The 56,912-nt window shown below is 73.2% G+C and carries 46 protein-coding genes and 1 pseudogene (1 of these 47 cut by a window edge); 21 read left to right on the forward strand and 26 right to left on the reverse strand.

Translation table 11 applies throughout. The features are described from left to right. Both ACFYQQ_RS22525 and ACFYQQ_RS22530 read left to right on the forward strand, forming a co-directional pair. Window positions 1–599, forward strand: a 599-nt coding sequence (locus tag ACFYQQ_RS22525; RefSeq protein ID WP_388905009.1) for a DUF5753 domain-containing protein, incomplete at its 5' end; no start/stop codon positions are given. Continuing rightward, a pseudogene (locus tag ACFYQQ_RS22530) lies at window positions 596–706 on the forward strand (DUF397 domain-containing protein); the annotation flags it as partial. The gene ACFYQQ_RS22525 and the pseudogene ACFYQQ_RS22530, both read left to right, overlap by 4 nt. On the opposite strand, the gene ACFYQQ_RS22535 reads toward ACFYQQ_RS22530, so the two are convergent. After that, on the reverse strand, window positions 677–1,909 hold the full coding sequence (locus ACFYQQ_RS22535; protein WP_355783535.1) for an MFS transporter: 1,233 nt from the start codon (window positions 1,907–1,909) through the stop codon (window positions 677–679). The pseudogene ACFYQQ_RS22530 and the gene ACFYQQ_RS22535 sit on opposite strands and share 30 nt — an antisense overlap. 77 nt (window positions 1,910–1,986) lie before the next feature. On the opposite strand from ACFYQQ_RS22535, the gene ACFYQQ_RS22540 reads away from it, so the two are divergent. The 3 genes from ACFYQQ_RS22540 (at window position 1,987) to ACFYQQ_RS22550 (ending at window position 4,590) form a co-directional block, all read left to right on the forward strand. Then, entirely contained in the window at window positions 1,987–3,021 is a 1,035-nt protein-coding gene (locus ACFYQQ_RS22540; RefSeq protein WP_355783533.1) for an ArsR family transcriptional regulator, read from the forward strand. A gap of 47 nt (window positions 3,022–3,068) precedes the next feature. Beyond that, window positions 3,069–3,575, forward strand: coding sequence for a glutathione peroxidase (locus tag ACFYQQ_RS22545; RefSeq protein ID WP_355783530.1), 507 nt, complete (start codon window positions 3,069–3,071; stop codon window positions 3,573–3,575). A 103-nt stretch (window positions 3,576–3,678) separates the two neighbouring features. Next, window positions 3,679–4,590, forward strand: a complete 912-nt coding sequence (locus ACFYQQ_RS22550) for a MerR family transcriptional regulator (RefSeq protein ID WP_355783527.1) — start codon at window positions 3,679–3,681, stop codon at window positions 4,588–4,590. A gap of 163 nt (window positions 4,591–4,753) precedes the next feature. Here the strand turns inward: ACFYQQ_RS22550 and ACFYQQ_RS22555 are convergent, their stop codons facing one another. Both ACFYQQ_RS22555 and ACFYQQ_RS22560 read right to left on the reverse strand, forming a co-directional pair. Then, the gene (locus ACFYQQ_RS22555) at window positions 4,754–6,667 is read right to left on the reverse strand and encodes an MFS transporter (protein WP_355783524.1); all 1,914 of its coding nucleotides are present in this window, start codon (window positions 6,665–6,667) and stop codon (window positions 4,754–4,756) included. 239 nt (window positions 6,668–6,906) lie between these two features. Then, window positions 6,907–9,675 carry a serine hydrolase gene (locus ACFYQQ_RS22560; RefSeq protein WP_388905010.1) on the reverse strand — a complete coding sequence of 923 codons (2,769 nt, stop codon included), beginning with the start codon at window positions 9,673–9,675 and terminating at the stop codon, window positions 6,907–6,909. Window positions 9,676–9,905: 230 nt separating this feature from the next. Here ACFYQQ_RS22560 and ACFYQQ_RS22565 point away from each other — a divergent pair, with 230 nt between their 5' ends. The 3 genes from ACFYQQ_RS22565 (at window position 9,906) to ACFYQQ_RS22575 (ending at window position 12,354) form a co-directional block, all read left to right on the forward strand. Further along, the gene (locus tag ACFYQQ_RS22565; RefSeq protein ID WP_355785452.1) at window positions 9,906–10,661 is read left to right on the forward strand and encodes a GPP34 family phosphoprotein; all 756 of its coding nucleotides are present in this window, start codon (window positions 9,906–9,908) and stop codon (window positions 10,659–10,661) included. 328 nt (window positions 10,662–10,989) lie between these two features. Then, window positions 10,990–11,847 carry a helix-turn-helix transcriptional regulator gene (locus ACFYQQ_RS22570; RefSeq protein ID WP_355785456.1) on the forward strand — a complete coding sequence of 286 codons (858 nt, stop codon included), beginning with the start codon at window positions 10,990–10,992 and terminating at the stop codon, window positions 11,845–11,847. Window positions 11,848–12,144: 297 nt separating this feature from the next. Further along, window positions 12,145–12,354: a DUF397 domain-containing protein gene (locus ACFYQQ_RS22575; protein ID WP_355785459.1), complete on the forward strand. Its 210-nt coding sequence runs from the start codon at window positions 12,145–12,147 to the stop codon at window positions 12,352–12,354. Window positions 12,355–12,468: 114 nt separating this feature from the next. Here ACFYQQ_RS22575 and ACFYQQ_RS22580 read toward each other — a convergent pair whose 3' ends face one another. Then, window positions 12,469–13,308, reverse strand: a complete 840-nt coding sequence (locus ACFYQQ_RS22580; RefSeq protein WP_355785461.1) for a hypothetical protein — start codon at window positions 13,306–13,308, stop codon at window positions 12,469–12,471. Between the two features lie 106 nt (window positions 13,309–13,414). On the opposite strand from ACFYQQ_RS22580, the gene ACFYQQ_RS22585 reads away from it, so the two are divergent. Next, window positions 13,415–14,200 (forward strand): SDR family oxidoreductase, encoded by a 786-nt coding sequence (locus tag ACFYQQ_RS22585; RefSeq protein WP_355785464.1) that lies wholly within the window; start codon window positions 13,415–13,417, stop codon window positions 14,198–14,200. Between the two features lie 365 nt (window positions 14,201–14,565). Beyond that, window positions 14,566–16,143, forward strand: a complete 1,578-nt coding sequence (locus ACFYQQ_RS22590; RefSeq protein ID WP_356163905.1) for a sodium:solute symporter family protein — start codon at window positions 14,566–14,568, stop codon at window positions 16,141–16,143. 27 nt (window positions 16,144–16,170) lie between these two features. Here ACFYQQ_RS22590 and ACFYQQ_RS22595 read toward each other — a convergent pair whose 3' ends face one another. Beyond that, window positions 16,171–17,286: an ADP-ribosylglycohydrolase family protein gene (locus ACFYQQ_RS22595; protein WP_356163904.1), complete on the reverse strand. Its 1,116-nt coding sequence runs from the start codon at window positions 17,284–17,286 to the stop codon at window positions 16,171–16,173. Window positions 17,287–17,447: 161 nt separating this feature from the next. On the opposite strand from ACFYQQ_RS22595, the gene ACFYQQ_RS22600 reads away from it, so the two are divergent. Continuing rightward, window positions 17,448–18,854, forward strand: coding sequence for an FG-GAP-like repeat-containing protein (locus tag ACFYQQ_RS22600; protein WP_356163903.1), 1,407 nt, complete (start codon window positions 17,448–17,450; stop codon window positions 18,852–18,854). A 55-nt stretch (window positions 18,855–18,909) separates the two neighbouring features. Here ACFYQQ_RS22600 and ACFYQQ_RS22605 read toward each other — a convergent pair whose 3' ends face one another. Together ACFYQQ_RS22605 and ACFYQQ_RS22610 are read right to left on the reverse strand one after the other, a co-directional pair. Next, complete coding sequence (locus ACFYQQ_RS22605; RefSeq protein WP_388905011.1) at window positions 18,910–21,411, reverse strand: tetratricopeptide repeat protein; 2,502 nt, start codon at window positions 21,409–21,411, stop codon at window positions 18,910–18,912. Between the two features lie 91 nt (window positions 21,412–21,502). Beyond that, window positions 21,503–23,071 (reverse strand): LamG domain-containing protein, encoded by a 1,569-nt coding sequence (locus ACFYQQ_RS22610; RefSeq protein WP_355789027.1) that lies wholly within the window; start codon window positions 23,069–23,071, stop codon window positions 21,503–21,505. Between the two features lie 758 nt (window positions 23,072–23,829). Here ACFYQQ_RS22610 and ACFYQQ_RS22615 point away from each other — a divergent pair. Further along, window positions 23,830–24,360 (forward strand): DUF2165 domain-containing protein, encoded by a 531-nt coding sequence (locus ACFYQQ_RS22615; protein ID WP_355789022.1) that lies wholly within the window; start codon window positions 23,830–23,832, stop codon window positions 24,358–24,360. A 43-nt stretch (window positions 24,361–24,403) separates the two neighbouring features. Here ACFYQQ_RS22615 and ACFYQQ_RS22620 read toward each other — a convergent pair whose 3' ends face one another. Beyond that, a complete protein-coding gene (locus ACFYQQ_RS22620) occupies window positions 24,404–26,998 on the reverse strand; it encodes a bifunctional FO biosynthesis protein CofGH (RefSeq protein WP_355790987.1) in 2,595 nt (864 codons plus the stop codon). Between the two features lie 97 nt (window positions 26,999–27,095). Next, complete coding sequence (locus ACFYQQ_RS22625; protein ID WP_356163900.1) at window positions 27,096–27,956, reverse strand: TIGR03619 family F420-dependent LLM class oxidoreductase; 861 nt, start codon at window positions 27,954–27,956, stop codon at window positions 27,096–27,098. Window positions 27,957–28,086: 130 nt separating this feature from the next. Between ACFYQQ_RS22625 and ACFYQQ_RS22630 the strand changes: the two genes are divergently transcribed. Beyond that, complete coding sequence (locus ACFYQQ_RS22630) at window positions 28,087–29,601, forward strand: CehA/McbA family metallohydrolase (protein ID WP_388905012.1); 1,515 nt, start codon at window positions 28,087–28,089, stop codon at window positions 29,599–29,601. A gap of 62 nt (window positions 29,602–29,663) precedes the next feature. Here ACFYQQ_RS22630 and ACFYQQ_RS22635 read toward each other — a convergent pair whose 3' ends face one another. The 3 genes from ACFYQQ_RS22635 to ACFYQQ_RS22645 form a co-directional block, all read right to left on the reverse strand. Next, entirely contained in the window at window positions 29,664–30,377 is a 714-nt protein-coding gene (locus ACFYQQ_RS22635) for a TetR/AcrR family transcriptional regulator (RefSeq protein ID WP_356163898.1), read from the reverse strand. 68 nt (window positions 30,378–30,445) lie between these two features. After that, entirely contained in the window at window positions 30,446–31,363 is a 918-nt protein-coding gene (locus ACFYQQ_RS22640; RefSeq protein ID WP_356163897.1) for an SDR family NAD(P)-dependent oxidoreductase, read from the reverse strand. Window positions 31,364–31,428: 65 nt separating this feature from the next. Next, the gene (locus tag ACFYQQ_RS22645) at window positions 31,429–32,181 is read right to left on the reverse strand and encodes an SDR family oxidoreductase (protein WP_355783714.1); all 753 of its coding nucleotides are present in this window, start codon (window positions 32,179–32,181) and stop codon (window positions 31,429–31,431) included. A gap of 161 nt (window positions 32,182–32,342) precedes the next feature. Here ACFYQQ_RS22645 and ACFYQQ_RS22650 point away from each other — a divergent pair, with 161 nt between their 5' ends. Further along, window positions 32,343–32,738 carry a nitroreductase/quinone reductase family protein gene (locus tag ACFYQQ_RS22650; RefSeq protein WP_356163896.1) on the forward strand — a complete coding sequence of 132 codons (396 nt, stop codon included), beginning with the start codon at window positions 32,343–32,345 and terminating at the stop codon, window positions 32,736–32,738. 125 nt (window positions 32,739–32,863) lie between these two features. On the opposite strand, the gene ACFYQQ_RS22655 is transcribed toward ACFYQQ_RS22650, so the two are convergent. From ACFYQQ_RS22655 to ACFYQQ_RS22680, 6 genes are all read right to left on the reverse strand, one after another. After that, window positions 32,864–34,315, reverse strand: a complete 1,452-nt coding sequence (locus tag ACFYQQ_RS22655; RefSeq protein WP_356239367.1) for an aldehyde dehydrogenase family protein — start codon at window positions 34,313–34,315, stop codon at window positions 32,864–32,866. 34 nt (window positions 34,316–34,349) lie between these two features. Next, window positions 34,350–36,080, reverse strand: coding sequence for a D-aminoacylase (locus tag ACFYQQ_RS22660; RefSeq protein WP_355784199.1), 1,731 nt, complete (start codon window positions 36,078–36,080; stop codon window positions 34,350–34,352). Between the two features lie 28 nt (window positions 36,081–36,108). After that, window positions 36,109–37,227 (reverse strand): LLM class flavin-dependent oxidoreductase, encoded by a 1,119-nt coding sequence (locus tag ACFYQQ_RS22665; protein WP_355784202.1) that lies wholly within the window; start codon window positions 37,225–37,227, stop codon window positions 36,109–36,111. A gap of 128 nt (window positions 37,228–37,355) precedes the next feature. Next, entirely contained in the window at window positions 37,356–38,132 is a 777-nt protein-coding gene (locus ACFYQQ_RS22670; protein WP_355784205.1) for a glucose 1-dehydrogenase, read from the reverse strand. 8 nt (window positions 38,133–38,140) lie between these two features. After that, entirely contained in the window at window positions 38,141–39,082 is a 942-nt protein-coding gene (locus ACFYQQ_RS22675) for an LLM class F420-dependent oxidoreductase (RefSeq protein ID WP_355784208.1), read from the reverse strand. Window positions 39,083–39,175: 93 nt separating this feature from the next. After that, window positions 39,176–40,423, reverse strand: a complete 1,248-nt coding sequence (locus tag ACFYQQ_RS22680) for an amidohydrolase family protein (RefSeq protein WP_355784211.1) — start codon at window positions 40,421–40,423, stop codon at window positions 39,176–39,178. 223 nt (window positions 40,424–40,646) lie between these two features. Here ACFYQQ_RS22680 and ACFYQQ_RS22685 point away from each other — a divergent pair, with 223 nt between their 5' ends. After that, window positions 40,647–43,598: a BTAD domain-containing putative transcriptional regulator gene (locus tag ACFYQQ_RS22685; protein ID WP_356163891.1), complete on the forward strand. Its 2,952-nt coding sequence runs from the start codon at window positions 40,647–40,649 to the stop codon at window positions 43,596–43,598. A 218-nt stretch (window positions 43,599–43,816) separates the two neighbouring features. Continuing rightward, window positions 43,817–44,020: a hypothetical protein gene (locus tag ACFYQQ_RS22690; protein ID WP_356163890.1), complete on the forward strand. Its 204-nt coding sequence runs from the start codon at window positions 43,817–43,819 to the stop codon at window positions 44,018–44,020. Window positions 44,021–44,099: 79 nt separating this feature from the next. On the opposite strand, the gene ACFYQQ_RS22695 is transcribed toward ACFYQQ_RS22690, so the two are convergent. Continuing rightward, window positions 44,100–44,792 carry a hypothetical protein gene (locus ACFYQQ_RS22695; protein ID WP_355781420.1) on the reverse strand — a complete coding sequence of 231 codons (693 nt, stop codon included), beginning with the start codon at window positions 44,790–44,792 and terminating at the stop codon, window positions 44,100–44,102. Between the two features lie 210 nt (window positions 44,793–45,002). After that, window positions 45,003–46,625, reverse strand: a complete 1,623-nt coding sequence (locus tag ACFYQQ_RS22700; protein WP_355781423.1) for a FadD3 family acyl-CoA ligase — start codon at window positions 46,623–46,625, stop codon at window positions 45,003–45,005. A 112-nt stretch (window positions 46,626–46,737) separates the two neighbouring features. Between ACFYQQ_RS22700 and ACFYQQ_RS22705 the strand changes: the two genes are divergently transcribed. Genes ACFYQQ_RS22705 through ACFYQQ_RS22715 form a run of 3 tightly spaced genes read left to right on the forward strand, consistent with a single transcriptional unit; the run spans window position 46,738 to window position 49,157 of the window. After that, window positions 46,738–47,910 carry a lipid-transfer protein gene (locus ACFYQQ_RS22705; protein ID WP_355781426.1) on the forward strand — a complete coding sequence of 391 codons (1,173 nt, stop codon included), beginning with the start codon at window positions 46,738–46,740 and terminating at the stop codon, window positions 47,908–47,910. Between the two features lie 9 nt (window positions 47,911–47,919). Beyond that, entirely contained in the window at window positions 47,920–48,381 is a 462-nt protein-coding gene (locus ACFYQQ_RS22710) for an OB-fold domain-containing protein (RefSeq protein ID WP_355781427.1), read from the forward strand. Then, window positions 48,378–49,157 carry an enoyl-CoA hydratase/isomerase family protein gene (locus ACFYQQ_RS22715; RefSeq protein ID WP_355781430.1) on the forward strand — a complete coding sequence of 260 codons (780 nt, stop codon included), beginning with the start codon at window positions 48,378–48,380 and terminating at the stop codon, window positions 49,155–49,157. Before ACFYQQ_RS22710 ends, ACFYQQ_RS22715 begins: the two co-directional genes overlap by 4 nt. A gap of 48 nt (window positions 49,158–49,205) precedes the next feature. Here the strand turns inward: ACFYQQ_RS22715 and ACFYQQ_RS22720 are convergent, their stop codons facing one another. Continuing rightward, the gene (locus ACFYQQ_RS22720; protein WP_355781433.1) at window positions 49,206–49,832 is read right to left on the reverse strand and encodes a hypothetical protein; all 627 of its coding nucleotides are present in this window, start codon (window positions 49,830–49,832) and stop codon (window positions 49,206–49,208) included. A gap of 132 nt (window positions 49,833–49,964) precedes the next feature. Here ACFYQQ_RS22720 and ACFYQQ_RS22725 point away from each other — a divergent pair, with 132 nt between their 5' ends. After that, window positions 49,965–50,729, forward strand: a complete 765-nt coding sequence (locus ACFYQQ_RS22725) for a hypothetical protein (RefSeq protein WP_355781436.1) — start codon at window positions 49,965–49,967, stop codon at window positions 50,727–50,729. A 133-nt stretch (window positions 50,730–50,862) separates the two neighbouring features. Here ACFYQQ_RS22725 and ACFYQQ_RS22730 read toward each other — a convergent pair whose 3' ends face one another. Together ACFYQQ_RS22730 and ACFYQQ_RS22735 are read right to left on the reverse strand one after the other, a co-directional pair. Continuing rightward, the gene (locus ACFYQQ_RS22730; protein WP_355781439.1) at window positions 50,863–53,202 is read right to left on the reverse strand and encodes a serine/threonine-protein kinase; all 2,340 of its coding nucleotides are present in this window, start codon (window positions 53,200–53,202) and stop codon (window positions 50,863–50,865) included. A gap of 221 nt (window positions 53,203–53,423) precedes the next feature. Further along, the gene (locus tag ACFYQQ_RS22735) at window positions 53,424–54,176 is read right to left on the reverse strand and encodes a VOC family protein (RefSeq protein WP_355781441.1); all 753 of its coding nucleotides are present in this window, start codon (window positions 54,174–54,176) and stop codon (window positions 53,424–53,426) included. A gap of 143 nt (window positions 54,177–54,319) precedes the next feature. Here ACFYQQ_RS22735 and ACFYQQ_RS22740 point away from each other — a divergent pair, with 143 nt between their 5' ends. After that, window positions 54,320–54,955 (forward strand): TetR family transcriptional regulator, encoded by a 636-nt coding sequence (locus tag ACFYQQ_RS22740; protein WP_355781449.1) that lies wholly within the window; start codon window positions 54,320–54,322, stop codon window positions 54,953–54,955. A gap of 176 nt (window positions 54,956–55,131) precedes the next feature. Here ACFYQQ_RS22740 and ACFYQQ_RS22745 read toward each other — a convergent pair whose 3' ends face one another. From ACFYQQ_RS22745 to ACFYQQ_RS22755, 3 genes are all read right to left on the reverse strand, one after another. After that, window positions 55,132–55,584, reverse strand: coding sequence for an Lrp/AsnC family transcriptional regulator (locus ACFYQQ_RS22745; RefSeq protein ID WP_355781444.1), 453 nt, complete (start codon window positions 55,582–55,584; stop codon window positions 55,132–55,134). A gap of 158 nt (window positions 55,585–55,742) precedes the next feature. Continuing rightward, window positions 55,743–56,231, reverse strand: coding sequence for a nitroreductase family deazaflavin-dependent oxidoreductase (locus tag ACFYQQ_RS22750; RefSeq protein ID WP_356163886.1), 489 nt, complete (start codon window positions 56,229–56,231; stop codon window positions 55,743–55,745). Then, window positions 56,231–56,912, reverse strand: the 3' portion of a protein-coding gene (locus tag ACFYQQ_RS22755) for an acyl-CoA dehydrogenase family protein (protein WP_355794110.1). 512 nt of this gene lie beyond the right edge of the window; 682 of the gene's 1,194 nt are visible here — the last part of the coding sequence; its start codon lies off the right edge, out of view; it ends in the stop codon at window positions 56,231–56,233. Before ACFYQQ_RS22755 ends, ACFYQQ_RS22750 begins: the two co-directional genes overlap by 1 nt.

Here is a 56,912-nt window from a genome sequence, read left to right on the forward strand (position 1 = left end):
CCGCCCTGGAGCACATGCCCGAGGTGGACCTGTTCCCCCGCTGGGCCGAGGAGTACATGGATCTGGAGCGAGAGGCCATCGCGCTTTCCTGGTACGAGAATCAGGTCCTGCCGGGACTGCTTCAGACCGAGGCCTACGCCCGCGCCGTCCTTCGCAATGACGTTCCCGCCCTGACGGAGGACGAGATCGAGTTGCGCGTCGGCGCCCGCCTGGCACGCCAGGAGATCCTGCATCGCAAGGTGCCGCCCACGGCGAGCTTCATCTTCTCCGAGGTGACCTTGATGGACCGCCTCGGTGGGAGCGAGGTGTACTTCGAGCAGCTGCGCCGCTTGCGGGAGTGGGTCGTCACGCCCGGCACCACCCTCCAGGTCATGCCGGTCGGACGCGAGTTCCATGCCGGTCTCCCGGGGCCGTTCATCCTCCTCGAGACACCCGATCACCAGCGCCTCGCCTACACCGAGGCCCCGCACGGTAGCCGCATCACCGCCAGCCCCAATGAGGTGTCCTCTCTGGAGCACAGGTATGCGATGCTGCGGACACAGGCCCTCAACGCCCATGAGACGAAAAGCCTGTTGGACCGTTTGCTAGGAGAGCGATGAGCACGGAACTGCAGTGGTTCAAGTCCAGCTACAGCAGCGATCAGGGCGGCGCCTGCCTGGAGGTCGCCACCCTCCCCTCAGCCGTCCACGTCCGCGATTCGAAGACCCCCGACGGTCCGGTCTTCCGGGTCGCGCCCGCCACCTGGACGGCGTTCCTCACGCTTGCCCGCGGCTGACAGGGCGAGCGTCACCGCGACCGACGCGGCGGCCATCACCGTCATCCCCGTGGCCGCCGAGGTCAGTTGGGCAACCGTGCCCGCCAGCGCCGCGCTCACTCCCTGCATCGTGACCATGCCCGAGGAGTGCAGTCCGAGGGCGTGACCGCTCAGTTCGTCCGGCGTGAGCGCCATCAGCCGTTCCTGCTGGATCAGGCTCGCGCCGAAGCCCACGGAGGCCACGGCGACACAGGCCGCCGCCACCGCCGTCCCCGGGCGCAGTACGAAGAGCAGGTACGGGCCCGCGAGCAGGAGCAGGAACGGGATGCCGAGCCGCGCGCGCACCCGGGGCGGCAGGAAGCGGCCGACCGTCACGTCCCCGACGAGCATGCCGAGGGCCCCCATGGCGAACAGCAGGCCCGCGTGGGCCGGGGCGTACGGGACGAAGAGGGATTCGCAGCCGACGACCAGGCCGTTGGGGATCCACAGGAGCAGGTAGACGCGCCGGCGCGGGCCGGACGACCAGAGCCGGGCGTTGGTGCGCCAGGTCTCCCGCACGGAGGGGCGGCCCGCGGTCCGGGGCTCGCGGCGGCTCAGCCCGAGGCGGGAGACGAGCGCCGTCACCAGGTACAGCCCGGCGGCGACGGCCAGCGTGCTGCGCGGCGAGAGCACGGCCACCAGGACTCCGCCGGTCGCGTACCCCAGGATCTGGGTGAGGCCGTTCATCATGTTGAAGACGGAGCGGCCCAGCAGGTAACCGTCCCTGGTCAGGATCTCGTTCAGCAGGCCCCAGGTGACGCCGCCGCCGAGCGAGGCGACCAGGCCGAGGCCGAAGACCAGCACGAGGGCGCCCCACACCGGGAGTCCGGGGATCGCCAGGACCGCCGTACCGGCCGCGAAGGCGAGTGCGATGCCGGTCAGGGTGGCGCGGGGCCGCAGCCGGTCCGCCGCCGAGAGCAGCGTGGTCGCGCCGAGCACCTGGGCCAGCGACGGGCCGAACATGCTGAGGGCGGAGAGCAGCGGCGAGTCGGTGGCCTCGTACACGAGTGTGCCGAGGGCCAGTCCGCTGACCGTCTGGCCCGCCGACCTGAGCGCGCAGGCCAGGAAGAGCGGGGTGAACTCCGGGGTGCGGAAGAGGTCGGAGTAGGTGCGCATGGGCGGAGTCTGGGACGGGCCCCGGGCAGGCCGTTACTGTTTCGCGCCTGGGCGAAACCGACGGGACGGGGGCGGGCGTGGGCTGGTGGCAGGTGAACGCCGACACCCTGGCCGGGAGCCGTTTCGTGCTGTCGCCGCTGGCCGAGACCTTCGGCTCCCTGAAGGTCCTGCACGCGGGCGTGGGGGCGCACCCCGGTGAGCACGCCTGGCTGGACGCCCATCTGCCCGCGTACCGGGAGCGGCTGGCCGCCGATCCCGTCACCGCGCTGCTCGTCCGCTCCGGACTCGGCCCGGAGTGGATCGCCGACTTCCTGACGCCGACGCCCCGGGGGCGGGCCGCCGGGCGCTCCCCAGCGTCCGGGGCGGGCACGGCGAGGGCGGGCGGGCTGTCCGGGGACGCCGAGGACTTCGAGGACGAGGTCGTACGGGTGCGGGAGGCGTCGCCGGTGGCGGCGCGCGCCCACCTCCGGACGGCGCTGCGCGGTCCGCTGCCGGCCGCGCTGGAGCGGGACGACCTGCCCGCGCGCGCGGCCGACCTGCTCACCTACGTGTGGACCGAGGCCGTACGCCCGTACTGGGAGCGTCGCCGGCGCGTCCTGGAGGCCGACGTCGTCTCCCGCACGGCGCAGCTCGGCCAGGGCGGGTGGGCCGCGGCGCTGGACACGCTGCGGCCCGGGACACGCTGGCTCGGCGAGAACCGGCTCCAGGTCAACCGCCACGAGTACCCGCCCCGCGAGATCTCCGGCGCCGAGCTGTTCTTCGTGCCCATCACGGCGCAGCGGCACGGCTGGGTGTCGTGGGAGGAGCCGCACCGGTACGCCGTCGTGTACCCGTGCTCGGGGGCGCTCGTGCGGACGGGGTCCGCGTCGGTGCCGGAGAGCCTGGGCGGGCTGCTCGGCCCGGCCCGGGCGGGTGTCCTCGTCCTGCTCGGCTCCCCGATGAGCACGAGCCAGCTGGTCGCGGTGACCGGGCAGGGACTCGGTTCGGTCGGGCGCCATCTGCGGGTGCTGCTGGACGCGCGGCTGGTCGAGCGGCGGCGGGCGGGGCGGTCGGTGCTGTACTGGCGGACGCCCGCGGGTGAGGTCCTCGTGCGGGCCCAGCGGGAGGGCTGACCCCCGGCGGGTGCGGACGTGTCACCTGGCGGGGCTAGCATCCCAGGATGACTACTCCTGACACTTTCGATTCTGTGTTCGACGTGGAGATCGGCGCCCTCCAGGGCGGTTCCGCGGACCTCTCCCAGTACCGCGGCAAGGCCGTCCTCGTCGTGAACGTCGCCTCCAAGTGCGGGCTCACCCCGCAGTACGCGGGTCTGGAGCGGCTGCACGAGCGGTACGCGGACCAGGGGTTCACCGTGCTCGGCGTGCCCTGCAACCAGTTCCTCGGGCAGGAGCCCGGGTCCTCCGAGGAGATCGCCGAGTTCTGCTCGGCCACGTACGGCGTGACCTTCCCGATGACCGAGAAGGCCGAGGTGAACGGCGACGGCAGGCACCCGCTGTACGGGCTGCTGGTGGACACCGCGGACGCCGAGGGCCACACCGGGGACATCCGCTGGAACTTCGAGAAGTTCCTGGTCGGGCCCGGCGGCGAGGTGCTCGCGCGGTTCTCGCCGCAGACCGAGCCGGAGTCGCCCGAGCTGGTGGCCGCGGTGGAGAAGGCCCTGCCGTAGCCCTAGTGGCCCGCGTAGCCCTCGCGCCCTCCGTCGTGTCCGCCGTGTCGACCTTGCCCCTGGGGCAGGGGTCATCGTGCTCCCACCGGGCGGAGGGCGCCCGGTGACGGAGGACAGGCCCGTGCCCCAGGAACTGCTCACGATCGGCGCGTTCGCCGCCCGCGCGCGGCTCTCGCCGAAGGCGCTGCGGCTGTACGACCGGCTCGGACTGCTGACCCCGGCGCACGTCGACGAGGTCAGCGGCTACCGCTACTACCGCGCCGACCAGGCCGAGCGGGCCCGTACGGTCGCGCTGCTGCGCCGCCTCGACATGCCGCTCGCGCGCATCGCGGAGGTCGTCGAGGCGGACGGGGCCGAGGGGTCGGAGCGGCTCGCCGCGTACTGGGCCGACGCCGAGGAGCGGTTCGCCTCGCAGCGGACGCTCGCCGCGTACCTCCGTGGACGGCTGTCGGGAAGGGATTCCGAGATGTACGGAACGTTCGTGGTCGAGACGGTGGAGGTACCCGAGCGGGTGGTGCTCACGCAGACGCGGCACACGCTCGCCGACGAGTTGCCCGCGTGGATCGGGGCGTCGCTCGGGCGGCTGGAGGAGGGGGCGCGCGCGTGCGGCGGGGTGGTCGCGGCGCCGTTCGTCGTCTACCACTCCGAGGTGTCGCAGGAGAGCGACGGGCCCGTCGAGTCCTGCGTGCCCGTGGCGGACGAGGGGGCCGCTCGGGAGTGGGCGGAGCGGCACGGGCGGGCTTGGGGGACGCGGGTGCGGGTCGAGCCCGCCCGGCGGCTCGCGTACGCCCGGATCACCAAGGCGCAGGTCGCCTATCCGCAGATTCTCGCCGCGTTCGAGGCGGTCGAGGTGTGGATGCGGGAGCGGGGGCTGGAGTACGGGGGTCCCTGCCGGGAGGTGTATTTCGCCGACTGGGACTCGGCGGGGCCCGAGGACGCGGTGTGTGACGTGGCGTTTCCTGTCATTCCCCGTGGGGACGGTGGGACCGGTGCCGGTGACTCCGTCGCCCCGTGACGTCCGGTGACCCCGGGGTGACGTGACGCCGGAGTTCTTCGCCCCCTCCGCCCCTGCCCGTCCCGACACGGGGCTCCGCCCCGGAACCCGCTCCTCAAACGCTGGAGGGGCTGAATTTCGGCCCCGGGGCTCCGCTCCCCGAACCGCGGAAAGGCGATTCGGGTCAGCGGAGTTCCTCCGGGCACGGGGTGCCTCGGGGGAGCTGGTAAGGGGCCGCCAGGCGGTAGGTGCCCGGGGACGGGGCCAGGAGTTCCGTCCACTTGTCGCCGGCGGCGTCCTCCTCGGCCTCCATGAGGCAGCCGTGGACGTTGTCGAAGGACTTCGGCGTCCCTTCCTCCCGGTGCTTGGACTCCTCCGTCTCCTTGGGCGCCTTGATGCTCCGGCCCTCGGCGTCGACGAGCCCCAGCCACGGGGAGTACGGGATCCGGATGAGCACCCGGCCCGGCTTGCGCACCTCGATCGTCAGCTCGCCCTGCTCGGCCCGGTCCACGACGGCCGGCGGGTCGGCCAGCGGCGTCGGGTCGGTCACCTCGAAAAGCTGCCAGTTCGCGTCGCCCCAGATCTGCTTCAGGTAGGGCATGCCCCGCTGGACCAGTTCCCGCTCGCGCTCGCCGCCGTCGCCGTCCGGCTCGTCCTTGGGCAGCACCACGTAGTGCACGGCCCAGCGCTGGAGCCACTCGTGGTAGTTCGCCGAGTTGAGGGTGTCGTCGTAGAAGAGCGGGTTGCGCTCCATGTCCGCCTGCCGGTTCCAGCCGCGGGCGAGGTTCACGTACGGGGCGAGCGCCGAGGCCTCGCGGTGCGAGCGCGCCGGGACGACCTCGACGCGGCCCCGCTCGGCGCCGACCTCCTGGAGCTCGTTCACCAGGGGCGCCAGTTCGCGGGCCCAGGATGCCGTGGGCGTGGTGTGCACGATGTCGTCGACCGACTTGAAGCCGATCCAGCCGGTGAACACCGCGGAGGCCAGGACGATCGCGTACCACTTGCGGCTGCGCGGTGCCGTGAACGGCAGCGCGGCGATCAGCGCGACCCCGGTGAAGAGCATCGCGAGACGCGTGATGTTGGAGCCGATCTGGGAGTTGATCAGCCAGACCAGCAGCACGGAGAGCCCGTACACCGCCGAGGTGATCCGTACCGTCTTCCACTCCTTCGGCACCAGCGCGAAGACGCCGACGGCAGAGAGGAACGGCAGCACGACCGAGCCGAAGCCCATCGGCTGGGTCCCGGAGAACGGGAACAGCCAGGCGGACACCGCCACCACGAGGGCCGGGGCGATGCCCAGCGCCCACGCGCCGGGGCGCCGCTTCTGGAGGAAGAGGGCGACGGCGACCAGTCCGACGAAGAGACCGGCGACGGGCGAGGCGGCGGTCGCGAGGGCGGCGAGCGGAGCCGCGCAGAGGGCCTTCGCCCAGCGCTTGTAGCGCCAGCGATGGGGCCAGCAGAAGACGACGGCGGTGGCGCCGAGCCCGAACACCATGCCGAGGCCGAAGGTCACCCGGCCCGACGCGGCGTTGCACAGCAGCGCGAAGACGCCCGCCAGCGCGGGCCACAGCGGGTTCCGCACCGCCCGGCTGCGGATCAGGATCATCGTGAGCAGCGCGGCCGAGACCGTCCCGGCGATCATCATCGTCGTCCGCACACCGAGCACGGACATCAGATACGGCGACACCACGCTGTACGACACCGGGTGCATGCCGCCGTACCAGGCCAGGTTGTACGCCGAGTCGGGGTGCCGGCCCACGAACTCGGCCCACGCGTCCTGGGCCGCGAGGTCCCCGCCACTGTTGGCGAACGTGAAGAACCAGACGAGATGGAGGACCCCGGCGAGCAGGGTCATGAGGGCGACGGGGTGCCGCAGCGCGAAGTCGAGACGGCCGCCGGACGGGCCGGCCGGAGCGGACCCGGGGGCCGGGTCGGAGGCCGCCTCGGGAGCGGGCTCGGGGGTCGCGGGAGCGGTGTCCCGGGTGGGACCGGCGTCCGCGCCGGGCCGGTCCTGACGGTCGGCGGACAGCGGTATTCGCGGGCCGGAGTCTGGGTCCGGCTTGGCGTCGTCGGCGTGTGTCGGCTCCGCTGTGGCCACCTGAAGGCACTCCCCGTGTCCCGTTCCGCATTCTCGGCCGGGACCCCACGGCCCACGACCCGCCCCGGTTCGCGACGCTAGCACGCACCCCGCCGGGGAGCGCCCGGGTGGGCCGCTGCCCGGCGGGCACGGTGCGTGCGCGGTGCTCCGCGGGCCTCACCCCGGCGTACGTCCGCCCGTGCTCGGGCGCGGGCGCCGGGCAGGCCCGGACGGGTGAACGTCCGGGCCGTCCGACCGTGTCAGGTCACCCGCGTCAGCTTGGCGCCGAAGCCCGGTTCGGCGAGGTCCGACTGCAGTGCGACCGGGATGTCCACCGCGTGGTCGGAACCGTCGCCCACCGTCAGCTCGCCGACGACCGTGCCGGCCTTCCCGGTGTGCGGGACGCTCTCCTTGCCGGGGCCGATCGACAGCTTCGTGCGCAGCCCCGGCCAGCCGACCGCCTTGAGGTTCTTGGTGGCGACCACGGGGGTCCTGCCGCCGAGCCGGTCGTCCACGTACCCGACGACATCGCCCTTCTTCACCACCGTGGCGGAGGTCAGGCCCTGCTGGACCTTGTCGATGAGCTTCTGGCTGTTGGTGAGGGCCAGTTGGAGGCTGTCCCAGACCCGGCCCGTACCGGCGTTCTGGCCGAGGACCGCGCCGTACACGGTCTGCGTCCTGCCGTCGACCGTCTTGGTGGCCGCCCACACCAGGTTGCCGCCCGCGGGGGTCGACGAGCCGGTCTTGAGGCCGATCACGCCGACCTGCTTCACCAGCAGGTCGTTGTTGTTGTAAATCGGCTTGTCCAGGCCGGGGATGTCGGCCCTGGCCATGCCGACGATGGTCCGGAAGACGTCCTTCTGCATGACCGCCTTGGCCAGCTTGAGCTGGTCGGTGGCGGTGCTCACCGTCGTCTTCTCCAGACCGCTCGGGTCCGTGTACGTCGACTTCGACATGCCCAGCTTCTTCGCCGCGGCGTTCATCTTGCCGACGAAGGTCTCGCTGTCGGAGTCCCAACGGGCGAGCAGCCGGGCCGCGTTGTTCCCGGACGGGATCATCAGCATCTGGAGCAGCTGGCGCTCGGTGAACTTCTGGCCCTTGGAGACCGCGGCCGTCGACTCGTCCTCGTTCTTGGACTCGTCCTCGGCCTTCTGGTCGACGGTGATCTGCGGGCCGCCCTCGTTCCCCTTGAGGGGGTGCTCCTCCAGGATCACGTACGCCGTCATGATCTTGGCGACGCTCGCGATGGGGGCGGGCTTCTGCTTGCCGTCGGTGCCGAGGCTGCCGACGCCCTCGACCTCGATGGCCGACTGGCCCTGACCCGGCCACGGCAGGTCGAGGTCGCCACCCTCGAAGGTGTGCGTCTCGTCGGCGGTGAGCGCGAGGCCCGGCGCCGGGAGCGGCCGTACGGCCTGTGCTACCGCAAAGACGACGGCGAGCAGCAGGACCAGCGGGGTCCAGATCTTGAACCGCCGCACGATCGTGCGGACCGGGGTCTCCGGGGGCGGCGGCGTGTTCGTCAGCTCGGCGAGCAGGTCCAGCGGGGGCTTGGGCGGCAGCGGCTGCTGCGTGGTCCGCTCCGGGCCCACCTGCGGGACGGCCGCGGTGGCCTCCGCCGGGGCGACCGGGGGCTTCGCCGTCGCCGGTGCGGACGCCGCGCGGGGCTTCGCGGCCGGGGGCTCGTCCAGCGGCTTCAGCGCCACGAACTTGCTGGTCCGCTCGGCCGGGGGCTCCCCCGAGGGGGCACCACCCGGCTTGCCGCCGGGTTCGGTGGCGGGCTTGGCGCCGGGTTCGGTGGCGGGCTTCGTGCCGGACGCGGTCTCCGGCTTCGTACCGGGTTCGGTGGCGGGCTTGGCGCCCGCTGCCGCGGCGGGCTTCGCCCCGGACGCGGTCTCCGGCTTCGCACCGGACTTGCCGGTCGGGGTTCCCGGCCTGGCGTCGCCCAGCTTCAGCATGGTCGTGGGCTGGTCCACGGGCGGGGCGGTCGGGCGTACGGCCTTGAAGACGGCGGTGGCCTGGTCGACCCGGGGCCCGTCGTCCCCGCCCTCCCCGGCACCCTTGGCGTCCTCGGGGACCTTCGCGTCCTCGGTGGCCACGGCGGTCCCGGCACCCTTGGGAGCCTCGGCGTCCCGGGGAGCCTTCGGGTCTCCGGAGACCTTCGCGTCCTCGGGGACTACAGCCGTCCCGGCGGCCTTCGGACCCTTGGCGTCCTCGGGAGCCTTTGCGTCTCCGGGAGCCTTCGCATCCGCAGAGGCCTTGGCGTCCTCGGGAGCCTCGGCGTCCTCGGGCGTCTCGGCGCCCTTGGCGTCCTGCGGAGCGACGGGCGTCGCCGCACTCCTCGGGTCCTTGGCGGGTCCGGGAGCCTTGGTGCCCTTCGCGTCCGCACGCGCGACGGCGGCCTCGGCGTCCCCGGATGCCTTCGCGTCCTCGGGCGTGTCGGTGTCCTCGACGTCCCCCGGGGCGACGGCGGTCTTCGCGTCCGCGACGGCCGCCTCCGCGGCACGGGCGGCGGCGGTCTTGTCGGCACCGCGCTCGTCGGCGGCGGGCTCGGCGGAGGTGTCCTCGCCGGAGGCGTCCTCGCCGAAGGCATCCGTGTCGGGGGTCTCCGGGGTCTCCGGGGTGTCCGCGTCCGCGGGGTCGTCCGCGGTCGCCACCCACGCGGCGACCGCGGCCCGCAGCCGCGCGTCCCCCGAGGGGCCCTTCTCGCCGGCCTCCGCCGGAGCCGCGGACTCCGCGGGCCCCGCCGGCTCCGGAACCGCCTCAGAGGCGCTCTCCGGGGCTCCGGGCGCCTCCGAAGCGCCCTCGGACCGCTCGGCCTCCTTCAGCGCCCGGGTCGAGAAGACCGCCGTCGCCTGGTCGACCCGTACCGTGGCGGCCCGTTCACGGGCCACCGCCATCCGCGGGTCGGCCGGGGTCGACGCCGACCCCCGCGTCGGACCCGGAACCGCGGCCGGGGTCCCCGACGTCGCTTCTGCCGACGACGCCGACGACTCGTGCTGCTTCGACCTGTCGGGGGACTCGCCCGCCACCGATGCCTCCTCCGTGCGCCGCCCAGCGACGCCCAACCGAACCGTGAACCCTCGAACCGCCCGCCGGACACCGCTGTCCGAACCATGTACCAGTGTCCTGTGTGCGGGCCCGCCCACACCGGTAGACGAGAACGACATATCTACCGGTTCCACTACGAAGCGGTCACGCACCCTCGACAGACCAATGTGAGAGGGGTCACCCTGTCATTCATCCACGCGGGGAGGCATGGATGGGCAGGAGCCGCAGAACACTTCCGGAGGAGCTTCTGTTGCTGGCGCTGGACCCGACCACGGGTACCACCGCACAGCCGCAGTCGCTCGACCTCGGTCTGGCCGGAGCACAGCTAGTGGAGCTGGCGCTGGCCGGACGGATAGCCCCAGACGGGGATCGTATCGCCGTGGTGGCACCACGGCCGACTGGAGATCCGACACTGGACTGTGCGTTGGAACTGCTTCGCCGACGCGGAGCACCCGTACGCGCGGTCAACTGGATTGGCGGACCCCGCCTGGGGCTGCGCCAGACCTATCTCTCGCATCTGGAGAGGTGCGGCATGGTCCATGCCGTGGCCGGCCAGATGTGCGGGGTGCTTCCGACGACTCGCTACCAGGCGACGGACACGGAGATCAGCCGGGAGATCAGGGCCCGGCTGGACAGTGCGATCCGCACCGGCGTACCGCCGGACCCGCGGACCGCGGCGCTCGCCGCACTGGCCCACGCGGTCGGTCTCGGCAAGCACCTCTACCCGGGGAACGAGGGACGATCGTCCCGATCCAGGCTCCGGGACCTGATCAGGCACGACCCCATGGGCGGCCTCGTGGCACACGCGGTCATGGACGTCCAGAACGGCGTGGGCGCACAACCACGCCGCAGCCCGGCACCGGCAGGCCGTCCGGCCACCGCCGGCGTCAGGTCCGCACCGGAGCCCGCCAGGGGCGTCCCGATGCAACCGCGCCACGGTTCCATGGCGCGCGCCGTGGTCCACTGAGCCGCAGTACCCCGGCACCCGGCACGACCAGCACCACCTCCGCACGTCCAGCACGTCAGCGCCGCACCGCAGTCCCCACACGACCCGGTTCGGGAGCCGCCGGTCCGCGCGGGGCGGTGAGGCCGTACGTCCGTCCGCCAGGACGCCCGTCACGGCCCCACCGCCCCGCGCGGCCGCATGTACGGGTGCCGCGGGGACCGGGCTCGTCCCGAACTGTCGTGTACGCAGCGCATATCCACTGTTTCCCAGCGGTAGAAAGCACCTTGGTGGCAGTCTGCTCAACAGCAGATACGCAAAGTAGAGGCACGCAGCCGGAGGTGCACGTCCCGTGGCGTCCAATGTCAATCCCACCGTCCGGCGCCGCCGGCTGGGCCAGGAGCTGCGGCGGCTCCGCGAGCTCAAGGGCATGACCGCCGAAGAGGTGGCCGAGCGGCTGCTCGTCTCGCAGTCGAAGATCAGCCGCCTGGAGAACGGGCGGCGCAGCATCAGCCAGCGCGACGTCCGCGACCTGTGCGGGGTCTACGAGGTGGACGACCACCGGATCGTCGACTCGCTGATGCAGATGGCCAAGGACTCGCGCCAGCAGGGCTGGTGGCACTCCTTCGGCGACATCCCCTACAGCGTCTACATCGGCCTGGAGACCGACGCCGCGTCCCTGCGCGTCTACGACCCCCAGGTCGTCCCCGGCCTGCTCCAGACCCGGCCGTACGCGGAGGCGCTGATCGCCGGCGCGCTGCCGGAGACCGCCCCGGCCGACATCGACAAGCGCGTACAGGTGCGCCTGCGCAGGCAGGAACGAATCTCCGCGCCGGACAACCCGCTGCGCCTGTGGACCGTGCTGGACGAGGCGGCGCTGCGCCGGACCGTCGGCAACCGCTCCCTGATGCGGGACCAACTGGAGTACCTGGTCGAGCAGTCGCAGCTGCCGCACGTCACCGTGCAGGTGATCCCCTTCGACATGGGCGCGCATCCCGGTCTCAACGGGCAGTACGCGATCCTGGAGTTCCCGGACGCGGCGGACTCCAGCGTCGTCTACATCGAGGGCGTCACGAGCGACCTGTACCTGGAGAAGGCGAACGACGTCCAGAAGTACAGCGTCATGTACGAGCACCTGCGCGCGCAGGCGCTGAACGTGGAGCAGTCCCGTCAGTTCATCGCGGACATCGCGAAGGACTACGCGCGCTGAGTCCGGCGCCGGGGCCGCGGAGGCGGCCCTGGAAACGGTCCCGGAGACGGTCCGGGACGCCCTGAGAGGGGTCCTCCGGCGTGAAGGTGCGGAACAGTACACCTTCGCCGGACCGGGATGGAAGACCCCCCTGGAATATGCCATCCAGTCGAGTGAATAGTCGCTTCGCCAACCGATGTTGGCGAGTAGCGTCGATCACGCCATCGAGCAACAACGTTGGCGCAAACCGGCCCGCGGGTTCCGCCAGGACCCCGCAGCCCGGTGACAGCAACTCAACGACTGGCTACCGGAGCAAAAATGGCAATCCAGCAAGGCGCCACGGACACCTGGACGAAGTCCTCGTACTCCACGGGCAACGGCGCGTGCGTCGAGGTCAAGTCCCCGCTCGTCGCGGCGATGGCCGTCCGGGACTCCAAGGTCCCCGAGGGTCCCACCCTGGCGTTCCCCGCGAACTCGTGGAACGCGTTCGTGACGGAGGTCGGACGGGGAGCCTTCGACCTCACCTGATGCACCGACACCCACAACCGCACCGACCAACTGGATACGCACCACCGACAGAGCCCTCTCGTCCGGCCCGCCGTCCTGGCCGAGGGGGCTCGGCCTTTCCCGAGGCCGCGGCGGCTACCTGAGCCGGTCGACGTAGGTGTCCGTGCCGGGCACCGTGGGGACGAAGGGGGCGAGCAGCTCCACCCGTCCCAGCCCGGACGCGGCCACCTCGTCGTCCAGCCCCGTGAACCATGCCTCCCAGCACTCCCGTGGGTCGGCTTCGAGGAACCACAGCAGGGTCAGCCGGGTGTCGACGCCCTCGACCTGCTTGACGTAGGTCATGCGGTCGCCGGGCAGCGGGGTCGGCCGGAAGACGGTGACGAGGGCGGCCGGGGAGCCGGCCAGCCGCCCGGGGAGGTGGCGGACGCGCAGCCAGTCCAGCAACTCGGCGCGCTGCTCGGCGGATTCGGTGTCGACGACCTGAAGGACCAGGCCCGCGTACGGGTGGTCGAGGGCGTGGAAGTCGCGGGGGCCCGAGGCGCCGTCGCGGTAGACCGTGGCCTCGTGGTCCTGGAACGCGGTGAAGACGTGGGTGCGCTCCCGGTAGACCCGGTGGTCGCGGTTCAGGCGCTTGTTGATGCCGACGGTCCACCGCATGTGGTCGTCGTAGCGGCCCTCGGTGACCCAGTACGTGGACAGGTAGCAGCCGGCGGTGACGGGCTGGGCGACGGCGGACTTCTCGGGTCGGCGCAGGAGTTGGAGGTCGCGGGTCGCCACCCAGCGGCGTCCCGCGAACATCCAGGGCATCGCCATCGCGCCGGCGTAGTAGTGGTCGTCCTCGTACCAGCGGTTGTAGGCGTGCTCGTGGCCCGGGTGCGGTTCGACCATCGTGATCAGGGCGTGGCCCGGGTGGACGCCGTACGGGCCGAGGGCGGCCAGTTCCGCGTACACCTCGCTGCGGGTGTCCTCGCTCATGTCGCTCCCCTTTCCTGCGCCGGTCCCGCGCGGGACTTCCTTCCTCGGTCGGCAGCCCATACTCTGACGCCCCGTCAGACAATGCGCCAGAGCCGGGAGGCCTCCGATGCCGCTGCTCGCGGGCAGGACCGTCGTCGTCTCGGGAGTCGGCGCCGGGCTCGGACACCAGGTCGCGGCGGCGGTGGTGCGCGACGGGGGCAACGCGGTGCTCGGCGCACGCACGGAGGCGAACCTCGCCAAGACGGCCGCCGCGCTCGACCCGGACGGCGCCCACACGGCGTACCGGGCGACGGACATCACCGACGAGACGAGCTGTGAGGCGCTGGCGGCGCTGGCCCGGGAGCGGTTCGGGCGGATCGACGCCGTGGTCCATGTGGCCGCCTGGGACAGCTACTTCGGGGGGCTGGAGGACGCCGACTTCACCACCTGGCAGTCGGTCATCGACGTGAACCTGCTCGGCACCCTGCGGATGACCCGCGCCTGCCTGCCCGCGCTGAAGGAGGGCGGCGGCTCGGTCGTCGTCATCGGCACCCAGTCGTCGGTGGCCGCCCCCACGCAGGTGCGCCAGGCTGCGTACGCGGCGTCCAAGGGCGCCCTGACGAGCGCGATGTACTCGCTCGCCCGGGAGCTCGGCCCGTACCGGATCCGGGTCAACACCGTGCTGCCGGGCTGGATGTGGGGACCGCCCGTGGAGGCGTACGTCCGGTTCACCGCGCACACCGAGGGCGTGCCGGAGTCGGTCGTGCGCGAGCGGCTGACCGAGCGGATGGCGCTGCCCGAGCTGGCCACGGACGGGGACGTGGCGGACGCCGTGGTGTTCCTGGCGTCCGACAGGGCGCGGGCGATCACTGGGCAGTCCCTGCTCGTGAACGCCGGCGAACTCATGCGCTGATCGCGGCTGTCGGCTCCTGTTCCGGCCGCACGGGACCCGCATCCCGTACGCCTGTCTCCTTGTCGCTGGTCCGTCTGGCGAAGTGCCCGCTCATCGTGTGGTTCACGTCACGAGCACGACAACATCCCTACAGGTCAAGAGCAAGTAAAATCGTTCTGCTTTCTGATCTGTGTTCATATCCATGACCAACTAGGGCTTGACCGGCCGGTCGAACCGGCGGTTCAATCCCCCAAGTCCCCGCACCCGCACGGGGGCTCCGCCCGCCCCCCGACGATCCCGGCTCCGCCCGGGCGGGGGACCCATGCGTACTGGCGAAGTGCCGTCCGGTATCTGCAGATTCAAAGGCGGACCCCTGGAGGGGGCACATGAACGGTCTCGACTGGGCCGTCCTGGTCGCGTACTTCGGCGTGATGACCGCGATCGGCATCTGGTCCCACAAGCGCGTGGACGACGTCAGCGACTTCTTCACCGCGGGCGGCAAGATGCCGTGGTGGCTGTCCGGCATCTCGCACCACATGTCGGGCTACAGCGCGGTCATGTTCACCGGGTACGCCGGCATCGCGTACACCTACGGCATCACCTCGTACGTCACCTGGTCGCTGCCCATCGCCATCGGCATCGCGATCGGCGCCAAGGCCTTCGCGCCGCGGCTCAACCGGCTGCGCTCACGACTGCACGTCGCCTCGCCGCTGGAGTACCTGAAGGACCGCTACAACCTGCCGACCCAGCAGGCGCTCGCCTGGTCCGGCATCCTGCTGAAGATCGTGGACGTCGGCGCCAAGTGGGCCGCCATCGCCACGCTGCTGAGCGTCTTCACCGGGGTCTCGCTCACCCAGGGCATCCTCATCACCGGCGGCATCACGGCCGTCTACTGCACGATCGGCGGGCTGTGGGCCGACGCGCTGACCGAACTCGGCCAGTTCGTCATCCAGTTGCTGGCCGGCGTCGCGATGCTGGTCATCGCGCTGAACAAGATCTCCGACCAGGGAGGTCTGTCCAAGGCGCTCGACTCGCCGAAGCTGGACGGTCACGCGAACGGCTTCGCGGGCCCGTACATGACCGTCTTCTTCATCGCGTACCTCTTCATCAAGCTGTTCGAGTACAACGGCGGCATGTGGAACCAGGCCCAGCGCTACATGGCGACGGGCAGCGCCAAGGAGGCCACGCGGTCCGCGTTCCTCTCCGCCGCGCTCTGGTTCGTGTGGCCCCTCATCCTCTTCATCCCGATGTGGCTGTCCCCGCTTCTGGTGACGGCCGAGAAGCCGGACGGCTCCGACGCCTACGGGCTGATGACCGAACAGCTGCTGCCGCACGGCCTGCTGGGCCTCGTGGTCGTCGGGTTCTTCTCGCACACGATGGCCATGTGCTCCTCGGACGCGAACGCGATCGCCGCCGTGTTCACGCGGGACATCATGCCGGTGCTGTCCAAGGCGGCGCGGGCCTGGGACACCCGGGCCGGACTGATCGCCGGGCGCGTCACCACGGTCGCCTTCCTCGGCCTGTCCATGGCGGTGGCCACACAGGTCAACTCCCCCACGTTCAAGGACATCATCACGGTCGTCATCAAGTGGGTGGCCGGCCTCATGGGGCCGATCGCGATCCCGTTCATCCTCGGCCTGCTCCGGCCGTTCCGTAAGTCCGGTCCGACGGCGGCGCTCACCAGCTGGGCCTGCGGACTGATCGCGTTCTTCCTGATGAACTACCACCTGGACTTCTCGCAGCGCACCGACGTGAAGCTGGAGTACCAGGTCTCCGTGCCGATGGCGATCTCCCTCGTCCTCTACGTCCTCATCGGCTTCCTCAAGCCCGAGGACACCCCCGAGCGCGACGCCCTCATCGAGATCATCAACACGGACGACGACGGCTCCGGAGCGGCGGCGGCCGCCGTTCCCGCCCCGGCACAGGCGGCGGACGGGGTGGTGGGCACGCCCGTCAAGGACTGACCGGGCGCCCGGCCGGCGGTCGTCCGGTCAGGCGCGCGGATAGCGGGCTAGCCAGCCCGGCGACGAACCGGCGGGCCCGTGCAGCGCGGGCCCCTGGGTCATCTCCATGGCGAAGTCGTCCGCCAGCACCAGCATCGTGGGACGGCCCTCCAGCTCGGCCAGCCAGGCCGGCGGGAGGGCCGTCTCGCCGTGCAGGGCGCCGAGCAGCCCCCCGGTCAGCGCGCCGGCCGCGCCCGAGTGCCCGCCGTGGTTCACGGCGAGGGACAGCCCGTGCCGCACGTCCTCGCCGACCAGCGCGCTGTACACGGCCACCGCGAGCAGCCCCTCGGCCGTCCCCTCACCCGCGAGCTCCTCGACCCTGCCCGGGGACGGCATCCCCTGCCGTACGGCGCCCAGGGCGTGCTGGAGCGCGTCGGTGACGGGCTGCTGCCCAGGGCGCGCGGCGAGCAGCGCCAGCGCCCGCTGCACGGCGGCGTCCAGGCTCTCGCCGCGGGCCAGCGCGTGCACCACGACCGCGTACGCCCCCGCCGACAGGTAGGCCACGGGGTGCCCGTGCGTCTGCGCCGCGCACTCCACGGCCAGCTGCATCACGAGCTGCGGCTCCCAGCCGACGAGCAGCCCGAAGGGCGCGGACCGCGCCGCGGCCTCGGCCCCCCGCTCCCCCGGGTTCTTGGGCGCGTCCAGCGTGCCCATGGTGTCGTCGCCCAGGCCGAGCAGGCAGGCGCGGGCCGGAGCGCGCCGGGCGTACAGCCACTCCTCGCGGGCCAGCCAGCCGTCGTCCTTGCGGCGCTCGTCGGGACCCCAGTCGCTCTGCGTCGCGGCCCAGCGGCGGTAGGCCCGGTGCAGGTCGGTCGGCGGGTGCCAGGCGCCGGTGTCGCGGCGCACCTGCGCACGGATCAGTCCGTCGAAGGTGAAGAGCGTGAGCTGGGTGAGGTGCGTGACCGAGCCGCGTCGGCCGTACGCGGGGGCGAGATCGACGGCTCCGGCCGCGCCGTGCGCCGTCCGGATCTCCTCCAGGCTCAGCGCGTCGAGGGGAGCGCCCAGGGCGTCCCCGAGGGCGGCCCCCAGCAGGGTCCCGCGCACCCGGCTCCGGAAGTCCTGCTGCTCCCTGCGGCCCCAGACGGCACCGGATGTCGCACCCACCACGCCCTCCTCCGGTCCGCATCGCTCAGCACTGTAATCGAACGGGAACGGTCGGTTCAGGGCAGAGCCGATCGATCCGTCACCCGCACCACAACCGTTCGGGTCCCTCGCGGGTCCAGATGAACGACAGACCTATCCGGACCCAACTTTCGGAGTCATTCGTGCCTCACCCCAAGAGCCGTCGCGGCGTCGCACGGTGCGCGGCGCTGGCCGCTTTGCTGACCGCGCCCCTGGTCCTGTCCGCCGGTCCGGCCGCCGCCGCCGCGCCGAAGACCCCCGTGGTGGACTTCAACGGCGACGGCTTCGCCGACCTCGCGGTCAGCGCCCCGTACGCCACCGTGTCGGGCGTCTACCAGGCCGGCTCCGTCTCCGTCGTGTACGGCTCCTCGGCGGGCAGCGACACCGCGCACCCGCAGCTGATCACGCAGGCCACCGACGGTGTGCCCGGCGACCTCATGGAGTACGGGACCTTCGGCACCAGCACCGCCGCCCGCGACTTCGACGGGGACGGCTACACCGATCTGGCCGTGGGCAGCTATTACGCCCCGATGGTGCTCTGGGGCTCCGCCCACGGGCTCGGCGACGCCGTGGCGCTCCCCGACCCCTCCTACCGGGTCGCCGCCGGTGACATCGACGGGGACGGCCACGCCGACCTGATCGTCAACGCCAACGGCAACCTGGAGGTCCGCTTCGGCCCGATCACCCGGGCCGGCGTCCCCGCCCGCACCGACACGCTGGAGATCGCGGACGAGTCGGGCCCCCAGGACGTGGCCGTCGGGGACATGAACGGCGACGGCAAGGACGACGTCGTCACCACGAACGGCTTCGAGGAGATGCAGTTCCAGTCCCGCTACTACAAGGGGACCTCGACTGGGCTCAGCTCGACGTTCAAGAGCACCGGCTTCTACACCGTCGGCGGTGTCGTGGCCGACGTGAACCAGGACGGCTACGGGGACTTCGTGACCCGCCAGGTCGACCAGGTGTCGGAGATGATGGACTACGACGCGGGCGCGGTCCGCGTCGTCTACGGCTCGGCGAACGGGCCCTCCACGCGCACCACCAAAATCACGCAGAACACGGCGGGCGTCCCGGGCACCGACGAGGCCGGCGACAACTACCGCAACCTCGGGGACCAGTTCGGCTACTCGCTGGCCGCGGGCGACGTGACCGGCGACGGCTACCCGGACATCGCGGTCGGCGTGCCCGGCGAGGACATCGGCTCGGTCCGCGAGGCGGGCGCGGTGGTCCTGCTCAAGGGCGGCGCGTCCGGTCTGACCGGTTCGGGCGCCCAGGCCTTCAACCAGTCCACGTCCGGCGTCCCCGGCGTGTCCGAGACGAGCGACAACTTCGGCCGTACGGTCCTGCTCGTCGACGTCAACGCCAACAACCGGGCCGACCTCGTCGCGGCCGCCCCGCTGGAGGACGGCACCTACAAGGACTCCGGCGCGGTCTGGGTGCTGCGCGGCTCGAAGGCCGGCACGACGACCACCAACATCGCCTCGTTCAGCCCCGGTTCGCTCGGCGCCCCGGAGAAGGAGGCCCTGTTCGGACAGCGGCTCGCCCGCTGACCGGCCCGCCCTTGGGGACGGGCGGCTCGCGTGACCTCCCCCCGGGCCGGGGGGGTCACCTCGCGTCGTCGGCCAGACGGTCGCGGACGGCTTCGCGCCGCTCCAGCGCCCACGCGTACCCCGGTCTGAGCTCCAGCGCCCGGTCCAGGTCCGCGAGGGCCTCCGCGTGCCGTCCGAGGGCGCTCAGGCAGGCACCGCGGCTCGCGTACGCCGACGCGTACGCGTCGTCAAGGGCGAGCGCCCGGTCGTAGTCCGCGAGCGCCTCCTCGTGGCGCCCGGCGACGCGCAGGGCGTCGCCGCGCTCGCAGGCGCCCCACGCCCAGTCCGGCTGGAGCCGGACGGCCCGGTCGAGGTCCGCCAGCTGCCGGTCGTGCTCGCCCCGGGCGCGCCACACCCGCGCCCGGCGGGCCAGCGCCCAGCCGTACTCCGGGCTCAGCTCCAGCGCCCGGTCCAGGTCCGCGAGCGCCTCGTCCAGCTCGCCCATGCCCAGCCGAGTGGCGCCCCGCGACGCCCACGCGAAGGCCCGGGCCGGGTCCAGGGCGATCCCCCGGTCCAGGTCGCGGACCGCGGCGTCGTACGCGTGCAGGATCCGCCGGTACTCGCCGCGCATCGCGTAGGCCCGGCCGTCGTCCGGCGCCAGCGCCAGAGCGCGGTCCAGGTCCGCGACCGCGCCCTCGTAGTCGCCCAGTTCGCCCCGGCTCAGGGCGCGGCCCCGGTGGGCGCGGGCCAGCCCCGGATCGAGGGCGACCGCCCGGTCGTACTCGGTCAGCGCCCGGGCGTGGGCCCCCGCCCGCCGCAGCGCCGCACCGCGTGCCGTGCGGGCGAGCGCCTGCTCCGCCGGGCCGAGACCGGCCCGGTTCAGCAGCAGCCCCAGTGCGGCGACGACACCGGCGTCCGGACGCTCCTCGCCGCCGGCCGCCGCCTCGCCCGTACCCTCCGGCTCCCCGGGTCCGGCGAGGGCCTCGGTGAGGTCGCGTCCCCAGCGGGCCACGTCCACGGCGTCCGCGTCCTCGCCCGCGTCGGCCAGGGCCCGGGCCCAGCGCGCGGCCACCGCCTCGCCCTGGTCGCACGCGCGGACCGTGTCCGCCAGCACCTCGGGGAGCGCGGCCCGGGGGCGGGCGCACAGCAGGTGGTAGGACTCCGCGAGGCGCAGCTCCCGCCACTCCTCGTCGGCCCACGGCGGCCCGGCGTCCGGGCCCGCCTCCAGCTCACCGCGCCACCGCCCGAACGTCCCGGCCAGCCGCGTGTGCCGCTCGGTCCAGCCGCGCGGTGAACGGCGGCGCTCCAGGCGGAGCATCGGGGCCCGTACGACGTCGTGGTACCGCACGCCGTTCCCACCGTCGCCGACGAACGGCAGCTCCCGCAGCCACGCGAACAGGGCGTCGGCCTCGGTGTCCGCGCAGCCCGACGCCGCCCGGAACACGTCCGCGTCCAGCCGCCGGGGCAGCGCGCAGGCCAGCACCACGGCCCGGCGTACGGGGTCCCGCTCCCACTTCAGGAAGCGGTCGACGGCGGTGACGCTGGGGTCGCCCACCTCGTCCGGCGCGGCGGGCCGGTTCGCGGCCAGGGTGGAGACCAGCACCGGCAGCCGCCCGGTGAGCCGCAGCACCTCCCGCACGACCGGTTCGGCGACGACGTCCCGCCCGGCGAGCAGCAGGCGCGCCTCGGTCTCGGTGAACGGCCCGAGCGGCACGTCCCTGACGGAGTCCGCGAGCCCGCTCCAGCGTGCGGTGTCCAGGGGGCGCTGCCCGGCCGTGACGACCACGACGTTGTCCGGCAGGGCTCCGCCGTGGCGGTCCGTGCCGAGCATGTCGTGCAGCCAGCCGTCGAGGAAGGGCGCGGTGCGCTCGTAGGTGTCGAAGAAGAGGACGATCCAGGGCACCCGGGCCGCGGTCCCGGCCAGTTCGTCCAGCAGCACGGGGGTGAGGACCTGCTCGGGGGCGAGGACCAGCCGCAGGTCCTCCTGGTTGCGCGGCCTGCCGCCCATCGACGTCCGCAACCGGTCGGCGCTCTGGGCGAGTTGGACCGGGTCGACGGCTCCGGCGAAGGCGCCGACGCCGGGCAGGAGGCCGAGGCCGACGAGTCCGGCCCGGGTCGCCGCGAGGGTCAGCTGCGACGGCTGGGCCGCCGCGTCCGGGCCCTGCGTGTCCGCGGTCCGGCCGGCCTGTGGTCCGAGGGCCGCCGCGACCGCCGTCTCCGCCTCGTGGCGCCGCTCGCGGTGGGCGGCCAGCAGGCGGTCGAGGTCCTTGAGGCGGTGCCCCTCCCGGGCGCACCGGTCGCTGATCGCCGCGATCGCCTCGGGCACGCTGCCCACGGCCTCGTCGACGTACACGGTGAGCGCCCCGCACTCCCGCGCGATCCGCTCCCACTCCCGCACGAGGCACGTCTTCCCGACGCCCGCGTTGCCGTGCACGTGGAAGAGGAACGTGTGCCGCTCGTCCTGCGGCGGGTGCTCCAAGTTGTTCCGGAACAGAGCGCGTTCGGCGTCCCGTCCGACGAACGCGCGCCGGCTGCGCTCGCTGATCACCTGCTGCGTCGAGGACCGCGCCCGCGCCATGAGCCGTTCCCTCCCCCGGTCACCGGTCAGGCCGACCACCAGTGTGACCCGACGCGCCGGAAACCGGGGTGGCTTCCGGCGCGTCGGACGGTCAGTCGAGGAAGACGTCCGTTCCCGTACCGAGGGCGACGATCCGATCGTCCTTCAACGCGCCTGAGAACGCCTGGACTTCGTCCACGTCCCCGTGCAGGTACTCTCCCCAGCCGTCACCGGCCTTGGAGCGGCCGACCTGGAGGGCCCCCGAGCTGTGCCAGCCGTCGGGAAGAGTGCCGGTGGCGTCGGCGTTGGTCACGCCGTCCAGGAACAGCTTGACCGTGTCGGCCGCGTCGTCGTAGACCACGGCAAGGCGATGCCCCTGGCCCTCGCCACCGTCCGCGGCCTCGATCTGGGAAACCACGACCTCGCGCGCATCCGCCTCGTCACGCACGGGCACGACCAACTGCCAGGCGTGCTCGCTCGGTTCGTAGCGCACCTTGAAGGCGTCGGTGTTCTCCCCGGCCTGCGACAGCACCGTCATCGGGTGGGCCGGTTCGGAGTCCGCCAGCCGGACGACCACACCCAGGGTGAAGCTGTCCCCGGTGTCCACCACCGGGCCCTCGGCGACGGCGTGTCCGGTCTCGCCGTCCAGCCGCAGGTGTCCGTCGCCGACCAGCGCGGGCGGGACGTAGGGGCAGTCGGGGTCCAGTTCCGGGATGCAGGAGTCACCGGTGGCGCGGTGGATCGTCGCGCCCGCACCCAGCCTCAGCGGGGTCCCGCCGCCCTGCTCCGGGCTCGCGCCGTCGGTCGCGTTCTCCAGCGCCCAGCGGCCGAGCAGCGCGGGCTTCCGGTAGGCAAGTGCCTCCGCCTCCTCGGGCACCACCACCCGGTCGTGCACCCTCACCTCACCGACGCTGCCGTGCCACCGCGCGTGGTAGCCCGACGTGCCACGGGCACGGCCGATCTGGAACGCCCCGCTCGTCGCGGAGGGCGTGGCCTTCACCGCGTCACCGACGGGGCGCCCGTTCACGTACAGCCGCGCGGTGCCCGTCTCCTGGTCGTAGAGTCCCAGCAGGTGCGCCCACTCACCGGTCTCCGGGGCGCCGCCCGACAGCCGCGTGCCGCCGATCGCGAAGGACCAGACGGGACCGGAGTCGCGGCTGGCCAGCCCGAGCCGGAAGGCCGCCGTGTCGCCCGCGTCCTGGCTGGCGACCGTCATGTTCCGGTCGGTCCGCGCGGGTCGCGCCCAGGCGCTGACCGCGAAGGTCTTCCCGGGCGTGACGGCCGGTACGTCCGGGGTGAGGAAGCCGTGGCCGCTGCCGTCGAGGGCGGCGGTGGCGGTCGCTCCGGTACCGGCGGGAGCGGCACCCCCGAAGGTCACCCCGGTGCCCGCACGGGCAGCGGTGCCCGTCTCTGCGGCCGCGGAACGGGAGCCCGCCGGGTCGTCGAGCTTCCAGTGCGCGACGGGGGCGCGGCCCGCCTTCACATTGAAGCGGTACGTCGTCTCCGCGCTGCTGCGGCCCGCCCGGTCGACGGCGCGGACCTGTACGGAGGCGGGTCCCGACGAGAGCGGAAGGTAGGGAACGGTCACGGCCGCTCCCGGTCTCTCGGCGGCGGCCGTTCCGGACGGGCCGCCCAGGAAGTGGTAGGTGTACGACACGACGTCGTCCGACGGCGAGTCCATCGTGAAGTGACCGTAGACACCGACACCGTCGACCCAGAAGACCTCCTCGGGGTTCGGGTACTCGGGTGAGGTGACCGCGGGCTTCTCGGGGCTGACGTCGTCGTACACGAACTCGCATGCCGAGCCGGTGCCTTCGTCGCTCCAGGCGGACACCGCCTTGCCGTCGTTCGCGCGGACGTGCCAGGACACCACCGTGTTGGCCGGGACGCCCTCAGGCATCCGCCACTGCTGCGCTGTCCCGGGGAGCGTCGGGGACGAGGTGTACGTACGGCGCTGCTCGAGCCCCGCCTCGTCCGTCCACCACGCCTCGAACTCGCCCTTGACCAGGTCGGCACCCGCGGGCAGGTCGTCTTCCTGCGGGTCGTGAAGGACCGCCCAGAGCGTCGGCGGCCCCGAGACGTACGCCTTGTCCTCACCGGTCGCGCACGCCTTGCCGCCCGTCTTCAGGTCCTGCACGAGCGGCTGCTTCGGCGGCAGGTTGTCCGCCGCGAACGCCGTGCCGGACAGGACCGACCCGGCCGTGGCCACCACCGTCGCGCAGGAAACCGCCGCCAGCCGGCGGACCCCGGTGCGCGTGGCCCCGGATCTTCTCCTCGTACCCAACTTCCCCTCCCCTGTGGACTTCCGGCCCGTGGATCACACGAGCCGCCTGAAGCTAACAGGGGGCACCGACAGGACCGAACTGTTTTCCCCAGCACGGGCCCGGAAGCGCCGAAAATCCCCTGGGCCCCGCGGGGCACCCCCGCCATAGTTGCCACATGGCCGCCACCCGACCCTCCCGTGGGACCTCCGCCCTTCCCCTCGCCGCCGCGCTTCTCACCGGTACCGTCGCGCTCTACATGGCGCTCGTCGCGTTCGGGAACATCACCGACTTCGGGACCAACCAGCAGTTCGTGCGGCATGTGCTCGCGATGGACACCACGTTCAAGGACGACGACCTGATGTGGCGGGCCGTCGAGTCCGAGGCGTTGCAGGACACGGCCTACGTGGTGATCATCGTGTGGGAGACGCTCTCCGCGCTCGTGCTGGTCGCCGCCACCTGGCTGTGGGCGCGGCGCAGGCACACCGAGGCGCGGCGGCTGTCGACGTACGGGCTGCTGATGGTGATGCTGCTGTTCGGCGCCGGGTTCATCGGGGTCGGCGGCGAGTGGTTCGCGATGTGGCAGTCGGACACCTGGAACGGCCTCGACGCCGCGACCCGCGTCTTCACGCTGAGCGGGGTCGTGCTGCTGGTCGTGCACCTGCCGTTCGGCGGCCGGGCATCCTCGCCTGCGGACGGCGGGGCGTAGCGCACCGCGGGGCCGCCTCCGGCGGGAGGCGGCCCCGCGGCCCTCACTCCAGGACGGGCAGCAGCTCGGGCAGGTGGCCGTCGGATGCCGCGGCGGCCCGCTGCCGTTCCTCCGGCACCTCGCCGTAGAGCGTCGTGCGCGGCTTCGCCGGACGGCCCGCCGCCTCGGCCACGGCGATCAGGTCGGCGACGGACTTGTAGGACCCGTAACTCGATCCGGCCATCCGGGAGATGGTCTCCTCCATCAGCGTGCCGCCGAGGTCGTTGGCGCCCGAGCGGAGCATCTCGGCCGCGCCCTCCGTGCCCAGCTTCACCCAGCTGGTCTGGATGTTGGGGATGTGGGGGTGCAGGAGCAGGCGGGCCATCGCGGTGACCGCGCGGTTGTCGCGGACGGTGGGGCCGGGGCGGGCGATGCCGGCCAGGTACACCGGCGCGTTGGTGTGGATGAAGGGCAGGGTCACGAACTCCGTGAAGCCGCCGGTCTGTTGCTGGATGCGGGACAGGGTGCGGAAGTGGCCGAGCCAGTGCCGGGGCTGATCCACGTGGCCGTACATCATCGTCGAGGACGAGCGGATGCCGAGTTCGTGGGCCGTGGTGACGACGTCGATCCAGGTCGCGGTGGGCAGCTTCCCCTTGGTGAGGACCCAGCGGACCTCGTCGTCGAGGATCTCGGCGGCGGTGCCGGGGATCGAGTCGAGGCCCGCCTCCTTGGCGGCGGTCAGCCACTCGCGGACGGACATGCCGGTGCGGGTGGCGCCGTTCACCACCTCCATCGGGGAGAAGGCGTGGACGTGCATGCCGGGGACGCGTTCCTTGACGGCCTTCGCGATGTCGAAGTAGGCCGTGCCGGGCAGGTCGGGGTGGATGCCGCCCTGCATGCAGACCTCCACCGCGCCGACCTCCCACGCCTGCTGGGCGCGGTCGGCGACCTGGTCCAGGGAGAGCGTGTAGGCGTCTGCGTCGGTGCGGCGCTGGGCGAAGGCGCAGAACCGGCAGCCGGTGTAGCAGACGTTCGTGAAGTTGATGTTCCGCGTGACGATGTAGGTGACGTCGTCGCCGACGGCAGAGCGGCGGACGTCGTCCGCGATGCGGGTCAGGGCGTCCAGGGCCGGGCCGTCCGCGTGCAGCAGGGCGAGGGCCTCGTCGTCGGTGAGCCTCGTCGGGTCGTCGGCGGCGGTCGCGAGCGCCTGGCGCACGTCGGTGTCGATGCGCGAGGGCACCATCCCGGGCGCCGCCGCCTCGCGCAGGGACTCCCAGTCGCCGTAGACGAGGTCGAAGTCCTCGCGCCGGTCGCCGGTGCGGCCCTCGGTGTCGATGGTGTGGTGCAGGTCGGTGCGGCCGGACGCGGTGAACGCCTCGTCGGGCTCCTGCCACGGGTGCCCCTCGACCACCGCGTCCTCGCGGGCGAGGCCGGTCTCCGGGTCCGCCAGCGCCTGTACGTGCGGCAGCAGCCGAGGGTCCAGCCACGGCTCGCCGCGCCGCACGAACTCCGGGTAGACGCACAGCCGTTCGCGCAGCTCGAAGCCGGCCGCCGCCGACTGCCCGGCGAGGGCGTCGATCTGCGGCCAGGGGCGCTCGGGGTTGACGTGGTCGATGGTGAGCGGCGAGACCCCGCCCCAGTCGTCGATGCCGGCGCCGATGAGCCGCCCGTACTCGGCGTCCACCAGGTTGGGCGGCGCCTGGAGGCAGGCGGCGGGGCCCATGATGTGCCGGGCTACGGCGACGGTGGCGATGAGTTCGTCGAGTTCCGCGTCCGGCATGCCGCGCATCGCGGTGTCCGGCTTGGCGCGGAAGTTCTGGATGATCAGTTCCTGGATGCCGTGGTAGGCGCGGGAGATCCGGCGCAGGGCGAACAAGGAGTCCGCGCGCTCCTCGTACGTCTCACCGATCCCGATGAGCAGCCCGCTGGTGAAGGGGACCGAGGAGCGGCCCGCGTCCTCCAGGACCCGCAGCCGTACGGCGGGTTCCTTGTCGGGCGATCCGTGGTGGGGGCCGCCGGGCTCGGACCACAGCCGGGTGGCGGTGGTCTCCAGCATCATGCCCATCGACGGGGCGACCGGCTTGAGCCGCTGGAAGTCGGTCCACGACAGGACGCCCGGGTTGAGGTGCGGCAGCAGGCCGGTCTCCTCCAGGATGCGGATCGAGATGGCCCGCACGTAGGCGATCGTGTCGTCGTAGCCGTGCGCGTCCAGCCACTCGCGGGCCTCGGGCCAGCGGTCCTCGGGCTTGTCGCCGAGGGTGATGAGGGCTTCCTTGCAGCCGAGTTCGGCGCCCCTGCGGGCGATGTCCAGCACCTCGTCGGGGGACATGAACATCCCGTGCCCGGCCCGGCGCAGCTTGCCCGGCACGGTGACGAAGGTGCAGTAGTGGCACTTGTCGCGGCACAGCCGGGTGAGCGGGATGAACACGCTCTTGGAGTACGTGATGACGCCGGGCCGGCCGGCCGCCTCCAGTCCGGCGTCCCGCACCCGGGCAGCGGACGCCGTCAGGTCGTCCAGGTCCGCGCCGCGGGCCTGGAGCAGCACGGCCGCCTCGTTGACGTCGAGCGCGACGCCGTCCCGCGCGCGTTTGAGCGCACGCCGCATGGAGTTCGCGGTCGGCCCGGTCCCGGAGGTCTCGGAAGTCGCGGAAGTCGTCATCCGTCGAGCATACGATCGTCGTGATCAGGCGAAACAGGCGCTGTCCGGTTCGTACCCCGGGGCCGGGCGCCCCCGGGCGCCGCCGGCCGGGGGCCGCTCACCTGGGGGCCGCCGCCGTGTACGGGGCGTACGCGTCCAGCGTCCGCAGCACCTCCGCCTCCCCGGCGGGCGGCAGCTGCACGACGACCTCCTCGACGCCCAGGTCCGCGTAGTGGGCGAGTTTGCCCGGGGTGGGCCGCACGGCGGACGGCACCACGTGCAGTGCAGCAGGATCGCGCCCGGCGCCGGCCCAGGCGGCCCGCAGCGCGGGGACGGACTCGGCGAGGCCGCGGCCCCCGATGGGCATCCAGCCGTCGGCGTACTCGCTGATGTGCGCGAAGAGTCTCGGTCCCGCCGCTCCGCCGAGGAGCGTGCGCGGCCCGGTCACGGGCCCGCGGGGCGCGCGCAGGGGCTTGGGGTGGGCGTGGCTCGCCCGTACGCCGCCGTACTCCCCCGTGTACGCGGTCGGTTCGGCCGCCCACAGCGCGCGCATCACCGCCATCCGGTCGCGGACCAGCTCGCGCCGCGTGCTCCACCGCACCCCGTGGTCGGCGGCCTCCTCCACGTTCCAGCCGAAGCCGACGCCGAGGGTGAACCGGCCGCCCGAGAGGTGGTCGAGCGTGGCGGCCTGCTTGGCGAGGCCGATCGGATCGTGCTGGGCGACGAGCGTGATCCCGGTGCCGAGGCCGAGGTCCCGGGTCACGGCCGCCGCCTGGGCGAGCGCGACGAAGGGGTCCAGGGTGCGGCCGTACTCGCGTGGCAGCTCCCCGCCGGAGGGGTTCGGGGTGGTGCGCTCGACCGGGATGTGCGTGTGCTCGGGCAGGTACAGCCCGGCGAATCCGCGCTCCTCCAGCGCGCGGGCGAGCCGGACGGGGGTGATGGTCTCGTCGGTGAGGAAGATCGTGGTGGCGATCCGCATGAGCACTTCCTAGCACTCGCGCCGCCAACCCGATAGGCGCGGATCCCCTTCCCTTGCACCGGAGTTCACGGGTGAATACCAAGGTGGACCGCGCCACCCCTGTCCCTCACCACCCCCTGGGAGCAGCTGTATGTGCGAGGACGACCACGGCATCGGCAGACGCGCGCTGTTCGTGACGGGAGCCGCCGCCGCGCTTACGTTGGGAAGCGTGAGCTTCGCGAGCGGCGCCGCGGCGGCGGACGGCCAGGAGACGAGAACCGTGCGGGGCACCCTGCCCACCGGTTCGCCCGACTTCGTGTACCTGCCGGTCGAAGTGCCGCACGGCGTACGGGAGATCAGGGTCGCGTACCGCTACGACAAGCCCGCCGTCCCGGCCGGCACCCCGGGCAACGCCCTGGACATCGGCCTCTTCGACGAACGGGGCACAGCCCTCGGCGGCGAGGGCTTCCGCGGCTGGTCGGGCGGCGCCCGCTCGGAGTTCTTCGTCCGCGCGGACGACGCGACGCCGGGCTACCTCCCGGGGCCGGTGCGCGCCGGCACCTGGCACATCGCGCTCGGCCCGTACACGGTGGCGCCGCAGGGCCTGCCGTACGAGGTCACGGTGACGCTCACGTACGGCGAGCCGGGCGCCGCGGTCAGGCCGGCGTACCCGCCCGCGCGCGCCAAGGGGCGCGGCCGGGCCTGGTACCGCGGCGACTGCCACCTGCACTCCTGGTACTCCGACGGGCGCCGCACGCCGTCCGAGATCGCCGCCCTGGCCCGGGCCGCGGGCCTGGACTTCATCAACACCTCGGAGCACAACACCCACTCCTCGCACGCCCACTGGGCGGACCTGGCGGGCGACGACCTGCTGATCATGCTCGGCGAGGAGGTGACGACCCGCAACGGGCACGTGCTCGCCCTCGGCACCGATCCGGGCACCTTCGTCGACTGGCGCTACCGGGCCCGCGACAACCGCTTCGGCCGGTTCGCGCGGCAGATCCGGCGGGCCGGCGGGCTCGTGGTGCCCGCCCATCCGCACGCCACCTGCATCGGCTGCAACTGGAAGTTCGGGTTCGGGGAGGCGGACGCGGTCGAGGTGTGGAACGGCGCCTACACCCCGGACGACGAGATCGCGCTGGCGGACTGGGACGGCATGCTGGTCGCCTCGGTGCGGTCCGGCGGCGGGTGGATCCCGGCGATGGGCAACAGCGACGCGCACCGCGATCCCGACCCGGTCGGCCTGCCGCAGACCGTCGTCCTCGCCGACGACCTGTCCCGCGAGGCGATCCAGGACGGCATCCGGGCGGGCCGCTGCTACGTCGCCGAGTCCTCGTCGGTGTCGCTCGCCTTCACGGCGTCCGGCCCGAAGGGCGAGCACGCCGGGATCGGCGAGCGGTTGCGCGTGGACCCGGACGCGCCGGTCACCGTGCGCCTGGAGGTGACGGGCGCCCCGGGCCGCACGGTCCGCTTCGTCACCGACCAGGGCGGGCTGTTCACCTCGGTGCTGCCGGACTCGGGTACCGGTACCGCCGAGTGGCGCACGACCGCCGCCTACGCCGCCTACGTACGGGCCGAGGTGCGGCACGCGCCGGCGACGCCGGGCCTGCCGGGAGCGCTGGCCGCGTTCACCAATCCGGTGTTCCTGGGGCGGACGCGGGCGTAGGGCACACCGGTCGGCCCCTCGCGCCGGGCGGGGGCGCCAGCCGCCGGCCGGGGCGGGCCGGGCTACTGCCGCGGGCTGTTGGCGAGGCGGTCGAGCCACTCGGTGAGCAGGCCCCCCTCGGCCGGGGTGAGGGACGGGTGCGGGGTCCGGCGGAGCACGGCGCCGAGCCGGGCGGCGGTGGCGGGCACGTCCGGCGCGTCCGGTCGGGGCTCACCGGGGGCGTCGGCCATGACGTCCGGGGTGAAGACGGCCGCGTGCACGGCGTCCCGTACCCGCCGGGAGATGCCGTGGTCGTCGAAGGTCGCCGGCCGGGACACCAGCATCAGCGCCACCCCGACGTTCGCGGACATGATCATCTGGGCCGCGAGTTCCGGTGCGAGCCGCAGCCTGCCCTGCTCGGCGGCCCGCTGGAGGTCCGAGGTGAGGATCCGGTGGGACTCCAGGGCGGCGGCCGGGGGTGTGCGCATCGCCGGGGAGTTCATGAGCCGGTACAGGCTCGGGTTGCGCAGGGCGAAGTCGGTGTGGGTGTCCCAGCCGTCGCGCAGGTCCTGGACGGGGTCCGTGCCGGGGACGCGCTCCCGCTTGGTCGCCAGGTACCGGCCGAAGCCGTGGTCGACGACGGCGGACAGCAGTCCCTCCTTGTCGCCGAAGTGGCGGTAGAGCGCGGGGGCGCCGACGCCCGCCGCCTCGCACACGGCCCGGGTCGAGACGTCCCCGTCCGAGGACTCGGCGACCAGGGCGGCCGCCACTTCGAGGATGCGCGCTCTCGTACTCACGGGAGCGACGCTACCCGTCCCCGGGAGGGCGGTAGCGACGCTACCCCCGGGCGGTCCGGTGGCCCGCCTCACGAAGCGGGCGCCGTCCGCCGCCCGCCCTTGTGGGGCGCCAGCAGGTCTTCGAGGCCGATGCGGGTGAGGAACTCGGCGCGGATGCGGTCAGCGACCCGGCTGACCTCCTCCGACCCGTCGTTCGCGGGGTCGACGTGGACCCGGAAGGGCCGCTCGCCGTGCGGCGTGTCCACGACGGCGACGATCGCGTCGGCGACCTGCGAGACGTCGGCGTCGGCCGGAGCCAGCGCGGCCAGCCGCCGGGCGACCTGGTCCATCATCCCGGCGTACCGCTCCTCGTAGGCGGGCACGACCGCCTGCTCCGCGGGGTGGCCGCCGGTGGCGAAGTGCTCGGTGCCGGAGGTGAAGGCGCCCGGCACGACGATGGTGGTCTCGATGTCGAAGCGGGCCAGCTCGGCGGCGTACGACACGGCGAGCGCGTCCATGGCGGCCTTGGCGGCGAAGTACGGCGCGAGGTAGGGCGGGGTGCCGCCCCGGCTGGACGAGGAGCCGACCCACACGACGAGGCCGTGCTCCCGGGCCCGCAGATGCGGCAGCGCGGCCCGGTTGACGCGCTGGGTGCCGAGGACGTTGGTGTCGTAGACGGCGGCCAGCTCCTCGGGGGTGAAGGCCTCCGTGGGGCCGGTCACCATGTGGCCCGCGTTGTGGACGACGACGTCCAGCCGGCCGCTCTCGGCGAGGACCGTGGCGACGGCGGCGTCCGCGGACTCCTGGGAGAGGACGTCCAGCTCGACGGTCCGCAGGTCGACGCCGTGTTCGGCGGCGTAGGCGCGGGCGTCGGCGACCCGGGCGGCGTTGCGGCCGCGGGTGTCCCGCATCGCCGCGTAGACGGTGTGGCCGGCCCGGGCCAGTGCGCGCGCGGTCAGCGCGCCGAACCCGGAACCCGCGCCGGTGATGACGATGGTGCTGCCCATGACGGGACTCCTCGGAGAAGGCGGGAGGGATGGGGTGGGAGGGGTGGGGACTGCGGGCCCCTGGGTCAGACGATGCCGCCGTTGGCGCGCAGGACCTGGCCGTTGACCCAGCGCGCGGGGCCGGCGAGGAAGGCGACGACCTCGGCGATGTCCCGCGGGGTGCCGAGGCGCTCCAGCGGGGGCTGGGCGGCCATGCGCGCGATAGTCTCCTCGTCCTTGCCGTCCAGGAACAGCGCGGTGGCCGTCGGTCCGGGGGCCACCGCGTTGACGGTGATGTCCCGGCCGCGCAGCTCGCGGGCCAGGATCAGGGTCATCGCCTCGACGGCGCCCTTGGAGGCGGCGTACGCGCTGTAGCCGGGAAGGGCGAGGGCCGGTACGGAGCTGGAGAAGTTGATGATCGCGCCGCCCGCGCGCAGGCGGCGCGCGGCCTGCTGGTCCACGACGAACGTCCCACGGATGTTGGTGCGGTGCATCCGGTCCAGGACGTCGAGGTCGGTGTCGACCAGCGGGGCGACGCTCATGACGCCCGCCGCGTGGACGACCACGTCGACGCCGCCGAAGGCGGATTCGGCGGCGTCGAAGAGGGCCGCGACCTCGCTCTCCTCGGCCACGTCGGCGCGGACGGCGACGGCCCGGCCGCCGCTGCCGGTGATGGCGGCGACGGCCTTGTCCGCCTCGGCCGCATTGCCCGCGTAGGTGACGACGACGGCGTACCCGTCGGCGCCCAGGCGTTCCGCGGTCTCCCGGCCGATGCCGCGCGAACCGCCGGTGACGATCGCGACCCGGGTGCCGGCGGTGGGGGTGGGCTGCTCGCTCATGACGTGCTCCTCGTCTCGATGGAGTAGCGGTGTTCACGTACTGACGAGAGCAACGCTAACACTCAAGCGTTAGCGACGCTACCCCTCGTTGATAGCGGCGCTACGGACGACGGGCAGGGGTACGGTCACGGCATCGGTGGCCGGGTGCGGAAGGGAACGGGATGGCGCGGTATCACGAGGTGAAGTACCGGGCGGTGACGTCGTTCCAGCGGCGGATCGCCAACCCGCTGATGCGGCGGCTGCCGTTCCAGACCCTGCTGGAGACCACCGGGCGCGTCTCGGGGCTGCCGCGCCGCACGCCGGTCGGCGGGCGCCGGACCGGGGGGACGTTCTGGCTGGTCTCCGAGTACGGGGAGAAGTCGCAGTACGTGCGCAACATCCGGGCGGACCCGCGGGTCAGGGTGCGCGTCCGGGGCCGGTGGCACCACGGCGTCGCCCGTCCGCTGCCGGGTGACGACGCCCGGGCGCGGCTGCGGTCCCTGCCCCGCGTGAACAGCGCCGGGGTGCGCGCCCTGGGCACGGACCTGCTGACCGTCCGGGTCGACCTGACCGACTGAGCCGGGACCTCACCGGGCCCGCGCACCGCCGGGAACACGGACGGTCGTCAGTCACCGCGGGCGGCCACCGGTCCCGTACCGCCGGGACCGGCGGCCGTCAGCCGGTCCCCCCGGGGGCCCGGCGGTCACCCCGCCCAGACGATCGACTGCACCTCGCTGTACGCGTGCAGGGCGTACGAGCCGACGTCGCGGCCCACCCCGCTCTTCCTGAAGCCGCCGAACGGCGCCTCCATGTTGCGGCCCACGGTGTTGACGCCGACCCCGCCGGCCCGCAGCCTGCGCGCCACCCGGAAGGCCCGCGCCACGTCGCCCGACCAGACGTAGTCGATCAGGCCGTAGTCGCTGTCGTTGGCCAGCTCGACCCCCTCGTCCTCGTCGTCGAAGGGGACCACCACGACCACCGGCCCGAAGATCTCCTCGCGGACCACCCGCATGTCGGGGGTGCAGTCGGCGAGCAGCGCCGGAGCCACGTAGAAACCGCGCTCGTACGGCGGCCGGCGGCCCCCGGTGACGACCCGCGCCCCCTCCTTGCGCCCGAGTTCGACGTAGGACTCCACCCGGTCCCGGTGCGCCGCCGAGATCACCGGCCCGACGACCGTGCCGGACTCGCGCGGATCGCCCACCCTCAAGTGCCCGGCGTAGGCGGCCAGTCGCGCGACGAGCCGGTCGTGCACCGGCCGCTGCACCAGCACCCGCGTCGGCGCCGTGCAGATCTGCCCGCTGTAGAACGAGAACGTCGTGCCGATCCCGGCCACCGCCGACTCCAGGTCCGCGTCCTCGAAGACGAGCGCCGCGCCCTTGCCGCCCAGCTCCATCAGCTGCCGCTTCATCCCGCGCCCGCACACCTCGGCGATGCGCTGCCCGACGGCGGTCGAACCGGTGAAGCTCACCATGTCCACGTCGGGCGAGTCCACGGCGGCCTCGCCGACCTCCGTGCGCGAACCGCCGACGACGTTCACGACGCCCGGCGGCACGCCCGCCGCCTCCAGCGCCTCGGCCATCCGGTAGACCGAGAGCGGGTCCTGCGGGGCGGGCTTCACGACCACCGTGTTGCCCATGGCCAGGGCGGGGGCGACCTTGCCCGCCGGGTTCGCCCAGGGGTTGTTGTACGAGGTGACGCAGGTGACCACGCCCACGGGCTGGCGCACGGCCAGCGCGCCCATCACCGCCGCCGGGCCGAACGGCCCGGCCTCGTTGACCTGCGGCGGCAGCGGCTGCTCCACGGGCTCGACGCGCGCGTACCGCTGGAAGCGGGCCGCCGCGACGCCGACCTGCATGGCGCGCGCCGTGCCCGTCGTGGCGCCGCTCTCCGCCTGCGCGAGCTCCGCGCAGGACACGAGGTCGCGCCGGATGAGCCCGGCGGCCCGGGCGAGGACGGCGGCCCGCTCCCCTGCGGGCGTGCGGGACCAGGGGCCGAAGGCCTCGCGGGCGGCGGCCGCCGCCGCGTACACCTGCTCCCGCGACGCCTCCGGGGCGAGCCCGACGACGCCCTCGGTCGCCGGGTCGGTCACCTCGTAGAACCCGTCGTCGGGCGGCACCCAGGCGCCCCCGACGAACAGCCGCTGCCCCTCGCTCACCCGCCCTCCCCGAACCGCTCCGGTCCGCCGCCGCTCACCGGGTGCTCACCGTGCGGGTGTCGCGACCCGAGCGCAGCACCCGGCCCGGCACGGCGCCGGTGACGACGTCGTCGCGGATCGACTCGACGCCGTTGACCCACACGGCCGTGATCCCGATCGCCCGGGAGTCGAGCCGCGGGCTGTCGCCCGGCAGGTCGTGCACCAGGGTGGCCTTGCCCGCGTCGATCCGCGCCGGGTCGAAGAGCACGAGGTCGGCGTGGAAGCCCTCCGCGACCCGGCCCCGCTCCCGCAGCCCGAAGAGCCGCGCCGGGTCGTCGGTCAGCATCTTCACCGCCCGCTCCAGCGGGACCAGCTTCCGGCCGCGCAGGCAGTCCCCGAGGAAGCGGGTCGTGTACGGCGCCCCGCACATGCGGTCCAGGTGGGCGCCCGCGTCGGAGCCGCCGAGCAGGACGTCCTCGTGCTGCCAGGTCTCGGCCCGCAGGGCCCAGGAGTCGGGGTCGTTGTCGCTGGGCATCGGCCACAGCACCGTGCGCAGACGGTCGTTGGCGCAGATCTCGACCAGGCACTCGAAGGGCTCCTGGCCGCGTTCCGCCGCGATGTCCCGCACGACCCGGCCGGTGAGGCCCTCGTTCGCCGGGCTGTAGGTGTCCCCGATGACGTACCGCCCGAAGTGGGCGAGCCGCCGGAAGACGCCGGCCTCCTTGCTGTCCGCGCGCCGCAGCATCTCCGCCCGGACCGCCGGGTCGCGCAGCCGTGCGATGCGCTCCGGCACGGGCAGGCCGAGCACCTCGCCCCAGCCGGGGATCAGGTTCAGCGCGCAGAAGGTGCCCAGCGACATGTTCATCGGGGTGAGGATCGGCATGGTGAGGGCGACGACCCGGCCGCCGGCCCGGCGGGCGCGCGCGCTCGCCTCCAGCTGGCGCGGGACGCGTTCCGGCACGGCTGCGTCGATCGTCAGGACGTTCCAGTTCAGGGGCCGTCCCGCCGCCGCGCTCATCTCCGCGAGCAGGTCGATCTCGGCGTCGCTGAACTGGTCGAGGCAGCCGGCCACGATCGCCTCGATCTGGGTGCCCTCGTGCTCGGCCACGGCCCGTGCGAGCGCGAGGAGTTCGGCGGGCCAGGCATGCCGGGAGGCGACCGGTTTCCCGTCGCCGTCCGAGTGCGTGGAGGACTGCGTGGTCGACAGGCCCCAGGCCCCGGCGTCCATCGCCTCATGGAAGAGCACGAGCATCCGCGCCAGTTGCTCCTCGGTCGGCTGCCCGCCCACCGCGTCCGGCCCCATGACGTACCGGCGCAGCGCGCAGTGCCCCACCATGAACCCGGCGTTGACGGCGATCCGCCCCTCCAGGGCGTCCAGGTACTCGCCGAAGGTGTGCCAGGTCCACGGCGCGCCCTCCTCCAGGGCGACCAGTGACATGCCCTCGACCTTGGACATCATGCGGCGCGTGTAGTCGGCGTCGCCGGGGCGGGCGGGGTTGAGCGGCGCGAGCGTGAAGCCGCAGTTGCCGCCCGCGACGGTGGTCACCCCGTGGTTCAGGGACGGGGTCGCGTACGGGTCCCAGAACAGCTGGGCGTCGTAGTGGGTGTGCGGGTCGACGAAGCCGGGGGCGAGCACGAGTCCGTGCGCGTCCTCGGCCGTCCTCGCCTCCTCGGTGATCCGTCCGAGGGCGGCGATGCGACCGTCCCGGATGCCGACGTCGGCGGTGTACGCGGGGGCGCCCGTCCCGTCCACGACGGTGGCGCCCCTGATCAGATGGTCGAGCATGCCTGCGCCCCTTCCTCGCCCGTCGGCGTCACGCGGACCGGCGGAACCGGGTCGTGCGGTGCACCGGATCCGTGTCGATCTTCGGGATCACGTGCTCGCCGACCAGCCTGATCGTCTGGAGCGTCTCCTCGCGCGAGATGCCGATGGGCAGCCCGAAGGAGAGCTGGTCCGCCCCGGCCTGCTCCCACCGCTTGCACTGGGTCAGCACCTCGTCGGGGTCGCCGCAGATCAACAGCTCCTCGGCGATGAGGAGTTCGATGATCTCCTCGTTGAACTCGGGCAGCGTCTCGGGCCACACCGGGAAGCCCTCGGGGCGCGGGAAGGTGTCGTGGTAGCGGAAGACGAGCGACTGGAGGTAGTGCAGCCCGCCGCCCGCCGCGATCCGTACGGCCTCCTTGTGGGTGGGCGCGCAGACCGCCGTCGACGTCACCATCACGTTGTCGTTGACGAAGTCCCCGACCGGCCGCGCCTCCACGATCGCCGTCTTGTACTGCTCCAGGACCCACTCCATGTCGGAGACCTTCTGCACGCTGAAGCCGAGCACGCCGAGGCCCTTGCGGGCGGCCATGGCGTACGAGGGCGGCGAACCGGCGGCGTACCACATGGCGGGGTGCGACTTCCCGTACGGCTTCGGCAGGACCTTGCGCGGCGGGAGCTGCCAGTGCTTGCCCTGGAAGCCGGCGTACTCGTCCTGGAGCCACATCTTCGGGAACTCGGCGATGGTCTCCTCCCAGATCTCCTTCGTGTAGTTCATGTCGGTGACGCCGGGGATGAAGCCGAGGATCTCGTGGGAGCCGGCGCCGCGGCCGGACCCGAACTCGAAGCGCCCCTCGGAGAGGTGGTCGAGCATCGCGACCTTCTCGGCGACCTTCACCGGGTGGTTGACCTGGGCGAGCGGGTTGAAGATGCCGGAGCCGAGGTGGATGCGCTCGGTGGCGTGGGCCAGATAGCCGAGGAAGACGTCGCTGGCGGAGAGGTGCGAGTACTCCTCCAGGAAGTGGTGCTCGGAGGCCCAGGCGTACTTGAAGCCGGACTTGTCCGCCTGGATGACGTACTCGGTCTCCTCCATCAGCGCCTTGTGCTCGGCGAGCGGGTCGGTCTCGGCGCGCTTGCCCACGTATCCCTGTACAAAGAGCCCGAATTCCAAGGCGGTTCACCGTCCTTGCGATGACGACGGTGTTTCTGACGCACCGTCAGATGTATTGAGGCGACTGTTCCACCGGGCACCTGGACCGTCAATAGCTGACGTACCGTCAGCCGGCGTCCTCATGCTCGTCAGATGACGCTGACCCCCGCCAGCCAGCCGCCGTCGATCACGAAGGGCTGGCCGGTGATGTACGAGGAGTCCTCGCAGCTCAGGAAGAGGGCGAGCCGGGCGACCTCCTCGGGCCGCCCGATCCGGCCGAGGGGCACGAGCTTGCTGTAGACCGCGTCGAGCGCCTCGGCGCCGGCCACGACGTCCCCACCGGGGTCGAGCTGGGCCGGATTGCTCATGGCGGTGTCGATGGCCCCCGGGCAGACGGCGTTGACCCGGATGTTCCGGGCGGCCAGCTCCAGGGCGGCCACCCGGGTCAGCCCGACGATGGCGTGCTTCGTCGCCGCGTACGCGCCCACGTACGCCATGCCGGTCAGGCCCGCGAACGACGCCGTGTTGACGATGGTGCCGCCGCCCGCCGCCGCGATCTCGGGCGCCACGGTCCTGATCCCGAGGAAGACGCCCGTCTGGTTGACCCGCACGACCTCCTCGAACTCCTCCAGGGGGGTGCCCACCAGCTCGTTGAAGCGCAGGATGCCGGCGTTGTTGACCAGCCCGTCGACGTGCCCGTACGCCGTCCTCGCGGCGTCCACCGCGGCGCGCCAGTCGTCCTCCCGGCTCACGTCGAGATGGACGTACCGGGCGCCGATCTCCTTGGCGAGAGCCTCCCCCTGGTCGTCCAGCACGTCCGCGACGACGACGCCCGCGCCCTCCGCGACGAAGAGCCGCGCCTCCTGCTCGCCCTGCCCGCGTGCCGCGCCGGTGACGATCACGACGCGTCCGTCCAGCTTGCCCATGGCTCTCCCTAGTCGAGGTGGGGCGCGACGTCCGCGCCGAAGGCGGCCATCTGGTCGAGGAGTTCGGACCGGCTCCGGGACCGGAAGCGCACCTGGATCTGGTGCACCCCCATCGCCCGGTACGCGCGCAGCGACTCGGCGAGCGCGTCCGGCGCCCCCCGCAGCGTCCGCCGCCCCACGTCCCACGCCGGCTCCCCCACGTACAGCGGCTCGGTGATGGCCCCGACGACGAGGGGCTCGCCGACGCCCGCCTCCGCCCGGAGCCGGTGCAGCCGCGCGATCTGCTCCGGGAGCCGCTCGCGCGGGTCCCCCTGCGGCAGCCAGCCGTCCCCGCGGACGGCCGCCCGGCGCACCGCGGCCGGGGAGGACCCGCCGACCCAGACCGGGACCCGGTCCTGCGCGGGCCGCGGGCGCTGTCCGAGTCCCCCGAAGTCGTAGAGCCTGCCGTGGTGTTCGGGGTACTCGTCGGGGCCGAGCGCGGCCCGCAGGGCGTCGATGGACTCGTCGAGGACCGCGCCCCGCCGCTCGAAGTCCACGCCGAGCGCCTCGAACTCCTCCCGTACGTGCCCGGCGCCGACACCGAGGACCAGCCGGCCTCCCGAGAGGTGGTCGAGGGTCGCGTACTGCTTCGCGGTGAGGAGGGGGTGGCGCAGCCCGACCACGGCGACGTGGCTGAGCAGCCGGACGCGCTCGGTCACGCCCGCCAGGAAGGCGAGCGTCGCGACGGGGTCGTACCAGACGGTGCTCATGGCGTCCGCGAGGCGGCGCGGGACGCCGACGTGGTCGCAGCTCGCGAGGTAGGCGAAGCCGGAGCGGTCGGCGGTGCGGGCGATCTCGGCCAGGTCGCCGGGGCCCGCCTCCGCCTCCCACGGCTCGGCGTAGATGGTGCTCTGCGACTGGACGGGAAGCTGCATCCCGTACGCCAGTCGTCCGTGCTGCGGCATCTCCATGGCGCACCCCTCAACCCACGGTCGTCGTGTCCGTGCCGTGCCCGTGGCCCGCTGCGCCCGGAAGGCGGGGCGGACCGGCCCTCAGACCGCCCCTCACGCCGTCCAGAGCCCGTCCTGCGTCAGCCCCAGCAGCTCGATCGCGTTGCGCCGCACGATCCGGTCGACCACGTCCGGCGCCAGGTGGCCCATCTGCGCCTCGCCCACCTCGCGGGACTTCGGCCAGGTCGAGTCGGAGTGCGGGTAGTCGGTCTCGTACAGGACGTTGCCGACGCCGATCGCGTCCAGGTTCCGCAGGCCGAAGGCGTCGTCGAAGAAGCAGCCGTAGACGTGGTCCGCGAAGAGTTCGGACGGCGGCCGGTGCACCTTGTCGGCCACGCCGCCCCAGCCGCGGTTCTCCTCCCACACGACGTCGGCGCGTTCGAGGATGTAGGGGATCCAGCCGATCTGGCCCTCGGCGTACATCACCTTCAGGTCCGGGAAGCGCTCGAACTTGCCGCTCATCAGCCAGTCGACCATCGAGAAGCAGCAGTTGGCGAAGGTGATGGTGGAGCCGACGGCGGGCGGGGCGTCGGCGGAGGTGGAGGGCATGCGGCTGCTGGAGCCGATGTGCATGGCGATGACCGTGCCGGTCTCGTCGCAGGCCGCGAGGAAGGGGTCCCAGTCGTCGGTGTGCACGGAGGGCAGCCCGAGGTGCGGCGGGATCTCGGAGAAGGCCACCGCGCGCACGCCCCGGGCGGCGTTGCGCCGCACCTCCTCGGCGGCGAGTTCCGCGTCCCACAGCGGGATGAGCGTCAGCGGTATCAGGCGCCCCCCGGCCGCGGGGCCGCACCACTCCTCCACCATCCAGTCGTTGTAGGCGCGCACCCCGAGCAGCCCCAGCTCGCGGTCCTCGGCCTCGGTGAACGTCTGCCCGCAGAACCGGGGGAAGGTGGGGAAACACAGCGCCGACTGGACGTGGTTGACGTCCATGTCGGCCAGGCGCTGCGGCACGTCGTAGGACCCGGGCCGCATCTGCTCGTACGTGATGATCTCCAGCTTGATCTCGTCCCGCGCGTAGCCGACGGCGGTGTCGAGCCGGGTCAGCGGGCGGCGCAGGTCCTCGTACACCCACCAGTCACCGATCGGCCCGTCGTCGCCCGGGGCGCCCATCACGGGCGCGAACCTGCCGCCCAGGAAGGTCATCTCCTTGAGCGGCGCGCGGACCACGCGCGGACCCCGGTCCCGGTACTTCGCCGGGAGCCGGTCCTGCCAGACGCCCGGCGGCTCCACCGTGTGGTCGTCCACCGAGATGATCTTCGGGAAGGGCTGCGCGGGACTCTCCGTGGTTTCCGTGGTCTCCATACGAGTCACCGTAGCGCCGATCTGACGACCCGTCAGCTCCCTGTCGGGCACCCGCTTCCGCCGTCCGCGCCGGGCCGCTCCGGGCGCAACTGTGAGGAGAGCGTGTGAGGACTGTGTGCCGTCCCGTGCGGCCCCCTGTGATCGCTGTCTCCCACGGCTGACGCATCCGCCATGAACAAGGCAAACTGGCCTCGTTGTCATGACGGTCGGCAGGGGGACAGCGATGGACGGTGTACCGCGAGTGCCGGAGCAGCGGAGCCCCGAGGACTCGGTGGCGCTGCGCTTCGGCGTGCTCGGCCCGGTGCGCGCCTGGCGCGGGGCGGAGCCCCTGCCCATGGGGTCCCCGCAGCAACGCGCCCTGCTCGCCGCGCTGTTGCTGCGCGAAGGGCGTACGGCGACGGCCTCCGAGCTGATCGACGCGCTGTGGGGCGAGGAGCCCCCCTCCCAGGCGCTGGCAGCCGTCCGCACCTACGCGTCCCGGCTCCGCAAGGTCCTCAACCCCGGCACGCTGGTCAGCGAGTCCGGCGGCTACGCCATCCGCCTCGCGGACCCGGGCTCCCTGGACCTGGCCCGCGCCCAGCAGCTGGCCGCCGACGCCGAGAAGGCCAAGGCCGCGGCCGACCTGTGCCGGGCCCGCGCCCTGCTCAACGAGGCGCTGGCCCTGTGGGACGGGGAGCCGCTCGCGAGCGTCCCCGGCCCCTACGCCGACACCCAGCGCACCCGCCTGGAGGAGTGGCGGCTCCAACTCCTCGAAACCCGCCTCGACATGGACCTGGAACAGGGCTGCCACGCGGAGGCCGTGTCCGAGCTGACCGCCCTGACGGCGGCCCACCCGCTGCGGGAACGCCTGCGTGAACTCCTGATGCTGGCGCTGTACCGCTCCGGCAGGCAGGCCGAGGCCCTCGCGGTCTTCGCCGACACCCGGCGGCTGCTCGCCGACGAGCTGGGCGTCGACCCCCGGGCGGGCCTCCGGGAGCTCCAGCAGCGCATCCTGCGGGCGGACCCCGGGCTCGCGGAACCCTCGGCGCCACCCGCGGAACCCGTGGCCACCCCCGTACGACCCGCGCAACTCCCGGCCACCGTCACCGACTTCACCGGTCGCGCGGCCTTCGTCCAGGAACTGAGCGACGTCCTGGCCGCCGCGTCGACCGCAGAGGGCCGGGTGATGGCCGTCTCCGCCCTCGCGGGCATCGGCGGCGTCGGCAAGACCACCCTGGCCGTGCACGTGGCCCACCAGGCGCGCGGCGCCTTCCCCGACGGGCAGCTCTACGTCGACCTCCAGGGCGCCGGGGCCCGCGCAGCGGAACCCGAGACGGTGCTCGGCGCCTTCCTGCGCGCCCTCGGCACCGCGGAATCCGCCATCCCCGACTCCCTGGAGGAGCGCGCCGCGCTGTACCGGTCCGCCCTGGACGGCCGCCGCGTCCTGGTGCTGCTGGACAACGCCCGCGACGCCGCGCAGGTACGTCCGCTGCTCCCCGGGATGGAGGGGTGCGCGGCGCTCGTCACCTCCCGGGTGCGCATGGTGGACCTCGCCGGGGCGCACCTGGTCGACCTGGACGTGATGTCCCCGGAGGAGGCCCTCCAGCTCTTCACCAGGATCGTCGGGGCGGAGCGGGTGGCGTCGGAGCGGGAGGCCGCGCTGGACGTGGTCGCCGCGTGCGGGTTCCTGCCGCTCGCCATCCGGATCGCCGCGTCCCGGCTGGCCGCCCGGCGCACCTGGACCGTCTCGGTGCTGGCCGCGAAGCTCGCCGACGAGCGGCGCCGGCTCGACGAGCTCCAGGCGGGCGACCTCGCCGTCAAGGCGACGTTCGAGCTCGGCTACGGCCAGCTGGAACCGGCCCAGGCCCGCGCCTTCCGCCTCCTCGGCCTCGCCGACGGCCCCGACATCTCGCTGGCCGCCGCGGCCGCGGTCCTCGACCTCCCCGTCGAGGAGACGGAGGACCTCCTGGAGTCCCTGGTCGACACGTCCCTCCTGGAATCCGCCGCGCCCGGCCGCTACCGCTACCACGACCTGGTCCGGCTCTACGCGCGTGCCTGCGCCGAACGCGACGAACACCCCCCGACGGAACGGGACGCGGCGATGTCGCGGCTCCTGGACTTCTATCTGGCGACGGCCGCGGGGGTGTACGCGATCGAGCGGCCGGGGGACCGGCTGGTGGATCATCTGGAGCCGACCGAGTACCCGGGGCTGCGGTTCGCCGACCGCCACGCGGCGCTGGACTGGCTGTACGCGGAGGCCAACTGCCTGCTGGCCTGCGTCCACCAGTCCCTCGGCGACGACCGGCTCAGCAGGGCGGTGGACCTCCTGTGGGCGGCGAAGGACCTGGCGGAGTCCGGCGCCAACGCCCGTGACTACGGCGGCAACGCGGTGGGCGCGCGCGACGCCGCCGAGCGGGCCGGCGATCCGCGGGCGGAGGCCCGGGCCCGGACGGCCCTCACCGAGGCCCATCTGGCCGGCGGCCGCTTCGACCGGGCGGCGGAGGAGGCGGAACGGGCCGCGGCGCTCGCGCGCGAGATCGACGACGCCGCCCTCAACTGCTGGGTGCCCAACCACCTCGGGGTCATCGCGGTCTACCGCAGTCAGCACGCCGAGGGGGCCGCGTACCTCCAGCAGGCCATCACCTGCTTCCGGGCCGACGGGAACCTGGCGGGTGAGGCCAGTGCCCTGTGCAACCTCTCGCGGGCGCAGCTGGCCATGGGCCAGACGGCCAGCGCCATCGCGCTCGCCGAACAGGGCATCGGCATCTACGACCATCTCGGGCACACCCTGCGCGGCGCCAACGGACGCTACGCGCTCGGCCTCGCGCTGGCCCAGGCGGGCGATCCCGGCAAGGCCGTCGCGGAGCTGACCGAGGCGCTCGACGTCTTCCGGGACAGCCGCCAGCGGCTCTGGGAGGGCATGGCCATCTTCCGTATGGCGGAGATCCGGCTGACGGAGGGCAAACCCGCGCGGGCGGCCGCCCTCGCCGAGCAGTCGCTCGCGGTGCTGCGCGGGATCGGCGGCGACTGGCGCCGCGGGAACGTGCTGACCGTCCTCGGACGGGCGCTGAGCGCGATCGGCCAGACAGACCGCGGCCAGGCCTGCTGGCGTGAGGCCCTGTCCATCTACGAGGAGCTTGGGTCGTCCGAGTCCACGGAGGTACGGGCGCTGCTCTCGCCGTTGGCCGCGGCGTAGGGGCGGTCCGCGGCTTTCCGGTACCGCTGCCCGCTCGTTCATCGTTCGTTTATCGCGCTGCGCCACTCTGAGGTCGTCGAAACGTCGCGTCGGGGGGCAGACGAATCGGCGAGAGGCCCATCACATATGGTGAACGGCCCTTGCACAGCCCGCCCGGCGGCCCTCGGGGGAGTCGCCGGGCGGGCTGTCTCACCAACATCCAACGGGGAGTAGGAACCATGGCCGAGAAGAAGACCGACGGCACCGTCAAGCCGCTCGACACGCACATCACCGACGCCGACGCGGGCACGATCAGGCCGCTCGACACCCACATCACGGACGCCGACGCGGGCACGGTCAAGCCGCTCGACACCCACATCACGGACGCCGACGCGGGCACCGTGAAGCCGCTCGACACGCACATCACCGACGAGAAGGCCTGAGAAGCCACCCGTCACGGGGGATCGGCCGCGGCGGCGCGGAGGGGGAGCCGTCGCGGCCGAAGTGTGTCCGGGCCCGTCTTCAGCCGTCGTAGCCGGGCCAGTTGGCCTTGCCGATGGCCGGGACGGAGTCCGGGAGACCGGTGTCGTTCTCGCAGCCGGCCCGGTCGGCGAGGTCGTGCGCCAGCTGGAGCATGATGTCGAGCCCCACCTTGCGGGCCTCGACCGCGGACAGTCCGGTGCCTTTCATCGGGCGGGCGTAGATGTAGACGCCGACGTACCTGTCCCGCTTCACGTACGCGGGCGCCCCGGCGGGGAGATCGACGTCGCACTCGAAGTACACCGCCTGCGACGCCCGGACGTAGAACGCGTGGGCGCCCATGTCCAGCGGGGCACGTGTGTCACCCCTGCGCCCGTCGATGGTGGAGATCTCCTCGACCGGTGGAAGGTCCCGCTGCCACGTGGCGGAGACGTTCAGCACCGGGGCCCGCCCGTCTTCGTCACTGAGCGCTTCGTACCTGCAACTGCTCGGCCAGTGCTCCTTGACGAACCTGAACTTGTCCGTGTCGCTGGTGAGTTCCGTGCCGGGACCGAGCAGCTTCTGCAGCGTGGCCCGACGCGGTATCCCGTTCCAGCACGGCTCGGCCGGGGCCCGAAGCGCCTCGGCGTCCCCGTCGGAGCGGGTCGACCAGAGGGCGACACCCGCCCCGAGGACGACCAGCACCACCACGAGACAGAGCACCTTCACTCTGCCGGACATCTTGCCGCCGCTCATGTCTTCCCTGTTCGGTCGCTCGCTCCGCGGACACGGTGGCGGAGGTCTTCAGCCGCGCCGAGGCCGGCCGGCCGGAAGCGTCCTCGCCCTTGATGGCCGCCTACTCAGGCCGTTCCCGCTGAACACGCCGACGAACTCCCCGATACGGCAAGCGAACCTAGTCGCGCCCAGGAGCGGGTCGCAAGCGGCGCAGGGGGCCGCCGGGGTCCCTCAGGGGTGTTCATCCGCCACTCGCCCGTGCCCCCTCAACTCCCCCTTCAGCACCTTCCCGCTCGCGTTGCGCGGGAGGGCGGGGACGAACTCGACCGTTCTCGGGACCTTGTAGTTGGCCATTTCCCGGCGGGACCAGGCGATCAGGTCGTCCGCGGTGAGGGTGGCGTGCGGGCGGCGTACGACGTAGGCCTTGCCGACCTCGCCGAGGCGGGCGTCGGGGACTCCGACGACCGCGACGTCCGCCACGTCCGGGTGCAGGCCGAGGAGTTGCTCGATCTCCGCCGGGTACGCGTTGAAGCCGCCGACGATGAACATGTCCTTGATGCGGTCCGTGATGCGGAGGTTGCCGTCGGGGTCGAGGACGCCGACGTCGCCCGTGCGGAGCCAGCCGTCCGGGGTGAGGACGGCCTCCGTGGAAGCGGCGTCCTCGAAGTAGCCCCGCATGACGTTGAATCCGCGGACCAGGACCTCGCCGGGTGAGCCGGGCCCGACCACGGCACCGGACGCGTCCACCACGCGTACCTCCGTGCCGGGGATGGCCCGCCCCGACGTCGAGGCGATCACCGGCGCCGGGTCGCCGCGCCGGCACATGGTGACGATGCCGCTCGCCTCGGAGAGCCCGTACGCGGTGAGGACCGTGCCGATCCCCAGCTCGGTCCGCAGCCGCTCCACCAGCCGCAGCGGGACCACCGCGGCGCCCGTCACCACCAGCCGCAGCGCCGACAGGTCGTGGGCGTCGCGGGACGGGTGGTCCAGGAGCGACTGGTGGAGGGTGGGCGGCCCCGGCAGCACCGAGACGCGCTCCGCGGCGACGTTCGCGAGGACGGTGCCGACGTCGAAGACGGGCTGCGGAACCATCGTCGCGCCCCGTATGAGGCAGGCGACGATGCCCGCCTTGTAGCCGAAGGTGTGGAAGAACGGGTTCACGATCAGATAGCGGTCGCCCTCGCGCAGGCCGGACAGCTCGCACCAGACGGCGTAGGCCCGCAGCGTCTGGGCGTGGGTGATCACCGCGCCCTTGGGCCGGCCGGTCGTCCCGGACGTGTAGACGATGTCGGAGGGCGAGGAGCCGTCGAGGGCGTCACCGCGCGCCCGCACCTCCGCCGCCCCGACACCCTCCCCGCTCGCCAGGAAGTCCTTGAGCGTACGGAAGTCGGCGGGGGCGTCGTCGGCCAGCACCACGACCTGCTCCAGGTCGGGCAGCCCCGGCAGCGGGCCCCTTCCCTCCCCCCGGCCGGCGGCCCGCCGAAGCGAGGCCACGTACGACGTCCCGAGGAAGGTGCCCGTCACGAACAGCAGCCTCGCCCGGCTCCGGGACAGCACGTACGCCGCCTCCGCCCCCTTGAAGCGGGTGTTCAGCGGGACCAGCACCGCCCCGGCGCACACCGCCCCGAGCGCCGAGACGATCCAGTCCAGGGTGTTGGGCGCCCAGACCGCCACCCGGTCGCCGGTCCGCACCCCGCCCGCCAGGCACGCCGCCGCGGCCCGCTCCACGCGCGCCCCCAACTCCGCGTACGACACCCGCGTACGGCCCTCCACGACGGCCTCGGTGTCGCCGTACCGCTCGGCCGCCGCCCGTACCAGCCCCGGGATGCTGCCCCACTCCAGGTCCCCGCGCATCGCACGCCTCCCCTGACCGGACGACCGGACGTACCGCTAGCTGACTGACCGTCAGATTAGCTGTAACCTGACGCCCTGTCAGCAGTCGTGGACCGCGTGCGGAGGTGTGCCCATGTCGGGAAACGGGCCCGGGAGCACGGCCGGGATCAAGGACGCCACCGCCGTCGTCGGCATCGGACAGACGGCCTTCGCCAAGCAACTCCCCGAATCCGAGAAGGCCCTGGCGTGCCGGGCCGTACTCGCCGCCCTCGACGACGCCGGCATCGCACCGAGCGAGGTCGACGGACTCGCCTCCTACACCATGGAGGAGACCGACGAGGTGGAGATCGCCAAGGCGGTCGGGTTCGGCGACCTGACCCACTTCAGCAAGGTCGGCTTCGGCGGCGGCGGTTCGTGTGCCACGGTCGCCCACCTCGCCGCCGCCGTCGCCACCGGCCAGGCCACCGTCGGCGTCGCCTGGCGCTCACGCAAGCGGGGCAGCGGACCCCGGCCGTGGCGCAACACGGACGTCCAACTCCCCACGCCCGCCCAGTGGACGCGGCCCTTCGGGCTGCTCAGACCGGCCGACGAGATCGCCGTGCTGGCCCGCCGCTACATGCACGAGTACGGCGCCACCCGCGACCACCTGTTCAACGTCGCCCTCGCCTGCCGGAACCGGGCCAACCAGAACCCGGCCGCCATGATGTACGAACGCCCGCTGACCCGCGAGATGTACATGAACTCCCGCTGGATCAGCGAACCCCTGTGCCTGTTCGACAACTGCCTGGAGACCGACGGGGCGCTGGCCTGCGTGATCGTGTCGGCCGCGCGGGCCCGCGACTGCCGCCACCGGCCCGTGTACGTCCACTCGGCCGCCCAGGGCCTGCCCGCCCAGCACCACGGCATGGTCAACTACTGGACCGACGACCCGCTGACCGGCCCCGCCTGGACCGCCGCCCGGCACCTGTGGAAGCACGCCGACCTCACCCCCGAGGACGTCGACGTCGCCCAGATCTACGACGCCTTCACCCCCCTCATCCCGCTGTCGCTGGAGGGCTACGGCTTCTGCGGGCGGGGCGAGGGCGGCGCCTTCACCGAGGGCGGCGCGCTGGAGATCGGCGGCCGGCTGCCCCTCAACACCGGCGGCGGCGGCCTGAGCGAGGCGTACGTGCACGGCTTCAACCTCATCAACGAGGGCGTGAAGCAGCTGCGCGGCACCAGCACCGCCCAGGTCCCGGGGGCCGCCACCTGCCTGGTCACGGCCGGCGAAGGCGTCCCCACCTCCGCCCTCCTGCTCAGGACCTGAGGAGCCCGCATGCCCCTGCTGTCCCCCGTCCCCGACGACGACGGCGCCCCCTTCTGGTGGTACGCCGCCCGGGGCGAACTGCGCGTCCAGGCCTGCGCCGCACCGGACTGCGGCGAGCTGCGCTTCCCGCCGCGCCCCTGCTGCCCGCACTGCCACTCCTTCGATTCCGAGTGGCGCAGGATGAGCGGGCGCGGACGGATCTGGTCCTACGTCGTGCCGCATCCGCCCCTGCTGCCGGGCTACGCGGAGCAGGCGCCGTACAACGCGATCGTGGTGGAGCTGGCGGAGGCGCCGCGGATCCGGCTCGTCGGGAACCTCGTCACCGGACCCGACGCGCCGCTCGGCTCCGTCGATCCGGGGCGCCTGCGGATCGGCGCGCGGGTGCAGGTCGTCTTCGGCCCCGCCGACCCGCTGGACCGGTCGGGGACCGCGGGCACGACCGTGCCCCGCTGGGTACTGGAGCGGCCGTGAGCGGCGGCCTGCGCACCAGCACCGACAAGGACACCGGCGTCGCCGTCGTCACCCTCGACCGGCCCGAGCGGCTGAACGCCGTCGACCTCGCGCTTGCCGCCGAACTGGCCGGCGCCTGGCGGGGTTTCCGCTTCGACGACTCCGTACGGGCCGTCGTCCTCACCGGCGCCGGCGGGCGCGCCTTCTGCACGGGCATCGACCGGAGCGCGGCCGTTCCCCAGCCCGGCTCGCCGTACATGATGGACGATCCGCTGCTCACGGCGGGCCCGAAGGCGAACGATCTGTGGAAGCCGGTGATCGCCGCGGTCGCGGGAATGGCCTGCGGCGGCGCCTTCTACCTGCTGGGCGAGGCCGATTTCGTCGTCGCGGACGAGACCGCGACGTTCTTCGACCCGCACACGACGTACGGCATGGTCAGCGCCTACGAGTCCGTCCACATGGTGCAGCGGATGCCGTACGGGGAAGCCGCCCGAACCGCGCTCATGGGCACCGCCGAGCGCCTCTCGGCCCGCAGGGCGTACGAGATCGGGCTGGTCTCCGAACTCACGCCGCCCGGCGAGGCGTTGGCGGCGGCCGTGCGGTGCGCCGCCGTCATCGCCTCCTACCCGGCCGAGGCCGTGCAGGGCACCGTGCGCGCCCTGTGGAGCGCGCGGGAGGCGGCGAACGCCCACGCGTTCGCGCAGGCGCCGCACCTCATCGCGCTCGGCAACCAGCCGCCGCGACGGCAGGCGGAACTGTTCGCCGCCCGCCGTCCGGACGGGTTCCGGCTGCGGTAGTCCGGGATGGGCCGCCGCTGCGGGCGGGCCCTCTCCGGTCCCGGGCCGTCAGTCCTCCGCCGGGGCGGTCCGGGAGACCTCGCAGTGGTCCACCGAGGCGGCCAGCCCCGAACCGCCCACCTCCACGCGGACGGTGTCCTTGCCGTTCGCGGGCACCGTGACGCGCCCGTACCCGCGCGTGACGGGGATGGGGAGGTCGTTCTCGTCGTAGAAGGTGACGTCGGCCCTGAACGTCACCTTGCGGGAGTTCGGGTTGGTGACCTCGACGGTCGCGTACGGGGCCCGCTCGGTCGCGCAGCTCACCAGCCGCGCCGTGCCGTCCTTTGGCCCCTTGGAGCCGCTGCCGGAGGTGGAGCGGTGGGTCGGACGCCGGTTGTAGCCACCGGTGCTGCTGCTGCCGGTGCTGCCGCTCCCGTACGCGTCGTCGTCATCGTCGCTGTCGTAGTAATCGTCATCGCCGCCGGAGCCCGAGGTCGTCGAGCCGGAGCTGTACGAGCCTCCGCCCGAGGTGGACGACGAGCTGTCGTGGTTCTGGCTGGAGCTGCTGCAACCGCCGCCCCCGCCGCCGCTGTGACGGCTGCCGCCGTGACCGCGCCCCGTCGAGAAGCCGGTCAGTGCGAGCAGGACCATGGCCAGAACCGCTGTGAACTTGAGTGTGCGCCCCCGTGAATGCATGTGATCAGCCTACTCACGGCACGCGTCCGGTCACACCGCATGACTGAGTCGTCCCCCACTTCTCCCCACAGCATGGCGGGTGCGGGGCGTGCGGCGTAGCGTCGGTTGGTAGAGCAGTGAGGAGGCCCGCGTATGGTCCGCAGCGTACTCGGGTCGGTGCTCGCCCTCCTCGGAGCGGCGGCCGCCGTCTGGAGCCCATTCCGCGCCTGGTACGACGGCCGTCACGGCCGGTACTACCGCCTGGGCGACCTCTTCTCGGGGTCCGGGGTCACCGACGCCCGGGCGGATCTGTTCACCTCCCTCTTCCTGCCGTTCGCGATCGCGGCGGTGGTGACGGTCGTCGGAGTGCTGCTCCGCTCGCGGCTGCTGGTCGCGCTGGCGGGGATCGCCGTGCTCGCGTTCGCCGTGCTGTGGATGGTGCGCGTCGGGCAGGCCGAGTCCGGGCTGACGGTCGACTCCGACGGCAACGGCCTCGGGGCGGGCGTCGCGGGCGCGCTGGGCGGCGGGGTGCTGCTGCTGATCGGCGCGGCCCTGATGCGGGGGCGCGGCGGTCGTCGCGAGCGGATGGCGACGCTGCCGCCGTCGGAGCCCGCCGAGCCGTCCTGGCAGTCGGACCCGGCCTGGAACACCGGGGCGGGCGGCCAGCATGGAGGCCGGTCCGAGCCCACCTGGCAGCAGGGCCACGGAGACCAGTCCGAGGCCACCTGGCAGCACGGCCACGGGGAACCGTCCGAGCCCACCTGGCAGCACGGGCCCGCCGGGACCTCCGGTCAGGACGGGCCCTACGGGCCGACGGATCCGACGCCGGACCGGCCGCCGCCGCGGGAGCCCGGCGGCACGGGTTCGGGGGAGGACGCGCCGACGGCCACGTGGCGGCGACCGCCGGACCAGCGGTGACGCGGGCTACGTGACGCCCGACGGGCGCCGGTCGTCGTCCTCCTGACGCCTCGGGGGCAGCGCCGACGGCCACGCGCGTGGCCTGGAACGCCGGGCACGGTCCGCGCCCCCGCCGTGGGCGCCGCCTGACGCGTCACGCCGTACGTGCCGTGCCCGTGCCCTTCTCGGCGTCGAGGGCGTAGACGCAGCGGTCCTTGCTGCAGGCGTAGACGACGCCGTCCCTGACGACCGGGGCGCCGGTGATCTCGCCGCCGGTGGCCAGCTTCCAGCGGAGGCGGCCGTCGTCGGCCTTCAGGGTGTAGAGGAGGTGGTCGGTGGAGCCGAAGTGGATGCGGCCCTCGGCCACCGCGGGGGCGCCGACGATGTCGCCGCCCGCCTGGAAGCGCCACTTCGGGGTGCCGGTCACGGCGTCCAGGGTGTAGAGGCCCTTGCCGCTGCCGACGTGGACGTGACCGGCGGCGACCAGGACCGGTTCGACGGAGGCGCGGGACTCGGTCGCGATGCGCCAGCGGTCGCGGCCGTCTGTGGCGTCCAGGGCGTACACGGTGCCCAGGTAGTCGGCGAGGTAGACGCCGCCGCCGGTCACCGCCGGGCCGGGCGCGAAGGTGGGCGGGCAGAGGAAGACCGCGGGGGCCTCGAAGTGCCAGCGGACGTGGCCGCTCGTCACGTCGATGGCCAGGACGCGGGTGCCGGCGGACACGTACACGTATCCGTCGGGTGCCTGGGTCAGCCGGACGGGGACGCCGCCGCAGGAGGCCGCGTCGCCGATGGGGTACGACCAGCGCTCCTCGCCGGTGCGGGACTCCAGGGCGCGCAGGCGCGCGTCCTTCCACACGTAGACCGTGCCGTCGTGGACGGCGGGTCCGGCCTCGGGGGACTCGAAGTCCGTCTGGGCGCCGGTGATCTCCCACAGCTTCTGGCCGTTGGCCGCCTCCCACGCCTGTACGCCGCCGCCGCGGGTGCCGGTGACGACGGTGCCGCGGTCGGCCTTCAGGGAGTACACCCAGGCGTCGGTGGACACGCGCCAGATGTCGCCCCCCTCACGGGCGTCCAGGGCGAAGAGGGTGGGGCCGTCGGAGGCGTGGATACGGCCGTCCGCGACCGCCATCGACCAGGCGACGTCGCGGGTCTTGAAGCGGCGTCTGCCGGTGGCCACGTCCAGCGCGTGCACCTCGAAGGAGGTGACGTAGACGAGGTCGTCGGCCACGGCGGGCGTGCCCCACACGTCGTTCGACATGCGGAAACGCCAGGGGCGCCAGCCGGCCGGGGACTCCGGGGCGCGGGCGGGCGGTGCGACGGCGGGCACCGGGTCGGCGCCGTTGACGCCGGGGCGCGGACGGGACCAGGACGCGGCGAGGCCGGCCTCCGGAGGGGGTGCCTTCACGGCGGCGGCGCGGGCGTCGGCGACCCGGGGTCCGGGACCGATGGGCACCTTGGCGCCGGCCAGCCGCACCGGGCCGGTGTCGGGCGCGCCGGCGGCAGGCCGGGGCGGGGCGTGCTGCGGCACCGGCGGTGCGGTGACGACACCCCGGCCGCCGCCGCTGCGGGCCGACGACGCGGCGGGCTGCACGGGGGGACGGCCGCCGCGGCGCGTCTCGATCAGGCCCACCGCCCGCTCGGGCAGCCACGCCGACGCCGTACCGCTGTCGTCCGATCCGGAGCCGAAGAGGTGCGGGGCCAGCTGCGCCTGGAGGTCGGCCGGGTTGGGTCGGGCCGTCGCGTCCATCTGCATGCAGGACTCGATGAGGGGGCGCAGCTCGTCCGGGAGTCCTTCGAGGTCGGGGCCCTCGCGGAGGAGCATGAAGACCGTCTCAACCGGGTTCGCGCCGTGGAAGGGGGCGTGGCCGGTGGCGGCGAAGACGAGCATGGAGCCGAGCGAGAAGACGTCGCTGGCGCCGGTGACGCTGCGCGAGTCCTTGGCCTGCTCGGGCGACATGTACGCGGGGGTGCCCACCGCGACGTTCGTCATGGTCAGCCGGGTGTTCGAGACGCCGGAGGCGATCCCGAAGTCGATCACGCGGGGGCCGTCCTCGACGACGAGGACGTTCGAGGGCTTCAGGTCGCGGTGGACGAGACCGGCGCCGTGGATGGACTGCAGCGCCTCCGCGACACCGGCGGCCAGCCAGCGCACCGCCTGGGCCGGCAACGGCCCGCACTCGTTCACTATTTCCTCGAGCGAGGGCGCGGGGACGTACGCGGTGGCCAGCCACGGGACCGCGGCGCGCGGGTCGGCGTCGACCACGGCGGCGGTGTAGAAGCCGGACACGGCTCGCGCCGCCTCCACCTCGCGGGTGAAGCGGACCCGGAACAGCTGGTCCTCGGCGAGCTCCGTCCTGACCGTCTTGATCGCCACGCGCCGGCCGGACGCCGAGCGCGCGAGATAGACCAGCCCCATGCCGCCCGCACCCAGCCGTCCCAGCACCTCGAACGGCCCGATCCGCCGCGGATCGTGCTGCGTCAGCTGATCCACCACTTGCCTGCCACCTCCCCGTACGGGCCGCGTCATCCACGTATGAACGCGGCCCCGTGCAGCGTCTCACCACCGAACCGCCACAGCGGCACGCACCCTGATTCTTCCTGTCCGGGCCACCGGTTGCGAACCCGGGTGCGGATCGGGGTGTCTCAGGACAAAACCACGTCGGGCGGTTTCTGCAAAGCGGCGGCCGGATGGTGGAACGCGGACGGATGCCCGGTTCAGCGCTGCATCACCGCGAACGACGCCCCCTGATTGTCCGTGACGACGGCCACCCGTCCGTACGAGGTGTCGAACGGGGGTGCCTGTACCCGGCCGCCGAGCCGGCGGACGGTCTCCAGGGCCTCCTCGCAGTCCCGGACGCCGAAGTGGACGAGGAAGTGCGGGGGCATCTCGGCCGGGAAGATGTCGGACACGGCGGTGCGGCCCACGTCGGGCTGGTCGGGGGTGCCGAAGAGGTCCGCGTAGAAGGAGCCGGAGGGGTCCCTGGCGTACAGCTCGGCCCAGCAGAAGGAGCCCTGCCGGTGGCGGCGGCCGAAGCCGGGGTGCGAGTCCGCCTGCCACAGCCCGAAGACGGCGCCCTCGGGGTCGGCGGCGAGCACGGTCGTGCCGAGGGAGTCCACGGGCAGCGCGTCGGTGATCACCTGTCCGCCGGCCGCCGTGATCCGCCGGGCGAGCGCGGCGGCGTCGGGGGTGGCGAAGTACACCGTCCAGACGGTGGGCATCCGGCCGTCCCGCTTGGGCGTGAGGGCGGCCACGGGCTCGCCCTCACGGTGCGCCCAGACGGAGGTGCCGCGCCGTGGGGAGGTGGTACGGGGGGTGCGCGGGGTGCTGTACGCCTCCTCGAAGGTCCACCCGAAGAGCTCACCGTAGAAGCGCTTGCCCGCCTCCACGTCGGAGAGCTGGGCGTCCGTCCAGCAGGGGACGCCCTCCGCGAAAGCGGCGGACGCGGCGGATGACGCGGATTCGGCCATGCCGCCAAGCTAACGGCCGCTCACGCACCGCGCACGGCGGAGGCACCCCCTCGGAGGCCCCGGAAATGGGCGTACTCCCCATTTGCAGTCGGCCGAATCGCGCTCCGATCACCCCTCGGTAAGCTGACGGCATGACAGGACAAGTGCGTACCGTCGACGGCCGTGTGGCCGGACGGCGTGGGCAGGCGACCAGGCAGAAACTGCTCGACTGCCTCAGCGAAATGCTCAGCTCCTCGCCCTACCGGGACGTCAAAGTCATTGATGTCGCCCGGAAGGCGGGCACGTCACCGGCGACTTTCTACCAGTACTTTCCGGACGTCGAAGGCGCCGTCCTGGAGATCGCCGAGCAAATGGCCGCGGAGGGCGCCGGGTTGACCCGGCTGCTCGAAGGCCGCTCCTGGGTCGGCAAGGCAGGCTGGCAGACCGCGCAGGAACTCGTGGACGGTTTCCTGGAGTTCTGGCGCAAGAACGACGCGATTCTGCGTGTCGTCGACCTGGGTGCAGCCGAGGGCGACAAGCGGTTCTACAAGATCCGGATGAAGATCCTGAACTCGGTGAACAACTCCCTTACGGACACGGTCACCGAGCTCCAGTCCAAGGGCAAGGTCGACAAGGACGTCAACCCGGCGGCGATGGCGGGTTCCCTCGTCGCCATGCTCGCGGCGGTCGCCTCGCATCAGCGGGGCTTCCAGACGTGGGGCGTCAAGCAGGCTGAACTCAAGCCGAACCTGGCGATGTTGGTGCACCTCGGCGTCACGGGCAAGAAGCCGACGAAGTAGCACCTCTCCCTTTCCTCGACACAATTCCTGTCATGCGGGCGGCGGTCCACCGGTGTGGGCTGCCGCCCGCTGCGCTGTACGGGACCGGCGGATACGGCGACCCGGTGCCGCACGGGCGGCACGGCCCTACGCGGGCAGTGGATGCGGCGGCCCGGTGCCGCACGGGTTCCGCGGCCCTACGCGGGCAGTGGGCGGTCGGCGACGACGTGCTTCATGACCAGCGTGGAGGTCAGCCGCTGCACGCCCGGCAGCGTCGCGAGCCGCTCGTCGTAGAGCCGCCGGAAGGCCGCGAGGTCGGCGGTGGCGATCCGCAGGAGGTAGTCGGGCTCGCCGAAGAGGCGCTGCGCGTCCAGCACGTGCGGGATGCCGGCGACGGCCTCCTCGAAGCCGGCGATCGTGTCCCGGTCCTCCTGGCGCATCGACACGAAGACCAGCGCCTCGAAGGTCAGCCCCACGGCCGCGGGGTCCACGACCGCGCGATAGCCCTTGACGGCGCCGGACCGCTCCAGCTCCCGCAGCCGCCGGTGGCACGGGGAGACGCTCAGCCGCACCCGCGCCGCCAGCTCCGTCACGGTCAGCCGCCCGTCCCGCTGGAGCTCGGCAAGAATCCTCTGGTCCACGGCGTCCATGCGGCGGATCCTGCCCCGGGACCCGCCCCCACGCGCAAACCCGGGCAGCACATTCGGGCCAGCCGGCACCGCACACGCCCCACCGGGCTCACACGGCCTTGGAAGGCCGGGGGGGCCGGGCGCCCAGGGGACCCGAGGGGCAACCGGGTGTTCCGGGGTCACCGGGGCGTGATGCGGAACAGCCGGATCTCGCGGGTGATCCGGCGCTGGTACGCGGCGTACGGCGGCCAGAACTCCAGTGCCGCCCGCCAGGCCGCCGCCCGCTCCTCCCCTTCCAGGAGCCGGGCCGTGACGGGCACGTCCCGCCCCTTCCAGCTGATCTCGGCGTCCGGATGGGCCAGCAGGTTGGCGGTCCAGGCGGGGTGGCCCGCACGGCCGAAGTTGGAACCGACGAGCAACCAGCCGGCGGGCAGCGCGCCGTCGGTGCCGCCCTCCGGCATGCAGGCCAGCGGCGTGCGCCGGGGCAGCCCGCTCCGCGCGCCGCGCGCGGTGAGGACGACACCGGGCAGCATCCGCGCGCTCGGCAGCACCCTGCCCCGCGTCAGCCGGTGCACGGCGCGGTCGAGGGCCGGGATCACGTGCGGCGCGACGCGGGAGAAGGTCCTGGTCGAGGACACCTTCTGCACCAGCCGGACACCCCGGGTCATCACACCGCCACCTCTCCCGCGTCGAACAGCCGCGCCGCGTCGGCGGCCCGCGCCCGCAGCCGGTGCACCGGCCCGAACAGCAGCGCGTCGCCGGTCGCGCGCTTGAAGTACAGGTGCGCCTCGTGCTCCCAGGTGAAACCGATGCCGCCGTGCAGCTGGATGCCCTCGGAGGCGGCGGACCGCAGTGCCTCCAGCGCCTGCGCGAGCGCCAGCCCGCCCACCCGCTCGGCTCCGGTGCCGCACGCCCGGGCCGCGTAGTACGCCGCCGACCGCGCCGCCTGGACCCGCACGTAGACGTCCGCGAGGCGGTGTTTGACCGCCTGGAAGGAGCCGATGGGCCGCCCGAACTGGTGCCGCTGCCGCACGTACTCGACGGTGCGCTCCAGCGCGCGGTCCGCGGCTCCGACGGCCTCGGCGGCCAGTACGGCGGCTGCGCCGTCCCCGGCGGCGGCGAGCGGTCCGAGCACGTCGGCGTCCTCGTCCCCGAGCAACTCGGCCTTCACGTCGCGCAGTTCGACGCGCGCCTGCGGCCGTGTGACGTCCAGCGCGGTCTGCCGTACGCGCACCAGTCCGCCGTCCAGATCCTCATGCCGTACGAGGAACAGCAGGGTCCGCGACCGGGCGAACCCTCCGGTGTGCGCGGGCACCACCAGGAGACCGGCGCTGTGCCCGTCGAGCACC

It is taken from the genome of Streptomyces sp. NPDC005496 (genome assembly GCF_042872045.1).
Lineage (GTDB): Bacteria > Actinomycetota > Actinomycetes > Streptomycetales > Streptomycetaceae > Streptomyces.

Excerpts from the sequence above, each read along its gene's own strand:
- ACFYQQ_RS22535 (WP_355783535.1), bottom strand. The coding sequence starts at position 1,909 with ATGCGCACCTACTCCGACCTCTTCCGCACCCCGGAGTTCACCCCGCTC.
- ACFYQQ_RS22545 (WP_355783530.1), top strand. The coding sequence starts at position 3,069 with ATGACTACTCCTGACACTTTCGATTCTGTGTTCGACGTGGAGATCGGC.
- ACFYQQ_RS22565 (WP_355785452.1), top strand. The coding sequence starts at position 9,906 with ATGGGCAGGAGCCGCAGAACACTTCCGGAGGAGCTTCTGTTGCTGGCG.
- ACFYQQ_RS22575 (WP_355785459.1), top strand. The coding sequence starts at position 12,145 with ATGGCAATCCAGCAAGGCGCCACGGACACCTGGACGAAGTCCTCGTAC.
- ACFYQQ_RS22580 (WP_355785461.1), bottom strand. The coding sequence starts at position 13,308 with ATGAGCGAGGACACCCGCAGCGAGGTGTACGCGGAACTGGCCGCCCTC.
- ACFYQQ_RS22585 (WP_355785464.1), top strand. The coding sequence starts at position 13,415 with ATGCCGCTGCTCGCGGGCAGGACCGTCGTCGTCTCGGGAGTCGGCGCC.
- ACFYQQ_RS22590 (WP_356163905.1), top strand. The coding sequence starts at position 14,566 with ATGAACGGTCTCGACTGGGCCGTCCTGGTCGCGTACTTCGGCGTGATG.
- ACFYQQ_RS22605 (WP_388905011.1), bottom strand. The coding sequence starts at position 21,411 with ATGGCGCGGGCGCGGTCCTCGACGCAGCAGGTGATCAGCGAGCGCAGC.
- ACFYQQ_RS22610 (WP_355789027.1), bottom strand. The coding sequence starts at position 23,071 with ATGGACTCGCCGTCGGACGACGTCGTGTCGTACACCTACCACTTCCTG.
- ACFYQQ_RS22615 (WP_355789022.1), top strand. The coding sequence starts at position 23,830 with ATGGCCGCCACCCGACCCTCCCGTGGGACCTCCGCCCTTCCCCTCGCC.
- ACFYQQ_RS22620 (WP_355790987.1), bottom strand. The coding sequence starts at position 26,998 with ATGACGACTTCCGCGACTTCCGAGACCTCCGGGACCGGGCCGACCGCG.
- ACFYQQ_RS22625 (WP_356163900.1), bottom strand. The coding sequence starts at position 27,956 with ATGCGGATCGCCACCACGATCTTCCTCACCGACGAGACCATCACCCCC.
- ACFYQQ_RS22630 (WP_388905012.1), top strand. The coding sequence starts at position 28,087 with ATGTGCGAGGACGACCACGGCATCGGCAGACGCGCGCTGTTCGTGACG.
- ACFYQQ_RS22640 (WP_356163897.1), bottom strand. The coding sequence starts at position 31,363 with ATGGGCAGCACCATCGTCATCACCGGCGCGGGTTCCGGGTTCGGCGCG.
- ACFYQQ_RS22645 (WP_355783714.1), bottom strand. The coding sequence starts at position 32,181 with ATGAGCGAGCAGCCCACCCCCACCGCCGGCACCCGGGTCGCGATCGTC.
- ACFYQQ_RS22650 (WP_356163896.1), top strand. The coding sequence starts at position 32,343 with ATGGCGCGGTATCACGAGGTGAAGTACCGGGCGGTGACGTCGTTCCAG.
- ACFYQQ_RS22660 (WP_355784199.1), bottom strand. The coding sequence starts at position 36,080 with ATGCTCGACCATCTGATCAGGGGCGCCACCGTCGTGGACGGGACGGGC.
- ACFYQQ_RS22670 (WP_355784205.1), bottom strand. The coding sequence starts at position 38,132 with ATGGGCAAGCTGGACGGACGCGTCGTGATCGTCACCGGCGCGGCACGC.
- ACFYQQ_RS22675 (WP_355784208.1), bottom strand. The coding sequence starts at position 39,082 with ATGGAGATGCCGCAGCACGGACGACTGGCGTACGGGATGCAGCTTCCC.
- ACFYQQ_RS22680 (WP_355784211.1), bottom strand. The coding sequence starts at position 40,423 with ATGGAGACCACGGAAACCACGGAGAGTCCCGCGCAGCCCTTCCCGAAG.
- ACFYQQ_RS22685 (WP_356163891.1), top strand. The coding sequence starts at position 40,647 with ATGGACGGTGTACCGCGAGTGCCGGAGCAGCGGAGCCCCGAGGACTCG.
- ACFYQQ_RS22690 (WP_356163890.1), top strand. The coding sequence starts at position 43,817 with ATGGCCGAGAAGAAGACCGACGGCACCGTCAAGCCGCTCGACACGCAC.
- ACFYQQ_RS22695 (WP_355781420.1), bottom strand. The coding sequence starts at position 44,792 with ATGAGCGGCGGCAAGATGTCCGGCAGAGTGAAGGTGCTCTGTCTCGTG.
- ACFYQQ_RS22700 (WP_355781423.1), bottom strand. The coding sequence starts at position 46,625 with ATGCGCGGGGACCTGGAGTGGGGCAGCATCCCGGGGCTGGTACGGGCG.
- ACFYQQ_RS22705 (WP_355781426.1), top strand. The coding sequence starts at position 46,738 with ATGTCGGGAAACGGGCCCGGGAGCACGGCCGGGATCAAGGACGCCACC.
- ACFYQQ_RS22710 (WP_355781427.1), top strand. The coding sequence starts at position 47,920 with ATGCCCCTGCTGTCCCCCGTCCCCGACGACGACGGCGCCCCCTTCTGG.
- ACFYQQ_RS22720 (WP_355781433.1), bottom strand. The coding sequence starts at position 49,832 with ATGCATTCACGGGGGCGCACACTCAAGTTCACAGCGGTTCTGGCCATG.
- ACFYQQ_RS22725 (WP_355781436.1), top strand. The coding sequence starts at position 49,965 with ATGGTCCGCAGCGTACTCGGGTCGGTGCTCGCCCTCCTCGGAGCGGCG.
- ACFYQQ_RS22735 (WP_355781441.1), bottom strand. The coding sequence starts at position 54,176 with ATGGCCGAATCCGCGTCATCCGCCGCGTCCGCCGCTTTCGCGGAGGGC.
- ACFYQQ_RS22745 (WP_355781444.1), bottom strand. The coding sequence starts at position 55,584 with ATGGACGCCGTGGACCAGAGGATTCTTGCCGAGCTCCAGCGGGACGGG.
- ACFYQQ_RS22750 (WP_356163886.1), bottom strand. The coding sequence starts at position 56,231 with ATGACCCGGGGTGTCCGGCTGGTGCAGAAGGTGTCCTCGACCAGGACC.